General features: G+C 68.0%; 62 protein-coding genes and 1 pseudogene (2 of these 63 only partly in view). 23 read left to right on the top strand and 40 right to left on the bottom strand.

Features of this window, described 5'->3' with window-relative positions; all coding sequences use genetic code 11:
- Positions 1 to 44: the end of a GTP-binding protein gene (locus tag ACLBYA_RS26280; protein ID WP_447712396.1), read on the top strand. It extends 1,093 nt beyond the left edge of the window; 44 of the gene's 1,137 nt are visible here — the last part of the coding sequence; its start codon lies off the left edge, out of view; it ends in the stop codon at positions 42 to 44.
- Between the two features lie 51 nt (positions 45 to 95).
- On the opposite strand, the gene aztD is transcribed toward ACLBYA_RS26280, so the two are convergent.
- Genes aztD through aztB form a run of 3 tightly spaced genes read right to left on the bottom strand, consistent with a single transcriptional unit; the run spans position 96 to position 4,240 of the window.
- Positions 96 to 1,310, bottom strand: a complete 1,215-nt coding sequence (gene aztD / locus ACLBYA_RS26275; protein WP_447712395.1) for a zinc metallochaperone AztD — start codon at positions 1,308 to 1,310, stop codon at positions 96 to 98.
- A gap of 24 nt (positions 1,311 to 1,334) precedes the next feature.
- A complete protein-coding gene (gene aztC / locus ACLBYA_RS26270) occupies positions 1,335 to 2,246 on the bottom strand; it encodes a zinc ABC transporter substrate-binding protein AztC (RefSeq protein WP_447712394.1) in 912 nt (303 codons plus the stop codon).
- Entirely contained in the window at positions 2,243 to 4,240 is a 1,998-nt protein-coding gene (gene aztB, locus ACLBYA_RS26265; protein WP_447712393.1) for a zinc ABC transporter permease AztB, read from the bottom strand. Before aztB ends, aztC begins: the two co-directional genes overlap by 4 nt.
- Positions 4,241 to 4,281: 41 nt before the next feature.
- Here aztB and aztA point away from each other — a divergent pair, with 41 nt between their 5' ends.
- Together aztA and ACLBYA_RS26255 are read left to right on the top strand one after the other, a co-directional pair.
- A complete protein-coding gene (gene aztA, locus ACLBYA_RS26260) occupies positions 4,282 to 4,935 on the top strand; it encodes a zinc ABC transporter ATP-binding protein AztA (RefSeq protein WP_447712392.1) in 654 nt (217 codons plus the stop codon).
- Between the two features lie 4 nt (positions 4,936 to 4,939).
- Positions 4,940 to 5,701: a LamB/YcsF family protein gene (locus ACLBYA_RS26255; protein WP_447712391.1), complete on the top strand. Its 762-nt coding sequence runs from the start codon at positions 4,940 to 4,942 to the stop codon at positions 5,699 to 5,701.
- On the opposite strand, the gene ACLBYA_RS26250 is transcribed toward ACLBYA_RS26255, so the two are convergent.
- The 4 genes from ACLBYA_RS26250 to ACLBYA_RS26235 form a co-directional block, all read right to left on the bottom strand.
- A complete protein-coding gene (locus ACLBYA_RS26250; protein WP_447712390.1) occupies positions 5,694 to 6,173 on the bottom strand; it encodes a hypothetical protein in 480 nt (159 codons plus the stop codon). The two genes, ACLBYA_RS26255 and ACLBYA_RS26250, sit on opposite strands and share 8 nt — an antisense overlap.
- 217 nt (positions 6,174 to 6,390) lie before the next feature.
- A complete protein-coding gene (locus ACLBYA_RS26245; RefSeq protein ID WP_447712389.1) occupies positions 6,391 to 7,167 on the bottom strand; it encodes an ABC transporter ATP-binding protein in 777 nt (258 codons plus the stop codon).
- A complete protein-coding gene (locus ACLBYA_RS26240) occupies positions 7,164 to 8,228 on the bottom strand; it encodes a FecCD family ABC transporter permease (RefSeq protein ID WP_447712388.1) in 1,065 nt (354 codons plus the stop codon). The genes ACLBYA_RS26245 and ACLBYA_RS26240 overlap by 4 nt, the downstream gene beginning before the upstream one ends.
- The gene (locus ACLBYA_RS26235) at positions 8,225 to 9,202 is read right to left on the bottom strand and encodes an ABC transporter substrate-binding protein (RefSeq protein ID WP_447712387.1); all 978 of its coding nucleotides are present in this window, start codon (positions 9,200 to 9,202) and stop codon (positions 8,225 to 8,227) included. Before ACLBYA_RS26235 ends, ACLBYA_RS26240 begins: the two co-directional genes overlap by 4 nt.
- A 108-nt stretch (positions 9,203 to 9,310) precedes the next feature.
- Between ACLBYA_RS26235 and ACLBYA_RS26230 the strand changes: the two genes are divergently transcribed.
- The gene (locus ACLBYA_RS26230; protein ID WP_447712386.1) at positions 9,311 to 10,075 is read left to right on the top strand and encodes a class I SAM-dependent methyltransferase; all 765 of its coding nucleotides are present in this window, start codon (positions 9,311 to 9,313) and stop codon (positions 10,073 to 10,075) included.
- Positions 10,076 to 10,402: 327 nt separating this feature from the next.
- Here the strand turns inward: ACLBYA_RS26230 and ACLBYA_RS26225 are convergent, their stop codons facing one another.
- The 3 genes from ACLBYA_RS26225 to ACLBYA_RS26215 all read right to left on the bottom strand — a co-directional run bounded on the left by ACLBYA_RS26225 (position 10,403) and on the right by ACLBYA_RS26215 (position 13,203).
- A complete protein-coding gene (locus ACLBYA_RS26225) occupies positions 10,403 to 10,645 on the bottom strand; it encodes a WhiB family transcriptional regulator (RefSeq protein ID WP_447712413.1) in 243 nt (80 codons plus the stop codon).
- 112 nt (positions 10,646 to 10,757) lie between these two features.
- Entirely contained in the window at positions 10,758 to 12,911 is a 2,154-nt protein-coding gene (locus ACLBYA_RS26220; protein ID WP_447712385.1) for a heavy metal translocating P-type ATPase, read from the bottom strand.
- 7 nt (positions 12,912 to 12,918) lie between these two features.
- Positions 12,919 to 13,203 carry a DUF1490 family protein gene (locus ACLBYA_RS26215; protein ID WP_447712384.1) on the bottom strand — a complete coding sequence of 95 codons (285 nt, stop codon included), beginning with the start codon at positions 13,201 to 13,203 and terminating at the stop codon, positions 12,919 to 12,921.
- Here ACLBYA_RS26215 and ACLBYA_RS26210 point away from each other — a divergent pair.
- Together ACLBYA_RS26210 and ACLBYA_RS26205 are read left to right on the top strand one after the other, a co-directional pair.
- Positions 13,192 to 14,157, top strand: a pseudogene (locus ACLBYA_RS26210) (permease); the annotation flags it as partial. The gene ACLBYA_RS26215 and the pseudogene ACLBYA_RS26210 overlap by 12 nt on opposite strands.
- 95 nt (positions 14,158 to 14,252) lie before the next feature.
- Complete coding sequence (locus tag ACLBYA_RS26205) at positions 14,253 to 14,957, top strand: TIGR03943 family putative permease subunit (RefSeq protein WP_447712383.1); 705 nt, start codon at positions 14,253 to 14,255, stop codon at positions 14,955 to 14,957.
- Here ACLBYA_RS26205 and ACLBYA_RS26200 read toward each other — a convergent pair.
- A complete protein-coding gene (locus tag ACLBYA_RS26200; protein WP_447712382.1) occupies positions 14,945 to 15,271 on the bottom strand; it encodes an ArsR/SmtB family transcription factor in 327 nt (108 codons plus the stop codon). The two genes, ACLBYA_RS26205 and ACLBYA_RS26200, sit on opposite strands and share 13 nt — an antisense overlap.
- Positions 15,272 to 15,367: 96 nt before the next feature.
- Here ACLBYA_RS26200 and ACLBYA_RS26195 point away from each other — a divergent pair, with 96 nt between their 5' ends.
- The gene (locus ACLBYA_RS26195; RefSeq protein WP_447712381.1) at positions 15,368 to 16,564 is read left to right on the top strand and encodes an MFS transporter; all 1,197 of its coding nucleotides are present in this window, start codon (positions 15,368 to 15,370) and stop codon (positions 16,562 to 16,564) included.
- A 9-nt stretch (positions 16,565 to 16,573) separates the two neighbouring features.
- Positions 16,574 to 17,242: a 5,6-dimethylbenzimidazole synthase gene (bluB, locus tag ACLBYA_RS26190; RefSeq protein ID WP_447712380.1), complete on the top strand. Its 669-nt coding sequence runs from the start codon at positions 16,574 to 16,576 to the stop codon at positions 17,240 to 17,242.
- On the opposite strand, the gene rpsR is transcribed toward bluB, so the two are convergent.
- From rpsR to rpmB, 4 genes are read right to left on the bottom strand one after another with little or no spacing between them, the layout of a single operon-like run.
- Positions 17,230 to 17,481 carry a 30S ribosomal protein S18 gene (gene rpsR, locus ACLBYA_RS26185; RefSeq protein ID WP_447712379.1) on the bottom strand — a complete coding sequence of 84 codons (252 nt, stop codon included), beginning with the start codon at positions 17,479 to 17,481 and terminating at the stop codon, positions 17,230 to 17,232. The genes bluB and rpsR overlap by 13 nt on opposite strands.
- Complete coding sequence (gene rpsN, locus ACLBYA_RS26180) at positions 17,481 to 17,786, bottom strand: 30S ribosomal protein S14 (RefSeq protein WP_447712378.1); 306 nt, start codon at positions 17,784 to 17,786, stop codon at positions 17,481 to 17,483. Before rpsN ends, rpsR begins: the two co-directional genes overlap by 1 nt.
- Positions 17,786 to 17,953, bottom strand: a complete 168-nt coding sequence (gene rpmG, locus ACLBYA_RS26175) for a 50S ribosomal protein L33 (protein ID WP_447712377.1) — start codon at positions 17,951 to 17,953, stop codon at positions 17,786 to 17,788. Before rpmG ends, rpsN begins: the two co-directional genes overlap by 1 nt.
- Complete coding sequence (gene rpmB, locus ACLBYA_RS26170; RefSeq protein WP_447712376.1) at positions 17,953 to 18,189, bottom strand: 50S ribosomal protein L28; 237 nt, start codon at positions 18,187 to 18,189, stop codon at positions 17,953 to 17,955. The genes rpmG and rpmB overlap by 1 nt, the downstream gene beginning before the upstream one ends.
- Before the next feature lie 113 nt (positions 18,190 to 18,302).
- Between rpmB and mrf the strand changes: the two genes are divergently transcribed.
- From mrf to ACLBYA_RS26150, 4 genes are read left to right on the top strand one after another with little or no spacing between them, the layout of a single operon-like run.
- A complete protein-coding gene (mrf, locus tag ACLBYA_RS26165; protein WP_447712375.1) occupies positions 18,303 to 19,505 on the top strand; it encodes a ribosome hibernation factor-recruiting GTPase MRF in 1,203 nt (400 codons plus the stop codon).
- On the top strand, positions 19,502 to 19,777 hold the full coding sequence (locus ACLBYA_RS26160) for a type B 50S ribosomal protein L31 (RefSeq protein ID WP_447712374.1): 276 nt from the start codon (positions 19,502 to 19,504) through the stop codon (positions 19,775 to 19,777). The genes mrf and ACLBYA_RS26160 overlap by 4 nt, the downstream gene beginning before the upstream one ends.
- A gap of 9 nt (positions 19,778 to 19,786) precedes the next feature.
- Positions 19,787 to 20,701 (top strand): MBL fold metallo-hydrolase, encoded by a 915-nt coding sequence (locus tag ACLBYA_RS26155; protein WP_447712373.1) that lies wholly within the window; start codon positions 19,787 to 19,789, stop codon positions 20,699 to 20,701.
- A complete protein-coding gene (locus ACLBYA_RS26150) occupies positions 20,701 to 21,933 on the top strand; it encodes an SLC13 family permease (protein ID WP_447712372.1) in 1,233 nt (410 codons plus the stop codon). Before ACLBYA_RS26155 ends, ACLBYA_RS26150 begins: the two co-directional genes overlap by 1 nt.
- On the opposite strand, the gene rlmB is transcribed toward ACLBYA_RS26150, so the two are convergent.
- From rlmB to carD, 4 genes are read right to left on the bottom strand one after another with little or no spacing between them, the layout of a single operon-like run.
- Entirely contained in the window at positions 21,930 to 22,871 is a 942-nt protein-coding gene (gene rlmB / locus ACLBYA_RS26145; RefSeq protein ID WP_447712371.1) for a 23S rRNA (guanosine(2251)-2'-O)-methyltransferase RlmB, read from the bottom strand. The two genes, ACLBYA_RS26150 and rlmB, sit on opposite strands and share 4 nt — an antisense overlap.
- Positions 22,872 to 22,873: 2 nt before the next feature.
- Entirely contained in the window at positions 22,874 to 24,280 is a 1,407-nt protein-coding gene (gene cysS, locus ACLBYA_RS26140) for a cysteine--tRNA ligase (RefSeq protein WP_447712370.1), read from the bottom strand.
- 46 nt (positions 24,281 to 24,326) lie between these two features.
- Positions 24,327 to 24,797: a 2-C-methyl-D-erythritol 2,4-cyclodiphosphate synthase gene (gene ispF, locus ACLBYA_RS26135; RefSeq protein WP_447712369.1), complete on the bottom strand. Its 471-nt coding sequence runs from the start codon at positions 24,795 to 24,797 to the stop codon at positions 24,327 to 24,329.
- A complete protein-coding gene (gene carD / locus ACLBYA_RS26130) occupies positions 24,797 to 25,285 on the bottom strand; it encodes an RNA polymerase-binding transcription factor CarD (protein ID WP_019512593.1) in 489 nt (162 codons plus the stop codon). The genes ispF and carD overlap by 1 nt, the downstream gene beginning before the upstream one ends.
- Before the next feature lie 225 nt (positions 25,286 to 25,510).
- Here carD and ACLBYA_RS26125 point away from each other — a divergent pair, with 225 nt between their 5' ends.
- Genes ACLBYA_RS26125 through disA form a run of 3 tightly spaced genes read left to right on the top strand, consistent with a single transcriptional unit; the run spans position 25,511 to position 28,635 of the window.
- The gene (locus tag ACLBYA_RS26125) at positions 25,511 to 26,080 is read left to right on the top strand and encodes a hypothetical protein (RefSeq protein WP_447712412.1); all 570 of its coding nucleotides are present in this window, start codon (positions 25,511 to 25,513) and stop codon (positions 26,078 to 26,080) included.
- A gap of 39 nt (positions 26,081 to 26,119) precedes the next feature.
- Positions 26,120 to 27,514, top strand: a complete 1,395-nt coding sequence (radA, locus tag ACLBYA_RS26120; protein ID WP_447712368.1) for a DNA repair protein RadA — start codon at positions 26,120 to 26,122, stop codon at positions 27,512 to 27,514.
- Positions 27,515 to 27,555: 41 nt separating this feature from the next.
- A complete protein-coding gene (gene disA / locus ACLBYA_RS26115) occupies positions 27,556 to 28,635 on the top strand; it encodes a DNA integrity scanning diadenylate cyclase DisA (protein ID WP_447712411.1) in 1,080 nt (359 codons plus the stop codon).
- A gap of 1 nt (position 28,636) precedes the next feature.
- Here disA and ACLBYA_RS26110 read toward each other — a convergent pair whose 3' ends face one another.
- On the bottom strand, positions 28,637 to 29,422 hold the full coding sequence (locus ACLBYA_RS26110) for a hypothetical protein (RefSeq protein ID WP_447712367.1): 786 nt from the start codon (positions 29,420 to 29,422) through the stop codon (positions 28,637 to 28,639).
- Positions 29,423 to 29,513: 91 nt separating this feature from the next.
- Positions 29,514 to 30,134 (bottom strand): carbonic anhydrase, encoded by a 621-nt coding sequence (locus tag ACLBYA_RS26105; protein WP_447712366.1) that lies wholly within the window; start codon positions 30,132 to 30,134, stop codon positions 29,514 to 29,516.
- A 10-nt stretch (positions 30,135 to 30,144) separates the two neighbouring features.
- Between ACLBYA_RS26105 and ACLBYA_RS26100 the strand changes: the two genes are divergently transcribed.
- Positions 30,145 to 31,029 (top strand): A/G-specific adenine glycosylase, encoded by an 885-nt coding sequence (locus ACLBYA_RS26100; RefSeq protein WP_447712365.1) that lies wholly within the window; start codon positions 30,145 to 30,147, stop codon positions 31,027 to 31,029.
- Position 31,030: 1 nt separating this feature from the next.
- On the opposite strand, the gene ACLBYA_RS26095 is transcribed toward ACLBYA_RS26100, so the two are convergent.
- Positions 31,031 to 32,002 (bottom strand): GlxA family transcriptional regulator, encoded by a 972-nt coding sequence (locus ACLBYA_RS26095; RefSeq protein WP_447712364.1) that lies wholly within the window; start codon positions 32,000 to 32,002, stop codon positions 31,031 to 31,033.
- Between the two features lie 71 nt (positions 32,003 to 32,073).
- Between ACLBYA_RS26095 and ACLBYA_RS26090 the strand changes: the two genes are divergently transcribed.
- Complete coding sequence (locus ACLBYA_RS26090; protein ID WP_447712363.1) at positions 32,074 to 32,352, top strand: hypothetical protein; 279 nt, start codon at positions 32,074 to 32,076, stop codon at positions 32,350 to 32,352.
- Here the strand turns inward: ACLBYA_RS26090 and ACLBYA_RS26085 are convergent.
- The gene (locus tag ACLBYA_RS26085; RefSeq protein ID WP_447712362.1) at positions 32,326 to 33,096 is read right to left on the bottom strand and encodes an alpha/beta fold hydrolase; all 771 of its coding nucleotides are present in this window, start codon (positions 33,094 to 33,096) and stop codon (positions 32,326 to 32,328) included. The genes ACLBYA_RS26090 and ACLBYA_RS26085 overlap by 27 nt on opposite strands.
- A 42-nt stretch (positions 33,097 to 33,138) precedes the next feature.
- Here ACLBYA_RS26085 and mhuD point away from each other — a divergent pair, with 42 nt between their 5' ends.
- Both mhuD and ACLBYA_RS26075 read left to right on the top strand, forming a co-directional pair.
- On the top strand, positions 33,139 to 33,450 hold the full coding sequence (mhuD, locus tag ACLBYA_RS26080) for a mycobilin-forming heme oxygenase MhuD (RefSeq protein ID WP_447712361.1): 312 nt from the start codon (positions 33,139 to 33,141) through the stop codon (positions 33,448 to 33,450).
- Complete coding sequence (locus ACLBYA_RS26075) at positions 33,431 to 34,777, top strand: serine hydrolase (protein WP_447712360.1); 1,347 nt, start codon at positions 33,431 to 33,433, stop codon at positions 34,775 to 34,777. Before mhuD ends, ACLBYA_RS26075 begins: the two co-directional genes overlap by 20 nt.
- On the opposite strand, the gene ACLBYA_RS26070 is transcribed toward ACLBYA_RS26075, so the two are convergent.
- The 17 genes from ACLBYA_RS26070 to ftsH all read right to left on the bottom strand — a co-directional run bounded on the left by ACLBYA_RS26070 (position 34,774) and on the right by ftsH (position 50,792).
- Positions 34,774 to 35,310, bottom strand: coding sequence for a histidine phosphatase family protein (locus ACLBYA_RS26070; RefSeq protein ID WP_447712359.1), 537 nt, complete (start codon positions 35,308 to 35,310; stop codon positions 34,774 to 34,776). The genes ACLBYA_RS26075 and ACLBYA_RS26070 overlap by 4 nt on opposite strands.
- Positions 35,311 to 35,316: 6 nt before the next feature.
- Positions 35,317 to 36,111, bottom strand: a complete 795-nt coding sequence (locus ACLBYA_RS26065) for a CbtA family protein (RefSeq protein WP_447712358.1) — start codon at positions 36,109 to 36,111, stop codon at positions 35,317 to 35,319.
- Positions 36,112 to 36,135: 24 nt separating this feature from the next.
- Positions 36,136 to 36,351, bottom strand: a complete 216-nt coding sequence (locus tag ACLBYA_RS26060; RefSeq protein ID WP_447712357.1) for a CbtB domain-containing protein — start codon at positions 36,349 to 36,351, stop codon at positions 36,136 to 36,138.
- 217 nt (positions 36,352 to 36,568) lie between these two features.
- Positions 36,569 to 39,094: an ATP-dependent protease ATP-binding subunit ClpC gene (gene clpC1, locus ACLBYA_RS26055; protein ID WP_447712356.1), complete on the bottom strand. Its 2,526-nt coding sequence runs from the start codon at positions 39,092 to 39,094 to the stop codon at positions 36,569 to 36,571.
- A gap of 246 nt (positions 39,095 to 39,340) precedes the next feature.
- Entirely contained in the window at positions 39,341 to 39,682 is a 342-nt protein-coding gene (gene lsr2, locus ACLBYA_RS26050; protein WP_447712355.1) for a histone-like nucleoid-structuring protein Lsr2, read from the bottom strand.
- A 107-nt stretch (positions 39,683 to 39,789) separates the two neighbouring features.
- Positions 39,790 to 41,307: a lysine--tRNA ligase gene (gene lysS, locus ACLBYA_RS26045; RefSeq protein ID WP_447712410.1), complete on the bottom strand. Its 1,518-nt coding sequence runs from the start codon at positions 41,305 to 41,307 to the stop codon at positions 39,790 to 39,792.
- A gap of 27 nt (positions 41,308 to 41,334) precedes the next feature.
- Positions 41,335 to 42,138 carry a type III pantothenate kinase gene (locus ACLBYA_RS26040; RefSeq protein WP_447712354.1) on the bottom strand — a complete coding sequence of 268 codons (804 nt, stop codon included), beginning with the start codon at positions 42,136 to 42,138 and terminating at the stop codon, positions 41,335 to 41,337.
- On the bottom strand, positions 42,138 to 42,545 hold the full coding sequence (gene panD / locus ACLBYA_RS26035; RefSeq protein WP_447712353.1) for an aspartate 1-decarboxylase: 408 nt from the start codon (positions 42,543 to 42,545) through the stop codon (positions 42,138 to 42,140). Before panD ends, ACLBYA_RS26040 begins: the two co-directional genes overlap by 1 nt.
- Positions 42,545 to 43,480 (bottom strand): pantoate--beta-alanine ligase, encoded by a 936-nt coding sequence (panC, locus tag ACLBYA_RS26030; protein ID WP_447712352.1) that lies wholly within the window; start codon positions 43,478 to 43,480, stop codon positions 42,545 to 42,547. The genes panD and panC overlap by 1 nt, the downstream gene beginning before the upstream one ends.
- Positions 43,477 to 44,388 carry a Rossmann-like and DUF2520 domain-containing protein gene (locus ACLBYA_RS26025; protein ID WP_447712351.1) on the bottom strand — a complete coding sequence of 304 codons (912 nt, stop codon included), beginning with the start codon at positions 44,386 to 44,388 and terminating at the stop codon, positions 43,477 to 43,479. The genes panC and ACLBYA_RS26025 overlap by 4 nt, the downstream gene beginning before the upstream one ends.
- Positions 44,389 to 44,469: 81 nt before the next feature.
- Positions 44,470 to 45,633: a DUF6779 domain-containing protein gene (locus tag ACLBYA_RS26020; protein WP_447712350.1), complete on the bottom strand. Its 1,164-nt coding sequence runs from the start codon at positions 45,631 to 45,633 to the stop codon at positions 44,470 to 44,472.
- Positions 45,634 to 45,690: 57 nt separating this feature from the next.
- A complete protein-coding gene (locus ACLBYA_RS26015; RefSeq protein ID WP_447712349.1) occupies positions 45,691 to 46,164 on the bottom strand; it encodes a DUF3180 domain-containing protein in 474 nt (157 codons plus the stop codon).
- A complete protein-coding gene (gene folK, locus ACLBYA_RS26010) occupies positions 46,164 to 46,664 on the bottom strand; it encodes a 2-amino-4-hydroxy-6-hydroxymethyldihydropteridine diphosphokinase (RefSeq protein WP_447712348.1) in 501 nt (166 codons plus the stop codon). Before folK ends, ACLBYA_RS26015 begins: the two co-directional genes overlap by 1 nt.
- Positions 46,661 to 47,032: a dihydroneopterin aldolase gene (gene folB, locus ACLBYA_RS26005; RefSeq protein ID WP_447712347.1), complete on the bottom strand. Its 372-nt coding sequence runs from the start codon at positions 47,030 to 47,032 to the stop codon at positions 46,661 to 46,663. Before folB ends, folK begins: the two co-directional genes overlap by 4 nt.
- Entirely contained in the window at positions 47,025 to 47,819 is a 795-nt protein-coding gene (folP, locus tag ACLBYA_RS26000; protein ID WP_447712409.1) for a dihydropteroate synthase, read from the bottom strand. The genes folB and folP overlap by 8 nt, the downstream gene beginning before the upstream one ends.
- Before the next feature lie 32 nt (positions 47,820 to 47,851).
- Positions 47,852 to 48,469: a GTP cyclohydrolase I FolE gene (gene folE / locus ACLBYA_RS25995; RefSeq protein WP_447712346.1), complete on the bottom strand. Its 618-nt coding sequence runs from the start codon at positions 48,467 to 48,469 to the stop codon at positions 47,852 to 47,854.
- Between the two features lie 16 nt (positions 48,470 to 48,485).
- Positions 48,486 to 50,792 (bottom strand): ATP-dependent zinc metalloprotease FtsH, encoded by a 2,307-nt coding sequence (gene ftsH / locus ACLBYA_RS25990; RefSeq protein WP_447712345.1) that lies wholly within the window; start codon positions 50,790 to 50,792, stop codon positions 48,486 to 48,488.
- Between the two features lie 156 nt (positions 50,793 to 50,948).
- On the opposite strand from ftsH, the gene ACLBYA_RS25985 reads away from it, so the two are divergent.
- The 4 genes in view from ACLBYA_RS25985 to ACLBYA_RS25970 are tightly spaced (at most 28 nt apart) and all read left to right on the top strand, a layout consistent with a single transcriptional unit that may run on beyond the window.
- On the top strand, positions 50,949 to 51,884 hold the full coding sequence (locus ACLBYA_RS25985) for an alpha/beta fold hydrolase (protein WP_447712344.1): 936 nt from the start codon (positions 50,949 to 50,951) through the stop codon (positions 51,882 to 51,884).
- A complete protein-coding gene (locus ACLBYA_RS25980; protein ID WP_447712343.1) occupies positions 51,881 to 53,074 on the top strand; it encodes an LLM class flavin-dependent oxidoreductase in 1,194 nt (397 codons plus the stop codon). The genes ACLBYA_RS25985 and ACLBYA_RS25980 overlap by 4 nt, the downstream gene beginning before the upstream one ends.
- Entirely contained in the window at positions 53,074 to 54,090 is a 1,017-nt protein-coding gene (locus tag ACLBYA_RS25975) for a zinc-binding dehydrogenase (RefSeq protein WP_447712342.1), read from the top strand. Before ACLBYA_RS25980 ends, ACLBYA_RS25975 begins: the two co-directional genes overlap by 1 nt.
- Before the next feature lie 28 nt (positions 54,091 to 54,118).
- A protein-coding gene (locus tag ACLBYA_RS25970; RefSeq protein ID WP_447712341.1) for an SIMPL domain-containing protein crosses the window boundary here: on the top strand, positions 54,119 to 54,604 show its 5' portion. Its footprint extends 258 nt past the window's final position; 486 of the gene's 744 nt are visible here — the first part of the coding sequence; the start codon lies at positions 54,119 to 54,121; the stop codon falls past the right edge of the window.

Genomic DNA, 54,604 nt, shown 5'->3' with positions numbered 1-54,604 from the left:
ATCCACTGCCGGCCTGGTCTGTGGCACAACAACATTCACACTAGAAGCACAAGAACGGCCGGCGCGATCAACCCGCCGGCCGTTCTCGGCTGCGCTCAGTGGTGGTGGCCGACTGCGCCACTCAGCTCGTTCGGGGTCTGCTCCAGCGTCACCGAGTTCTCGATGGTGCCGGCCGCGACATCCACCAGGTGGATCTGCTTGGTGGCCGGATCGCTGACGTATACGGCATCCTCGCGGGTGAAGACGGCCGGCCCTGGCTGCTGCCAGTCGTCGGGCTCGCTCCACGGTTCGGCCACCTTGATCGACCGCAGGGCGTCGCCGGTGACCGGATCGAAGACATGCAGATTACCGTCGGTCCCGAGCATCAGCGCCTCGGCCTGCGGGCCGCGGCCAAGTGAGCGGAACCAATAGCTGACACCGGCGGGCATCGGCACGATCCGCATCTGGTCGGTGGTGGTGTCGATCAGGGCGAACTGCTCAGGCCGTTCGTGCTCGGCATCCGCGTCGATCTTCATGTCGCCGAGCACGACCGGGGAATCCTCGTGGCCGCGGGTGTTTCCGGTGCGGCCGTACGGGGTAGGGCTGGAGATCTTGGTGAACTGGCCGTCGGCGAACTTCAGCACGCCGTTCTCACAGCCCAGCACGACGACCTCGTCGGCGGCCACCGTCTCGCCGTGCACGCCGGGGCATTCCTCGTTGCGCGCGATCTCGTTGTCACCATCAAACGCGGCGGCGCCCACCCGGGTGTCCGGGTTGCCGAGGGTCTGCACCCTGGTGCCGTCGGCCAAGATGACCGCCACGCCGTGGTGCGGTTCCGGGGTCTTCCAGGTACGGGTCTCGGGCATGCCGCCGGCTTCCAGCGCGTGCGGATCGAACGCGGTGATCTCGCCGGTGCCGTCGGCGAACAGCACGGTGTTCTCTCCGTGTGGGGTGACGTGGCCGGCCTCGACGCCCGCGAACGTGTCATCGGTGAGGCGGCCACCGGCGGCATCCAGGATGCGCCAGCCGTCGGTGGTGGTGACGAGCACGTGCCCCTCGTCGCCGGCCGGGTTGACCCGCAGGAAGCCGTTCAGCGGAATGTCCTGTGCGACTTCGAGAGTCTCGCCGTTGAGGACCAGCAGGCCGCCGTCGTAGGTCACGGCCAGCGGCTCGGGGATCGGTGCGCTGGGTGCCGCGGAGGTCGCCGGGCTCCCCGAGGTTTCCGAGCTCGTTGTGCTGTCGGCGCCCTCGGTGCCCGACGAACAGGCCGCGAGCGCGGCCGCGGCGAACGACAGGGCGCCGACGCGGTACAACCACCGCGGATTGGACATGGTTCTTCCCTTTCTGGTCTGCGGCTATCGCAGACCGGTGACGATGGCGTCGGTGTTGGCGCGCATCATGTCGAGATAGGTCGCGCCCGGAGTGCCGGGCGGACTGAGTGATTCGCTGTAGAGCGAGACGATCTGCACCGCCACCCCGGCATCCTCCGCGAGCACTCTGGCCAGTTTCTCCGGCTGCGAGGAGTCGACGAAGATGGCAGGCACACCGGCTGATTCGATCGCGCCGACCAGCGACTGCAGATCCGAGGGACTCGGGGCGGCCAGTGTGGTGCCACTAGGTACCACGGCACCGATGACCTCGAAGCCGAACCGTGGCGCGAAATAACCGAGGACGTGGTGGTTGGTCACCAACTTGCGGCGATCGGCGGGAATGGTGCCGAGGTCGGAGACCATCGCGGCATCGAGTTCGCGGAGTTGGGACCGGTAGCTATCGGCATTGCGCGTGAGGGCTTCGCTGTCGATACCGTCGACCTCGTTGCGGACGGTCTCCTCGATGACGTCGACGGCGGTGATCATGCGCTGCGGGTCGGTCCAGAAGTGCGGGTCGGGGGTGCCTGCACTGTTCCCGGCGCTGTATTCGATCGGATCGATGTGATCGCCGACCGCCAGCACCGGAACACCCTGCGCCCCTGCGGTTTCGATGTTGCGGGTGACGTTCTCTTCAAGCCCGAGACCGTTGTAGACGATGAGGGCGGCGTCGTTCATGGCCGCGGCATCCTGCGCGGACACCCCGAACGAGTGCGGGTCGGCATTGGGTTGCATCAGGACGCGCACCGGGGCTGCGTCACCGACGACGTTGCGCACCACATCGCCGAGGATGTTGGTGGTCACCACGATCTCACCGCCGCCGGAACCGGCGCTCGGGCCGCACGCGGTGAGCAGGGCACCGAGCACCGCCAGCAGACTCAACCAGACCCGGCGCGTCACCGGCCGGCCTCGACCATCAGAGCGGGAGACACCTCGGTGGTCAGGGTGCGCGCAATGCGCAACCCGTCGGCATAGTCGATCTCGTAGATCTCCTTGGCGTCGGCATTGTTGACGTAGGCGCGATCGGAGTCGAGGTCGACGACCGGTTGCGGGCCGTCGGCCGGAATCGGCCCGTCGAACAATGGGATACGGGCCGTCTCGGCGCGGGTGTTGGTGTCGACGGCGGACAGGGTGCCGTCACGATGCAGGATCAGCACGGTCCCGTCACCCTTGGAATTGGTGGCGACCGCATCCGCGGCGGGCAGCAGGGTCCACGACCGCTGGCGGCTGTCGAGCACCCAGACATGGCCACCACCGATGCCGGCGAAAACGTCGGCGCGGTCCCGGTGTTCCATGGCGGTCGGGCGCTGCGCGGGCGCGTCCGCGGGATAGGGTGCCGGGGTCACCGCGAGTTCGTTCTCGCCGCCGGTGACCCGCACGGCCCCGGTCGCGCAGCCGAACACCACGGCACGCCGGGTCGGCATTGTCCAGGAGACGTCTCGGCATTCGCCGGCCAGATCGGTCGTGCCCGCTTCACCGGTGACCTGCATGCGACCGTCGGCGGTCACGGTGACCAGCCGGCTGCCGTAGGGCACCGCGGCGGCCGTGTCGGACGGGACGGTCAGTCCGGCCGGCGCCTCAACCGTCTGGGAACCGAGCTTCTCCCGGTCGAACACCTCGACCGTGCCGGTGGGCGATGTCACCGCGACCACGGAGTTGCTGGAAGCGACCGATGCCGCGGGCAGATCGAGTGTCGCGACCTCGGCGGGTGTGCTGACGAAATAGTGGTAGTGGTCGCCGTGGTCGAAGGTCCACGCCCCGGCGTCCACGACGGTGGTGCGCTCCCCCGTCCGCAGATAGACGAAGCGTCCGTCACCGTCCAGTCCGGTGACCGGGCCATAGGAACCGATGGCCGCCTCCACCTCGTCGACCGCGTCGTACACCGAGGTGTCACCCGAGGCAGGGTCCACGAGTACCAGCTTGGTCAGCGGTCCATCCGTCTCGCGGGCGCCGTCCTGCACGGCCACGCCGTCACCGGTGGTGGCCTGCGACGTCTCCGTCGGCTCCGGCGCCAGATCACCCGACGAGCAACCGGCGAGCACTGCGGCCGAGGCAGCCAGCACCGCGACCCGGCGGCGATTCGTGCGCAACGCCGCCAGCAGCGTCGAGGCGAAGAACAACAGCACCGTGACACCGGCGATGGTGGCGCCGCCGGCGGTGCCGGCGTACCAGGAGATGAGCAGGCCGACGTACACCGAGACGCACCCGAAGATCGCCGACAGTGCCATCACCTTGGGGATCGACTTCGCCCAGGCCAGGGCGGCGGCCGGCGGTGCGACCAGCAGCCCGAGCACCAGCAGGGTGCCCACGACGTGGAAGGAGGCGACCATCGCGACGGCCATCAGCACGGTCAGAGCCGGGATGACCCACTGCGGACGCAGACCCAGCGTGGCGGCCTTACGGGGATCGAAGGTGACCGCGACGAACGCGCGGTGACCCAGCACGATCGCACCGAGGGTGAGCAACAGCGCACCGGCCAGCACGAAGAGATCGGTTGTGCGAACCGCGAACACGTCGCCGAACAGAAACCCGGTGAGGTCCACGGCGAAGCTCTGCGAGCGCGACACCACGATGACGCCGAGGGCCAGCATGCCCACGAGCAGCAGGCCGATACTGGTGTCCGAGGACAGCTTGGAGGACCGGCCGATCGCCGCGACGCCGAAGGCCATCACCAGCGCCGCCACCAGCCCGCCAAGCATCAGCGACACCCCGAGCAGCGCAGCGATGGCGACCCCGGGAAGCATGCCGTGGGTCATGGCTTCGCCCAGAAATACGTTGCGCCGCAGCAGCACCCAGCATCCGACGAGCGAGCACAGGCAGGCGGCGATCAGCCCGGCCAGCAGAGCGCGCAGGACCATGTCCGCCTGGAAAGGATCGGTGAGCCAGGACGTCATGGCGTACACTTCTATCAGTAATGAAACCCATTATCAATAAGGTGTCCCCCCTCACTCCCTCGTCCGCGCCGGCGGTCGGGGTCACCGGCGTGGGCTTCAGCTATTCGGGCACAACGGTTTTCCGCGATCTGACGTTGAGCATCGCCGCCGGCGCGGTCACCGCCATCGTCGGATCCAACGGCTGCGGGAAGTCGACCCTGCTCGGCCTGTTGGCCGGGGTGCGGAGCCCCGATACCGGCGCCGTCGAGATCGATCGCCGCGACATCGCGTTCGCCGTGCAACGCAGCGAGGTCACCGACAGCTTCCCCGTCACCGCGGCCGAGGCGGTGATGATGGGCCGCTGGCGCGCCCTGGGCCTGCTGCGCCGCCCACGCGCCCATGATCGTGCCGTCGTGGCACGCTGGCTAGACGAACTCGGACTGGCCGATCTGCGCAACCGGACCCTCGGTGAACTCTCCGGCGGTCAACGACAGCGGGTGCTGCTGGCCCAGGCTTTCGCCCAGGAAGCGCCGGTGCTGCTGCTCGACGAACCGACCACCGGTCTGGACAGCGCCTCCTCCACGCTGGTGATCGAGCGGCTGCGCAACCTGGCCGACACCGGCACGACCGTCATCGCGGCCACCCACGACGACACCCTCATCGCGGCCGCCGACCACCGCATCGACCTCGATGCGCACCGGGTCGCACTAGGCTGAGGCGGTGCCTGCCACCGTCGACCTGAACGCCGATCTCGGTGAGGGATTCGGGGTGTGGACCCTCGGCGACGACGACGCCATGCTCGACATCGTCACCTCCGCCAATGTCGCCTGCGGGTTTCATGCCGGCGACCCGGCGGGGTTGCTGAGGGTGTGCCGGTCCGCTGCGGCCCGTGGCGTCCGGATCGGCGCCCAGGTGAGTTACCGGGACCTGGCTGGATTCGGGCGTCGTTTCATCGATGTGGATCCGACCGATCTCACCGCCGAGGTGATCTACCAGATCGGAGCGCTCTCAGCGCTGGCCACTGCGGCAGGCACCTCGGTGTCCTATGTCAAACCGCATGGAGCGCTGTACAACTCGATCGTCGAGAACGAGGTACAGGCCCGCGCCGTGACCGAGGCCGTGCACCGGGTGGACCCGGGGCTTCCGGTGCTGGGCCTGGCCGGTTCGGCTTTCTTCGGGGCCGCCACGGACCTGGGACTACGCACTGTCGCCGAGGCCTTCGCCGACCGGGCATACCGCCGCGACGGCCAGTTGGTGTCGCGACGCGAACCGGGCGCGGTGCTGCACGACGCCGAAGCGATCGCTCAACGGGTGCTTACCATGGTGACCGAGGGTCGGGTGAACGCCACGGACGGCTCGGAGATCGACATCAGCGCGGAATCCATCTGTGTGCACGGTGATTCGCCCGGCGCGGTTCAGATCGCCGCGGCCGTCCGTCGACAACTGGAAGCAGCGGCGGTGACGCCGATGCCCTTCACCTAGCAATCATCCGGCGCAACCGGCGATGGCGGTGCGCGAAGAATCCCGACAGGATTGCCGCCATCAACGTGCCGAGACCCGGAACGGCCAGTCGCGGGCAGAGCGTGATCTCGTCGGCCAGAATCGTCTGGCTCCCCGACGGTTCCAGCGTGCGGTGGTGGACCCAGGTCCGCATCCCGGTCATCCGGGACACCTCTCGGAACATCCGGCCCGGGGTGACCTCGGCGATGGTGATGTCATCGACACCGAATGGGACGACCCCGAACAGCAACAGCCAACTCCTCCCGATCCGAGTACCGGGTTCGACATCGGCGATCGACCTACCGCGGAACGCACGCGGCATCGTCATCCTCAGGTAGGGCGCCAACTCCCGATTGATGCCCTGCTGGTCGGTGACCATCGCCCACACGGTGTCGATGGCACAGTCGATCTCGGTGACCCGCCGGAAGTGATACTCATGGCCAGAACCGGTCATGGAGATCCCCCCGACCTCCGGAAGCCGTACAGCTGAATGAGTAACGCCTCCTGGACGGATCCCGATTCCGGCTTGATCCTTTTCATTTCCCCCGCCTTTGCGGCGCATCCCCGGACCACTCGCGGCGGCGCCTCGAACTATTGAAACTCATTGTCAACATGAACGACATTGGAACGGTGTCGACGCGAATACCCCTCAGCAGCGCCGCAAACGGACTCTACCTGCGCGTACCTCTGAAAACGACCCGCACGGATCCGGACTGCTCGTCCCGCTCGACAATGGCGTCCACCCCGTACACGCGCGCCAGCAGGTCGACGGTGAGAACCTCCTGAGATGGACCCGCGGCCGCCACGACCCCGCCGTCGAGGACAACAAGACGATCGCAGTAGCGTGCCGCGAGATTGAGGTCGTGCAGCGCGATGACGCAGGTGGCATCCAAGGACCGCAGTAACTCGAGCAACTCGATCTGATGGCGGATGTCGAGGTGATTGGTGGGTTCGTCGAGCAGGATTTCGGTGGGGTGCTGGGCGAGCGCGCGCGCAAGTTGGGCACGTTGGCGCTCACCGCCGGACAGGCTCTGCCAGCTGCGGTGCTGCAGCGTCACCAGATCCACCTGTTGCAGGGCATCGTCGATGGCCGCGAGATCGACTGCTGAGAGTGCGTCGAACCGTCCGCGGAACGGTGTCCGGCCGATCTCGACGACCTGACGGACAGACAGATCGGTGTGGGCGAAGGTGTCCTGCTCGACAACGGCCATCCGGCGCGAAACGGCGCGGCGGCCCATTCCGAACAGGTCGGTACCGTCAAGAGTGACGCCGCCCGCGTGCGGTGCGCGCAGACCGGCGAGCACTCTCAGGAAGGTGGTCTTGCCAGAACCGTTGGGACCCAACAGGCCTACCAGCTGCCCGGACGCGGCATGCAGATCGGCAGCGTCCAGCAGCCGGCGCTCCTTGACCGACCAGGTGACACCGGTCGCTGCGAGGTCACCGGTCACGAGGTCACCCGCCGCAGCACGATCGCGAACGCCGGCGCGCCCAGCAGCGCGGTGATGACCCCCACCGGAAGCTCGTTGGGACTGAACGCCGTCCGCGCGAAGGCGTCGACCCAGATAAGGAAGATGCCGCCGATCAGCGCCGCCATCGGCAGCAGCGTACGGTGCATGGGCCCGAACAGGATTCGGACGATATGCGGAATCAGCAGCCCGATGAACCCGATCGCGCCGGAGGCCGCCACCGCCGCGGCGGTCACCACCGCGCTGAGGATCATCAGCCACGCGCGGGTGGCGACCACGTTGATCCCGAGCGCGGCGGCGGCATCCCAACCGAAGTTGAAGGCGTCCAGCGCCGGGCTGAAGAAATAGATCGCCAGCACCCCGACCAGGATGACGGCGCCTGCCAGGACAACGGGCTCCCACCTGGCCCCAGCCAGCGACCCGAGCAACCAGTAGGTGAATCCACGGGTGGAGTTGGCATCGCCGCTGACCATCAGGATCACCGAAGTCAGCGCGGCGAAGAACTGTGAAACCAGGACGCCGGTGAGCACCACCCGCGCCGGGTTGGCGACCCGGCCACCCCCGATCAGCAGCAACAGCAGCCCGAATGACAGCAGCGCCCCGGCGAAAGCCCCAGCCGACAGCGACAACCCGCCGCCGACACCGAGCAGCAACACCGCCACTGCACCGGTCGACGCACCGCTGGAGACACCGAGCAGATACGGATCGGCCAGCGGGTTGCGGGTCACCGATTGCAGCACGGCTCCGGATACGGTCAGCCCGATCCCGACGGCGGCGGCCAGCAGCACTCGCGGAACCCGGGACTGCCAGATCAGTGCGTCCAGCAGCGGGGGCAGGGGTTCGGTAGGCGCGATGGCACCCAATCCGAGATGGCGCAGGATGGTCGAGGCGACCTGCAACGGCGTGATGTCGGCAGTGCCGACCATCGAGGCCGCGACGACGGAGAACAGCAGAATCACGGCGGCGCAGCCGAAGCCGGCCGCGAGCCCCAGCGACCGCCGCAGATCACCGGTGGCGGCGGGACGCAGCGCAACACCGGTCATTGCAGTCCGATGATGCCCTCGGCCAGCGCCGGCACCGCGAACGCGCTGTTGTAGCCGGGGTCCATCTGGATGCCCGGGATGACGACGAAGCGATCGTTGGTCACGGCGGGCAGCTTGCTGGTCAGCGGATCGGACTTGAGCATCTCGATCTTTTCCTGCGCGGTGTCCCCGGGCTCACCGCGGGTCAGGTCGCCCACAATGATGATGTCGGGGTTGCGTGCAGCCACCTCGTCCCAGCTGACCTCCGGCCACTTCGTCGACGCGTCGTCGAAGATGTTGCGCACCCCGACCAGATCCGATACGTGCTGCGGCATGCCGCCCGGCCCCGCCGCGTACGGTGTCCCGCCGAACGTCGAATAGAACCACATGACCGACGGAGTGCCCTCGATCTGTTCGGCGGTGGCAATGCCGCCGTCGACAACCGCACCCTGGTCGGCAGCCATCTGTTCACCGCGCTCAGGCACGTCGAAAATAGCTGCCAGGTCCCGATATTCGTCGAACAGCAGGTCGAACCCGGCTCCGGAGACGGCCTCGTGGTAAGTACAGTCGAACTCGGTCAGGTAGGTGTCGACGCCCAGCTGGTGCAGCTCGTCCCGCGACCCGGACTGCTCGGGGGTGAAGAAGCTTGCGAACGAGGAGTAGACGAAGTCGGGTTGGGCCCCGAGCAGGGCCTCGTGCTTGACCTCCTGCCCGTGCGCCGACAGCTGCGGAATCCGGTTGTACTGCTCGGCGACATCGTCGGCGATGTCCTCGATCTCGTACCCGGTGCCGATCACGCGGTCACCGACACCGAGCCGGATCAGGATTTCGGCGGCGGTCTGGTTGAGCGTCACCACGCGCTGGGGCGCAGCCGGGTAGGACACCGACTGCCCACAGTTGTCCATGGTCAACGGATAGCCCGTGGACCCCTCTGCCGCGACACCCGTCTCCCCGCCTGCAGACTGCTCGCCGCCCGCGCACGCGGTGGCCAACACGGCGGCCACACTAACGGCAATGGTTTTCATTATCATGACCACGGCATGGGATCGTAACCGACAACGAGGCTTCCCGTGCCCTCGGACCCCGATCGAAAGGCCCTGCCGGTGAGCGCCGTCATCCCCTCCTCCGTTCTCGATGATCTGATCGAGTCCTGGGAGCATCAGCAGACCGCCTACATCAGGCACCGGGCGCAACGGTTTGAGGTGATCCTGGATGCCGTCTCCTACGCCCGGACCGACGTGCGGACCCTGCTCGACATCGGCGCCGGACCGGGTTCGTTCTCCAAGCGCATTTTGGAACGCTTCCCCGAATCCACCGTCCACGCCCTGGATTACGACCCCGCACTGCTGGCGCTCGCACGACACAATCTGGCCGGACACGCCGATCGGGTCACTCTCGTGGAGGCCGACCTGCGCAACCCAGACTGGGCGGCCGAGATCGGCATCAAACCCGATGTCGTCGTGTCCAGCACGGCTCTGCACTGGCTACCCACCGGCAAACTCGTCGCGCTCTATCAAGCCCTCGCCGATCTGCTCGAGCGCGGTGCCTTGTTCTTCAACGCCGATCACCTGTCCCACCCCATCGGCACGTTCTTCCATCAGGTCGGCACGCTCGACGACGAGCACAGCCAGCGCGAGGCGTTCTCGGCCGGGGTGCCGGACTGGAACGACTGGTGGTCCCGGCTGCGCGGGACCGAGGGCTTTGCGGATCTGGTCGCCGAACGCGACCGTCGGTTCACCGATGACGCGCCGGAGAACCTGGACACCACCGCCACCTTGCACACCGAGGCGCTGCGGGTGGCCGGGTTCGCCGAGACCGGTACGGCGTGGCAGTACTTCGACGATTACGTCGTGTACGGAGTCCGTTAGGAGAGCGGCATTTTCATGGAATCATCGATCCGGCTTCGCCTGCTGTCGCCCGCCTTGATCGTCACCCTGCCGGCCGGTTGCGCTTCGTCGACCCAGACACCCGAAGCCACCGAGGCCCCGACCTCCAGGGCAGGCTATCCGGTGTAGATCGAGAATTGTGGACGCACCGAGTCGGGCGGTGACCATCGACCGGTCGGCGACGGAGATCATGCTGAGCCTCGGCCGCCGCCAACGAGCAGGTGCCGGCCATCGGGCAGAAGACCGTGTCACTGGAGCGCCTGCTCGATGCGGATCCGGATTCTGTCTACGCCACCTCCGACTGGTCGTTCAGCGAGGGGGGCGTCGGATCCCGGGGTCGCTTGGATGAGTTCGACGTTCCGCCGGGGTTGTGGCACCCCAGATACCGTGTGCTTCACCGCTTTTCAGTGCATACTCGCGGCAGGCCAGGATCACCGGACAACGTCGGCACACGGCTTTCGCGCGATCCTCACGCGCGATCCGCCGTTCCCGGCTCTCCTTATCGCCCGGATAGAAATCATCGGGCGGCATCCCTCGACACCGCGCCCGCATCCGCCATGCCGCATTCTGCAGATCGGCCGCCCGCATCGCCACCACCTTATTGACAATCATTGCCATTAAGGTAGCAAGGCTACCGCCCCAACGGATTGTGGGAATCGGCGGGTCAGCCGAAACGTTGACCGGTGGGCTCCAACTCATAACGTATCAACCGCGAGCTGTTGGCAACCACCGCAACCGAGGACGCATTGTGCAGGACCGCGGCGAGCACCGGTGACAACGCGCCGCCGGCACCGATCAGCAGACCCAGGGCATTGACCGCGATCGACATCGCGTAGTTCTGCTGGATCACTTCGACCGCACGGCCACCGAGATCGCGGACATCGAGCAGCCGGGTGAGGTCGTCACTGGCGAGCGCGACATCGGCGGTCTCCACCGCGACATCGGTGCCGCCGAGGCCCATGGCGATACCGATATCGGCCTCGGCCAACGCGGGTGCGTCGTTCACCCCGTCGCCGACCATGGCCACCGTGTGCCCCTCGTCGCGCAATCTCCGGACCACGGCGAGTTTGTCCTCCGGCAACACCTCGGCCTGCCATTCGGTGATGCCGAGCTGTTCGGCCACCACCGCGGCGGTGTCGGGGTGATCGCCGGTCAGCATCACGATCCGGCGGACACCGTTGGCCCGCAACCGTTGTAGTACCTCCGCGGATTCAGGCCGGACTTCGTCGCGCAGGCTGATCAACCCGACCAGTGTGCCGTCCACCGCCAGCAGCAACGGTGTCTCGGACTGCTTGCGCAGCTTGTCCACCCATTCGCCTGCCTTCTTGGTGACCCGCACCTTCTCCTGCCGCAGCAGCGACGGGCTGCCCAGCAACAGGGTGCGACCGTCGGCCCGGGTCCGCATACCCAGGCCCACCAGCACCTCACACTCCTCGTGCGGAGGGATCGCGATATGGCGTTCCTGGGTCGAGCGGATGACCGCCTCCGCCAGCGGGTGGCGGGAGTGGATCTCCGAGCTCGCGGCATAGGCCAGCACCTGCTCGGGTTCCCAATCCTTGTGAAAAGCAACCAGATTGGTCACCACCGGACGTCCGAGGGTCAGGGTGCCGGTCTTGTCGAAGATGACCGCGTCGACGCGACCGGCCTCCTCCAGATGCGATCCGCCCTTGATCAGGATGCCGCGCCGGGCACCGTTGCCGATCGCCGCGCTGATCGCCGTCGGGGTGGACAGGCCGACCGCGCAGGGACAGGCGACCAACAGCATCGTCATGGCCCGGCGCACGTCGCGGGTGACGATCAGCGTGGCCGCCGACAGCAGGAACGAGGCGGGCACGAAACGGCGGGAGAAACTTTCCCCCACCGTCTGGATCGGTGCGCGGTGCTGCTGCGCCTCCTCGACCCGGGTGATTATCCGGCCGATGGTGGTGTCGTTGCCGACCGCTTCGGCGCGCACCACCAGACGGCCGCGCACCACCACCGAACCTGCGAAGACCCGGGTTTCGGTGGCCACCGCGACGGGAAGGTTCTCACCGGTGATCGCCGACTGGTCGATGATGGCCTCACCGTCGACCACCACGCCGTCCACCGGCAGTGCCACCTGATCGTGCACCACGACCTCGTCACCGGACCGCAGTTCGGCGGTGGCGATCTCCACCTCGGTACCGTCGGACAGCCGTACCCATGCGGTGTCCTGATTGCCCTGCAACAGTTTGGCGATCGCACGCCGGGTGCGGCGCAGCGTCAGGTCCTGCAGGTACTCCCCGATGTTGAGCAACCACAACACCGTCAGGGCCACCACGTTCTCGCGGAGTACCAGGCTGGCGATGGTCGCGGCGCTGACCAAGACGTCGGTGCCCGCCGAGCGGCCGCCACGCAGGGTGCGCAGCGCACCACGCAGGAACGGATACCCGGTGAAGATCGTGACGCCGGTGGCCGCGACCCGGCTGGTCGGCCCGAGCAGTGGACGCGCGAACACATAGCGCCGCACCCCGAGCAGAACCAATGCCGCACCGCCGACCGCCATCCGCAGCACGTCGGCATTGGCGATATCCGCCGAGTGTGGCGCGCGCACCGGCACCAGCTCGCGAGCCACCGCCGCCGCGGCCTCGACGGCGGCGAGCACCGCGGCCGTGTCGCACCGCTTCGGCGAGTACCACACGACCACCGACGCGGTCCGCGGGTAGGCGTGCACCGCGCGCACCCCCGGAACTTGTTCCACCGCATCCTCGATGGCGACGGCACGGGTCGCGTCCGCGCGAAACCACGGCGCCTCCAGCCGCATTCGGCCCGCGGCATCAGATCTGACGGTCAGCGCCACCACCGGATCAGTGGTCGTGGTCGTGGGCGCTGTCGGCGACGGCCGGTGGCGGCACTTCTTCGCCGATGCGCTCCCGGGCCTCCGCGACGACATCGGCGACGGTCAGGCGCGCGGACTCGGCACCCTCCTCCGCCTTGCGCACGCCGCGCAGCGCCCAGGCCGTCGCCGTGACGGAGGCTTCCCGGATCGGGGCTTTGGCGGCTGCCCGCTTGACTCCGTCATAAGCCACCGCACCGGCCATGCCGGTGATCACGGTAGCGGCTGCCTTGGCTAGAAACGCATGCAGGACCATCTCCCCACCCTAGACCTGTCGGCCGTGCAATTCACCCGATGTCGGGCGACTGGCACAATTGCTGCGGTGACGGCCGGAACGGGATCGACGCGCCGCATCGGCTCCATGCCGGTATTGGTGATCATCATCATCGGGCTTGCCCTGATCGGCACCACCGCACGCGATTTTGTTGCCACACATAGTGATATCGCTACCTTTGCAACTGTTTTCTGCGGGATCTTCGTACAGGCACTGCCCTTTCTCGCGTTGGGAGTCCTGATCAGCGGCGCGGTCGCCGCATTTGCCACACCGAACCGGCTGGCACGCTGGCTGCCCAAGCGCCCCGTTGCAGCCATTGCGGCCGCCGGTATCGGCGGGGCCGCACTGCCCGGATGCGAGTGCGGTTCGGTGCCGATCGCGCGCCGCCTGTTCGGCGACGGTGCCGTCGGCGCGGCGGCGTTGACGTTCATGCTCGCCGCGCCGGCCATCAACCCGGTGGTGCTGATCGCCACCGCTGTCGCCTTTCCCGGGGAGCCACTGATGGTGCTGGCGCGCTGCGTGGCATCACTGTTGACGGCGATGATCATGGGTGGGTTGTGGGCCCGGTTCGGGCAGCCGCGGTGGATCACCCGGCAGTTGCCGACGACTCACCATGCCGACGCCTCGCGGTTCACGGTGTTCACCGAGGCCGCCCGCCACGATTTCCTGCAGGCCGCATCGTTTTTGGTGCTCGGGGCCGCAGCGGCGGCCGCCCTACACGTGCTGGTGCCGGATTGGATGTTCGAACATCTGGCCGGGCAGCTTGTTCTGGGCATCCTGGTGATGGCCGTGCTCGCGGTGCTGCTGGCACTGTGCTCGGAAGCCGACGCCTTCGTCGCCGCCAGTCTGTCCATGCTGCCCCTGCTGCCTCGCCTGGTTTTCCTGGTCGTCGGTCCGGCCGTCGACATCAAACTGTTGGCCATGCAAGCCGGAATGTTCGGGCGCGCCTTCGCCGTTCGCTTTGCACCCGTCACGTTTGTGGTGGCCGTGCTGAGCGCCACCGGTGTCGGCCTGGTGGTGTTGGGGAACCGATGAGCCGCGAGACCGAGAACGCGCTACTGCTGCTGGTGGGGTTGTCCACCGCCATCATTGCCGCGACCGGCGCCTTCACCCGGTACGTGAAACCGTCTCTGCTGCCGTGGTTGTGGGCGTCGGCTGCGGTGCTCATCGCGTTGGCGCTGATCGCCATCATCGGCGATATCCGGCGCGGCCGCTCCGCGGACCATGTTCATGATGGGCACCAGCACCGCTCGGGTGTCGTCTGGCTGCTGGTGATCCCCGTCGCCCTGTTGGCCTTCGTCGTCCCGCCCGCGCTGGACCCGCAGTCGGTTCGCCCCGCTGCCGCCGTGGATGCGCCGCGTCGACCGTTCCCGGCGCTGCCCGCCGGAACGGCACCCGAGATATCGCTGCCCGAACTGCTGACCCGCGTCGCACAGGACTCGGCCGCCACCTTGCTCGACCGGCCGGTCACGGTCACCGGGTTCACGATTCGTGATGGTGAGCGCACCCTGCTGGGCCGGATCGTGATCCTGTGTTGTGCCGCGGATGCCCAACTCGCCAGCGCCGAGCTCGTCGGCCCGGCGGCCGCCGCCGCGACGGCGCTACCGGACGGCAGCTGGGTGCGGGTGCGCGGTCAGGTACCCGCCGAGCAGTTGACGCAACGCACCGCGGTGCCCGACTTCAGCATCGAGGAGGTGGCCCGGATTCCCGAACCGGAGAACACCTACAGCTTTTGATCGGCATCCCGGTTGGCGCCGGTGACCACGCTGCCCAGCAGCCCCGGCAGGACGGCCTCGACATCGTCGAAACGCAACCGCTGGTAGGTCAGTCCGTCGATGATCAGGCGTTCGGTGACACCGGCCTCACGCAGGATCTTGAAGTGGTGGGTGGCTGTGGACTTGTTGATGCCGTCATACAGCGCGCCGCACTGTATCGGCGTCCCGGCGTTGAAGAGCCGCCGCACCACTTCGAGGCGGATGGGGTCGTGGATGGCGCCGAGAACCTGCTGCACAGTTCCCACTCGCGGTAGTGCTGCCACCTGCTCGGGCATAAAGCCGTCCTGATCCGGGTTTGGTATTTGTCGAACCGAGCGTACTCTCGACTGGGTTCGATATCCATCAAACCCCACAGTTGGAGGTGCCCGCAGATGGTCGCGATCGATCGGGCCGGCGACACCCAGCGGTGGGCCTATCCCCTGCTGCTGATCCTCAGCGGTGTCGCACTGGGAGTCTCGGGCCTGCCCGCTCCGCTGTACGGCATCTACGAGGCCAACTGGCACCTGTCACCGCTCGCGACGACCATCGTCTTCGCGGTGTACGCCATCGCCGCACTGGCCGCCGTACTGGTATCGGGCAAGATCTCCGACGTCGTCGGGCGCAAACCGGTGCTCATCGGGGCACTGATCGCCCTGCTGATCGGACTCGGGGTGTTCCTGATCGCCGACAGCATGGCCATGCTGTTGCTCGCCCGCACCATCCACGGTGCCGCGGTGGGGTCCATCGTGGTGGCCGGCGCGGCCGCCCTGCTGGACCTGCGGCCCGATCGCGGTGTGCGCACCGGGCAACTCAGCGGTGTCAGCTTCAACATCGGGATGACCATCGCGATCCTCGGGTCGGCCCTGTTGGCCCAGTACGCGCCGCACCCGCTGCGCACCCCCTATGCCGTGGTCGCGGTGATCTGCCTGATCGTCGGTGTCGGCGTGCTGGCCCTGCGCGAACCGCACACCAGCCGTACCCGCGGTCCGATCCGGATCGCCAAACCGGCGGTGCCCCAGCAGATCCGTGGCGACTTCTGGTTCTCGGCGCTGGGCGCCATGGCGTCCTGGTCGGTGCTCGGGGTGCTGTTGTCGCTGTACCCGTCGCTCGCGGCGCGCCAGACCCATATCGACAACCTGGTGTTCGGCGGTGCCGTCGTCGGCGCCACGGCTTTCGCCGCCGCCCTCGCCCAGCTGGCCGCCACCCGGCTGCCCGCCAAGTACTCGGCGATCATCGGCGATATCGGGATGGCCGCATCGCTGTTGCTGACCATCCCGGTGCTGCTGACCCACCGCGCCGAGCTGGTGTTCGTCGCCGCCGCACTGCTCGGCGCAACCTTCGGACTGGGTTTCGGCGGGTCGCTGCGGCATCTGTCCGATGTCGTGCCCGCCGACCGGCGCGGTGAGACGATGTCGGCGTTCTACCTGCTGGCCTACACGGCGATGGCGGTTCCCACATTGGTCGCCGGCTGGGCCGCCACCCGGTGGGATCTGGCGCGGGTGTTCCCCTGGTTCGCCGGCGCGGTCGCGCTGGCCTGCCTGGGCGCGGCCATCGCGGGATTACGCAGCACCAGAAGGTCGGTCACCTAAGCTGCGGGGGTGAGCGATCCCGCGTTCAGCACCGTCGAGCGTCAGGCCGTCTACCGCGCCATCGCCGAACGGCGCGATATGCGCCGATTCGTCCCGGGCGCCACCGTCGAACCCGAGGTACTGGCCCGCCTGCTACAGGCCGCCCACGCCGCGCCCAGTGTCGGACTGATGCAACCGTGGCGGTTCATCCGGATCACCGATGACGCCCTGCGCCAGGCCATGCATGCGCTCGTCGATCAGGAGCGGCTGCGCACCGCCGACGCACTGGGTGCGCGCGGTGACGAGTTCCTGGCGCTGAAGGTGGAGGGCATCCTGGACTGCGCCGAGTTGCTGGTGGTGGCCTTGGGCGAGGGCCGTCGCCGCCATGTCTTCGGCCGGCGGACCATGCCGCAGATGGACCTGGCGTCGGTGTCCTGCGCCATCCAGAACCTGTGGCTCGCGGCACGCGCCGAGGGCCTCGGTATGGGCTGGGTGTCGATCTTCGAACCGGCCAAGCTGGCCACCCTGCTCGGCATGCCCGACGAGGCCGAGCCGGTGGCCATCCTGTGCCTGGGCCCGGTCCCGGCTTTTCCGGACCGGCCGGCCCTGGAGATCGACGAGTGGACCCACGGTCGCCCGCTCTCGGATTTCGTCTCCGAGAACGGTTGGACCGCTGCGGTTTCGAACTACGGCCCGTAGGGCAGCAGCGCCATCTCGCGGGCGTTCTTGATGGCGGTGGCCACCTTGCGCTGCTGCTGCGGGGTGAGACCGGTGACCCGCCGTGACCGGATCTTGCCGCGGTCGGAGATGAAGGTGCGCAGCACCGAGACATCCTTGTAGTCGACATCGGTGATGCCGAGGGCCTTGAACTTGTTGACCCGGGGCTTCTTGATCTCGATGGGTGCCGGACGACGTTTCTTGGCCGTGCTGCCTGCCATCACCAACTCGCTTTCCGCACACCGGGCAGTTCACCGCGGTGTGCCAACTCCCGGACCCGCACCCGCGACAACCCGAACTTGCGCAGATGCCCGCGCGGCCGACCGTCCACCGAATCCCGGTTGCGTACCCGCACCGGGCTGGCGTCACGGGGCATGCGCTGCAGCGCGGCCTGGGCGGCTACCCGCTGTTCGGCGGTGCTGCCCGGCTTGCGGATGATCTCCTTCAGTTCGGCCCGACGCTCGGCATGACGCTCGACGGTCTGTCGCCGCCGGTCATTGGCGACGATCTTGGATGTCTTGGCCATCAGCGCTCCTCACGGAAATCGACGTGCTTGCGGATCACCGGGTCGTACTTCTTGAGGACGAGCCGGTCCGGATCGTTGCGCCGGTTCTTGCGGGTGACGTACGTATATCCGGTTCCGGCAGTGGATTTGAGCCGGATGACCGGCCGGATATCGGTGCTCTTGGCCATCAGATCTTCTTCCCTTCACGGCGCAGCCGCGCCACCACGGCCTCGATCCCGTCGCGATCGATGACCTTGATGCCTTTTGCACTGACCCGCAACCGGATTCGGCGGTCTTCGGACGGCAGGTAGTAGGTCTTGGTCTGGATGTTCGGGTTCCAGCGACGACGGGTGCGCCGGTTCGAGTGCGACACGCGGTTACCGAAACCCGGTGCGCGCCCGGTGACCTGGCAGGTGGCGGACATCGACTCCCTTTCATGCACGGTCATTAATGAAAATGATTTTCGACAAGTGGACGGCAACACGGTAGCGTACGGACGGACATAATGACAATCGTTACCAATAAGGGTGTGATGACATGCGGACGCCGGTGCTGCTGGTAGCCGGACAGGGTGCCCGGACCGAGGTGGTCGATCTACTGGTCCGAACACCGGGCACCATCGCCGTCGGGTATGCCACCGACGGACACGTGGTGCTGCGGAACGTCACCGGGATGCGCGACGAGAAGCGGCTCATCTCGCAATGGCCCATCGAACTCGCGGGTGGTTGCGTCACCTGCACCATCCGCAACGACCTGCTGATCCTGCTGCGCCGACTACATCGTCGTGACGATGTCACGCGCATCGTGGTCGAGCTGATGGATTGGATCGACCCGGAATCGATCTGCACCGCCATCAACGAACTCCCGGTGGTGGTCGGACCCGGTTACATCGACGGACCCGCGAGCCGGGATGTCGTCATCAACGCGGTGATCACCACCATCGACACATCGGTGTGGTTGGCCCAGGCGCTCGGCGATGACGATCTGGACGGCGCACGGACGGTGGCGCAGGTATCGGTCGGTCAGGCCGCCTTCGCCGACGTCCTGGTACTGACCGAGGCCGAGCCCAACACCTTGGCGGTGCTGCGCCGGCTGACCCCGCGGGCCCGCATCACCGTCGGCCTGGGCCAGGTCGACACCGCGCTGGCCAACCTGGATCCGCAGGCGCGCCGCGGCTTCAGCGACGATCCGCACGATTCACTGCTGGCCGGCCAACCGCCGCTGCGCCCGGCCGGCGAAGTGACGCTGCTGGAGTTCAACGCGCGCAGGCCTTTTCATCCCGACCGCCTGCATCAGGCCATCGACGACCTGCTCGACGGGGTGGTCCGGGTGCGCGGCCGCGCCTGGTTGGCCAGCCAACCCGATGCCGTGGTGTGGATCGAATCGGCCGGCGGCGGCCTGGGGGTCGGTAACGCCGGGCGATGGCTGGCCGCGATGACCGAACACGAACGCGCCTATGCCGATCCGGAGCGCATCGCGCTGGCGGCCTCCCAGTGGGACGACCGGTTCGGTGACCGGCACATCGCGTTGACCGCCTTGGTCTGCGGAGCGGCACCGGAGGTCATCACCGGTGCGTTGAACCGCGCGCTGCTCACCGATGCCGAACTCGCCGACCCCGATACCTGGGCCGACTACCCCGATCCGTTCGGGGACTGGCACGAGGATCCGTGTGCCGATCTGCCCGAAGGCGTCTCGGTGACCGACGAACACCATGGAACAGAAAACGGAGAAACGCTGTGAAACCCGGAGTCCACCCCGACTATCACCACGTCGTCTTTCAGGACGCCAATACCGGCAAGCAGTTCCTGACCCGTTCGACGGTCACGAGTGATCGCACCGTCGAATTCGAGGGCGGCACCTACCCGCTGGTGATCGTCGACGTGACCGCGGATTCGCACCCGTTCTGGACCGGCACGAGCCGTCTGATGGACACCGCCGGGCAGGTGGAGAAGTTCCGCCGCCGCTACGGACTTGGGGACGGCTCCCAGGATCGGCGCAGCAGCGCAACCTAGGCTGGCCCCATGCGCCTCAAGGCCGGCCGCCCCGATATCGACGACTACGCGCGATACTTCGATCTCGAGGCGGCCGGGCCGGGCGCACCGGTCACGGTGACCTGGGCCGGGGTGACCACCCTGCTGATCGACGACGGCGACTCGGCGGTCATGACCGACGGGTTCTTCAGCAGGCCCTCGCTGCTGCAAGTCGGACTGGGCCGCATCGCACCATCGGAACCCCGTATCGACGGCTGCCTGGGCCGGCTCGGGGTGCGCAGACTGGCCGCGGTGCTGCCCGTACACACACACTTCGACCATGCGATGGACTCGGCGGTGGTGGCCGCGCGCACCGGCGCGGCGCTGATCGGCGGATCATCGGCCGCCCATATCGGTCACCGGCTGCCGGCCGAGCAGGTGGTGGTGGCCGACCCGGGGACGCCGGTTGACGCCGGCGCCTATGACATCACCCTGATCGTCGGTGACCACTGCCCGCCCGACCGGTTCCCCGGCGTCATCAGTGCACCCGTGACACCGCCGGTGCGGGCCTCGGCGTACCGCTGCGGTGAGGCCTGGTCGACCCTGATCCGGCATCGCCCGACCGGTCGCACCATGCTGATTGTCGGCAGTGCGGGGTTCGTCCCGGGTGCCCTGGCGGGGTACCGCGCCGAGGTCGTCTACCTCGGCATCGGACAGCTGGGCCTGCAACCGGAGCGCTACCTGACCGACTACTGGCACGAGACCGTGCGCAGCGTCGGGGCACGGCGCGTCGTGCTGATCCACTGGGACGATTTCTTCCGACCGCTGGACCGGCCGCTGCGCGCCCTGCCGTATGCCGGTGACGATCTGGACGCCTCGATGCGGGTGCTGACCCGGCTGGCCGACGCCGACGGTGTGAGCCTGCACCTGCCCACGCTGTGGCAGCCCAGCGATCCCTGGCGCTGATGAGTCTGATCCTGTCGGCCGGCCTGCTGGCCCTGGTCCTGGTGTTCGCGATGGTGCGCCCGCACGGCTGGCCGGAGGTCGTCGTCGCCGCGCCCGCCGCGGCCCTGCTGGTCGGCACCGGCATGGTGCACATCGACGAGGCCGGGGTCGTCATCGGCGAGCTGCTCCCGGTGGTCGGTTTCCTGGCCGCGATCCTGGTGCTGGCCCGGCTGTGTGATGACGAGGGCCTGTTCCACGCCGCCGGGGTGGCGATGGCGCGGCTGAGCTCCGGTGACCCGCGCCGGCTTTTCGGCGCGGTGTTCGTGCTCGCCGCGGCGACGACGGTGGTGCTCAGCCTCGACGCGACGGTGCTGCTGCTGACCCCGGTGGTGCTCGCCACCGCACGCACCATGACCGCGCCGCCGCGGCCGCACGCCTATGTCACCGCGCATCTGGCCAACAGCGCCTCCCTGCTGCTGCCGGTGTCCAATCTGACCAACCTGCTGGCGTTCGCCGCGGCGGGCATCTCGTTCGCCCATTTCGCCGCGGTGATGGCGCTGCCGTGGCTGGCGGTGGTGGCCGTCGAATACCTGTTGTTACGTCTGTTCTTCCGGCGCGAGCTGCGCCCGATCCCACACGAGCGTCAACCCGACCCGCCCGCCGAGATCCCGGTCTTCGTGCTGGTGGTGCTGGCCGCAACCCTCGTCGGTTTCGCCGTCACCTCGTTGTTCGATCTGTCGCCGGCCTGGGCCGCCCTGGCCGGTGCGGTGGTACTCGGGATACACGGCCTGGCGCAGCGCCGCAGCACCGTCCGCGGCATCGTCGCATCCGTCGACATCCCATTCCTGGTGTTCGTGCTGTGCCTGGGTGTGGTGGTGCACGCGGTGGTCACCCACGGGTTGGGCGGCGCGATGAAAACCCTGGTGCCGCATGGCACCTCGCTACCCGCGCTGCTGGCCATCGCCGGTGTCGCGGCACTGCTGGCCAATGTGGTGAACAACCTGCCCGCGGTGCTGGTGCTGCTGCCGGTGGTCTCCGGTGCGGGCACCGCCGCCGTGCTCGCGGTGCTCATCGGGGTCAACCTGGGCCCGAATCTCACCTACCCGGGATCACTGGCGAATCTGTTGTGGCGCGGGGTGGTTCACCGCGAGGGCCTACGGGCCGGGGCCGCCGAGTTCAGCCTGATCGGACTGCTCACCACCCCGGTGGCACTGGTCGCCGCGGTGGTGTGCCTGTGGGCGGTCGCGGCTTAACCGCGCCGCTGACGCGCGATCTCGGCGAGCACCACACCCGCGGCCACCGACGCGTTCAGCGATTCGGTGGGCCCGGCCATCGGGATCGAGACGATGGCATCGCAGTTCTCCCGCACCAGCCGCGACAGTCCCTTGCCCTCCGAGCCCACCACGACCACCGTCGGGCCCGAGGCGTCCAACTCGTCGAGGGTGGTGTCGCCACCGGCGTCCAGACCGACGATCTGCAGGCCGGCGTCGGCATAGCTCTTCAGCGTGCGGTTCAGATTGGTCGCCCGCGACACCGGAAGTCGTGCTGCCGCACCGGCACTGGTGCGCCAGGCCACCGCCGACACCGACGCCGAGCGGCGCTGCGGGATGACCACCCCGTGCCCGCCGAAGGCGGCCGTCGAGCGGACGATGGCACCCAGGTTGCGCGGATCGGAGATGTTGTCCAGCGCCACCAGCAACGCCGGGATGCTGTCGCGCTGGGCAGTCTTGAGCAGATCGTCGGGGTGGGTGTAGACGTACGGCGGCACCTGCAGCGCGAGCCCCTGGTGCAGACCGTTACTGGCGATGCGGTCCAGATCGTGTTTCTGGACCTCCAGGATGGAGATCCCGGAATCGGCTGCGCGCTGGACGGATTCGGTGATCCGCTCGTCGGCGTCGACCCCGAGCATCACCCACAGTGCGGTGGCGGGCACCCCGGCGCGCAGGCATTCCACCACCGGGTTGCGGCCCAGCACGACCTCGACCTCGTCGGTCTTGCGGTGCCTGCCCTGCGCGGCCCGGGCCGCCTTGGCGGCCTTCTTGGCGGCCGGATGGTGCGGCCGGTCCTTGGCGGCCGGCGTGGCCTTCTTGCCCTCCAGACCGCGGCGGCGTTGACCGCCCGAGCCCACGGTCGGGCCCTTCTTGGTGCCCTCCTTGCGGATGGCCCCGCGGCGCTGCGAATTACCGGCCATGACTACTCAGCCCCCTCAGACAGCGACCACTGCGGTCCATCCGCGGTATCGGTGACCTCGATCCCGGCCGCCTTGAGACGGTCCCGGATGGCGTCGGCGGCGGCCCAGTCGCGCTTCTCCCGGGCCTCGGCCCGGCCCGCCAGCGCCCAGTGCACCAGGACGTCGACGGCGGCCAGGGCGGCCGAGGTCTCGTCACGGGTCTCCCAGCGCTCGTCGAGCGGATCACAGCCCAGGATGCCCATCATCGCGCGGATCGACCGGGCGGCGGCCATCGCGCCCTCGTGGTCACCGGCGTCGAGTGCCCGGTTGCCCTCGGCGCGTGCGGTGTGCACCTCGGCCAGCGCGATCGGCACCGAAAGGTCGTCGTCGAGGGCCGCCGCGAACTTGTCGGTCCAGGTGCCCGGTTCGATGGTGCCGACCCGGACCCGCACCCGGTGCAGGAAGTCCTCGATACCGGTGTAGGCCTTGGCCGCGTCGGCCAGCGCGTTCTCGGAGAACTCCAACATGGACCGGTAGTGCGCGCTACCCAGGTAGTAGCGCAGCTCGGCAGCGCGAACCCGTTGCAGCACAGCAGGAATGGCGAGCACGTTGCCCAGCGACTTGCTCATCTTCTCGCCGCCCATGGTGACCCAGCCGTTGTGCAGCCAGTACCGGGCGAACCCGTCGCCGGCGGCCTCGGCCTGGGCGATCTCGTTCTCGTGGTGCGGGAACACCAGATCCATACCGCCGGCGTGGATGTCGAATTCGGCGCCCAGGTACTCCTGGCACATGGCCACACATTCGGTGTGCCAACCCGGCCGGCCCGGACCCCACGGTGTCGGCCAGGACGGCTCGCCCGGTTTGGCGCTCTTCCACAGGGTGAAATCACGCGGGTCGCGCTTACCGGTGGCGACACCCTCACCCTGGTGCACATCGTCGATGCGGTGCCCGGAGAGCTTGCCGTACTCCGGCAGGCTCAGCACGTCGAAGTACACGTCGCCGTCACCGGCATACGCATGCCCGCGTTCGATCAATCGCTCGATCAGTTCGACCATCTGGGTGATGTGCCCGGTGGCGCGCGGTTCGGCCGACGGCGGAAGCACCCCGAGCGCCTCGTAGGCGCCGGTGAAGGCGCGCTCGTAGGTCGCGGCCCACTCCCACCACGGGCGGCCGGCGTCGGCGGCCTTGTTGAGGATCTTGTCGTCGATATCGGTGACATTGCGGATGAACGCGACGTCCAGGCCTTTGGCGGTCAGCCAGCGCCGCAGCACATCGAAGGCCACGCCGCTGCGCACGTGGCCGATATGGGGCAGCCCCTGGACGGTGGCACCGCAGAGGTAGATCGACACGTGCCCGGGGCGCAGCGGCACGAAATCACGGACGGCACCGGTGAGGGTGTCATACAGCCGCAGTCCAGTCACCCCGGCCAACCGTTCGCTCCGCTCACGACGGGCCAGCTTACCGGCCTGTCGAGGGTTATCTGACCACGAGGGCCGTGGCGATGGCCGCCAGCCCCTCACCGCGGCCGGTGAGCCCCAGCCCGTCGGTGGTGGTCGCCGATACCGATACCGGGGCACCGAGAATCTCGGACAGCAGCTGCTGGGCTTCCAGCCGGCGCGGGCCGATCTTCGGGCGGTTGCCGATGACCTGCACGACGGCATTACCCACCCGGAATCCCTGCGCATCGAGCAGGGTGCGGACATGTCGCAACATGTCCGCACCACTGACTCCACGCCACTGGGGTTGGTCGGTGCCGAACACGACACCGAGATCGCCGAGACCCGCGGCGCTCAACAACGCATCACAAAGCGCATGCGCAGCGACGTCACCGTCGGAATGACCGGCGCAACCGTCGGCATCTGCGAACAACAGGCACAGCAACCAACACGCCCTACCGGCCTCGATGGGATGAACGTCGGTCCCCTGACCGACGCGCAGATCCGTCACTAGGACGCGGCGGCCAACGCCTCGTCGAGGATGATCGTCGCCTTCTCGTCATCGGTGTTCTCGGCGAGCGCGAGCTCACCCACCAGGATCTGGCGAGCCTTCGCCAGCATCCGCTTCTCGCCGGCGGACAGTCCCCGCTCCTGGTCGCGACGCCACAGGTCACGAACCACCTCGGCGACCTTGTTCACGTCACCGGAGGCGAGCTTCTCCAGATTGGCCTTGTACCGGCGCGACCAGTTGGTCGGCTCTTCGGTGTGCGGCGCGCGCAGCACCTGGAAAACCTTGTCGAGACCCTCCTGGCCGACGACGTCCCGCACACCCACGTATTCGGCATTATCTGCAGGAACACGAACCGTGAGATCCCCCTGCGAAACCTTCAGGACGAGATACTCCTTCTGTTCGCCCTTGATGGTCCGGGTTTCGATAGCCTCGATCAACGCAGCACCGTGGTGTGGATAGACGACGGTGTCTCCGACCTTGAAAATCATCAGTTTCGAGCCCCTTTCACCAGTCGATCTTACCACGAGGCCCGGACCGGCGGGGAACAACAATGCAGGTCAGGGGCACCGCAGGTGGAGACTAGGGGTTGACAGGGCCGCGAAGACATGCAGTGGACGGGTGTCTGGGCGACCTCGGCTACCGCACCGAATCACCACCTACTACAGTGCATAGTCGAATCCGTAGGTGTTGAGCAGGAGGCTCCAGTGGTCGCAGTGAACCGCTTCGATGTGCGCGCGTCCCGACTGGTTGCCGGCGCCCTGATCGCCGGCCTCGCCCTCACCGGCTGCAGCGCCGGCCAGGTGTCGCAGAGCGCCAACCAGCAGCCCGCGGTCAACGGGACCGTCGACAATGTCGGAAAGATCGCGCTGCGCAACGTATTCCTGCGCGCCGCGCAGACCACCGACTACGTGCAGCCGGGCACCGATGTGGAACTGCTGTTCGCCGCCGCCAACGACTCCACCGATGTGGCCGACAAGCTGGTCTCGATCACCACCGATATCGGCACCGTCACCCTGACCGGTGACACCGTCGTGCCGGCCGGCGGCATCCTGATGGTCGGCAACCCCGACGGGCACGATGCGCTGGCCGCCGTCGAGCGCGAGGACGAGGTCACCGCCGAGGTGACACTGACCGAGCCCATCTCCAACGGCCTCACCTACGACTTCACCTTCAACTTCCAGAACGCCGGTTCAACCACCTTCACCGTGCCGATCTCGGCTGGTGAGGTGCCCCGCCGCGACGGCGAGCCCGTCGTCAGCGGCGGACACGGCGGCGGTCACTGAATCTGACGTTCTGTCGGTGTGGACGGCTAACGTTCACACGTGGCTTCGAAAGTACGTTCGCAATACCGGTGCTCGGAATGCAATCACGTCACCCCCAAATGGGTCGGTCGCTGCTCTGACTGCGGCACCTGGGGCACCGTCGACGAAGTCGTCGCGCTCACCTCACTGAACGGCAGTTCCACCCGCCGCGCCGTGGCACCGTCCTCACCCGCGGTGCCGATCACCTCGATCGATCCCGGCGTGACACGGCACCTGCCCTCCGGTGTGTCCGAGCTGGACCGCGTGCTGGGCGGCGGTCTGGTACCCGGATCGGTCTGCCTGCTCGCCGGTGACCCGGGCATCGGAAAGTCCACGCTGCTGCTCGAGGTCGCGCACCGCTGGGCCAGTACCGGTCGGCGCGCGCTGTATCTGTCCGGGGAGGAATCGGCCGGCCAGATCCGGTTGCGTGCCGAACGCACCGGATGCACCCATGACCAGATGTACCTGGCCGCCGAGTCCGACCTGCAGACCGCGCTCGGACACATCGAGGCGGTCCGGCCGAGCCTGGTGGTCGTCGACTCGGTGCAGACCATGTCCAGTGCCGAGACCGACGGTGTCACCGGCGGGGTGACCCAGGTCCGCGCGGTGACGACCGCGCTCACCTCGTACGCGAAGGCGGCAGGCCCGGACGGGGTTGCCATGCTGCTGGTCGGTCACGTCACCAAGGAGGGCGCCATCGCGGGTCCCCGCTCGTTGGAGCATCTGGTCGACGTCGTGCTGCACTTCGAGGGTGATCGGAGCTCCGCCCTGCGGATGGTGCGCGGGGTGAAGAACCGCTTCGGCGCTTCGGACGAGGTCGGCTGTTTCCTGATGCACGACAACGGGATCGAATGTGTCGCCGACCCGTCGGGGCTGTTCCGGGATGAGCGTTCGGCCCCGGTCTCCGGCACGGCGGTGACGGTCACCATGGACGGCAAGCGCCCGCTCATCGGCGAGGTGCAGGCGCTCATCGGCGCCGAGAAGACCGGCAGCCCGCGGCGCGCGGTGAGCGGTATCGACTCCGCCCGCGCGGCGATGATCACCGCCGTGCTGGAGAAACGCGTCAAACTGCCGCTCGGCCAGCACGACATCTACGTCTCCACGGTCGGCGGCATGCGCCTGACCGACCCGTCAGCGGATCTGGCGGTGGCGGTGGCGATCGCCTCCGCCTACACCGATATCGCGATGCCGGCCACGGCGGTCGCGATCGGCGAGGTAGGGCTGGCCGGTGATCTGCGCCGGGTCAGCGGGATGGATCGGCGCCTGGCGGAGGCTGCGCGACTGGGCTTCACCCACGCCGTGGTACCGCCCGGGGTCAAGGATGTGCCGGCCGGGCTGACGCTGACGGTCGCCGACGACATCACCACGGCATTGCGGCGGCTCCGCTCGATCGACGACAATGGCGGCCGATCCTAGGAGGCACGATGGCGGTGAAATCCAGAGGCAATCGCGGTGTGGTGCATCTGGCCCGCCCGACGCTGCGCGAGACGCTGGGCAGGCTGGCGCCGGGCACCGCGCTGCGCGACGGCCTGGAGCGGATCCTGCGCGGCCGCACCGGCGCCCTGATCGTGCTCGGCTACGACGACAGTGTCGAGGCCATCTGCGACGGCGGGTTCTCCCTCGACGTGCTCTACGCGCCGACCAGGCTGCGTGAGCTGTCCAAGATGGACGGTGCGGTGGTGCTGTCCACCGACGGCACCCGGATCCTGCGGGCCAACGTCCAACTGGTCCCGGACGCGTCCATCCCGACCGACGAATCCGGCACCCGGCACCGGTCGGCGGAGCGCACCGCGGTGCAGACCGGCTACCCCGTCATCTCGGTGAGCCACTCGATGAGCATCGTGACGGTGTACGCCGCAGGCGAGCGCCATGTCGTGCCCGACACCCCGACCATCCTGTCGCGGGCCAACCAGACCATCGCCACCCTGGAGCGGTACAAGTCCCGCCTCGACGAGGTCAACCGGCAGCTCTCCACCGCCGAGATCGAGGACTTCGTGACGCTGCGCGATGTGCTGACCGTCGCCCAGCGCCTCGAGATGGTGCGCCGGATCAGCCTGGAAATCGACGCCGATGTCGTCGAACTGGGCACCGACGGCCGCCAGCTCAAGCTGCAACTGGAGGAACTCGTCGGCGACAACGACACCGCCCGCGAGCTGATCGTGCGCGACTACCACGCCAACCCCGACCCGCCGAGTGCGGCGCAGGTCGGTGCCACGCTGGAGGAGCTGGACTCGTTGTCGGATAACGAGCTGCTCGACTTCACCACGCTGGCAAGGGTTTTCGGCTTCCCGTCCACGGTGGAGGCGCAGGATTCGGCGATGAGCTCGCGCGGCTACCGGGCGATGGCCGGTATTCCGCGGCTGCAGTTCGCCCATGTCGACCTGTTGGTGCGGTCCTTCGGTTCACTGCAGGGGGTGCTGGCGGCCAGCGCCACCGACCTGCAGTCGGTCGACGGCATCGGCTCGATGTGGGCCCGCCACATCCGGGAAGGCCTGTCCCAGCTGGCCGAGTCGACGATCGCCGACCAGCTGGCCTGACTCAGTTGCCCGGGGCGGCACCGCTGCCGTCATGGGGTGCGTCCGCCGCCGGCGGCGGCGCATCGACCGGCGGCGGGGCGGCCTCGGCGAGGATGAACGGCACCGTGGCCGACCGCAGATTGCCGAGCTGCACCACCAGGTTGTAGGTGCCCGGACCGATCGCTTCGCGCGGCAGTGGGCAGTTCGGCGCCGAACCCATGCCGGTCCAGGTGACCTCGGTGGTGACCTGCTCGCCGGGTGCGAACTCCTTGACCAGCGTTTCGTTCGACGGCGCGCAGTCCAGGTTCGACCACAGCCGATTGTTGTCCAGGGAGTACACGTAGGCGGCCAACACCGCGGCGCCGACATCACGCTTGCACGCCACCAGACCGATATTGGTGACGACCATGGTGAACTTCGGCTGATCGCCCATCACAAAGTCGGGGGCGCTGGTGATGCCCTTGACCGCCAGCGTCGAATCGGGGCAGTCCTCACCGGCCTGCAGCACCGGCGGCGGCACGACCGCGGCGGTCGGGGTGGGGGTCGGCGGTGGCGCGGCCTCGACGGGCGGGACCACCGGGGTCTTGACACCCGGCTCCTCCCCCGGCAGCGGGGTGGGCGCGGCGGCCGACGAGGCCGGGTCGGCCGATTCGGTGGCCGCGGGTTCGGATCCGCCGGACAGCGCGACGACGATCGCGACGATGCCGGCGACGAGTGCGATGACGACGACCGCGACCCCTATTGCCAGCGCTCTGCGACGCCGGTAGATCTCCGGTGGCAGCGGGCGGTGCGGTTCGGTGTCTAGCACGACCTCAACGGTAAGCCGCGGTCAGGTCAGCTTGTCCGAGGCGGTTCGGCGTGTCTTCCTGTGACCTTGCTTAGATCTTTTCGAGATCTGGTTAGACCTCGCCGATGTCACCGAAGCGGTTGCGCAGCTGCGCCCGGCCGTCGGCGAGGTGGTAGGTCAGGCCGACGATTGCCAGGTCACCCGAGCGGACCCGGTCGGCGATGACGGTGGAGCGGGCCATCAACTGCGAGGCGGTCTCCTCGACGTGGCGGGCCTCGAACTCGTCGACACGGGTCAAGCCGTCGCGGCGGCCCGCCAGGATGGACGGCATGACCCGCTCGACGATGTCGCGGATGTAGCCGCCGGGGATGTCACCCTCGTCGAGTGCGTTCAGGGTCGCCTTCACCGCGCCGCAGCTGTCATGGCCGAGGATCGCGATCAACGGCACGTTGAGCACACCGACGGCGTATTCGATGGACCCGAGCACTGCCGAATCGATGACATGCCCCGCGGTGCGGACCACGAACATATCGCCGAGACCCTGGTCGAAGATCAGCTCGGCGGCGACGCGGCTGTCACCACAACCGAACAGCACCGCGGTCGGCTTCTGCGCCTCGGTGAGCCGGGCGCGATCGTCGATGCCCTGGCTGGGATGCTCGGGCCGGCCGGCGACGAAGCGCTCGTTACCCTCTTTGAGTGCCTTCCACGCGGAGATCGGATTCGAGTTCGGCATGACCAGAAGTATGCCCCAGACCGAATACGGCATCGACTCGGATGAGCTGTTGACGTGGTTCGACCAGGCCGAGCGGGATCTGCCGTGGCGTCGGCCCGAGGTGTCGGCCTGGCAGATCCTGGTCAGCGAGTTCATGCTGCAGCAGACCCCGGTGAACCGGGTGGAACCGATCTGGCGGGACTGGATCGCGCGGTGGCCGACACCGTCGGCGACCGCGGCCGCCGGATCCGCCGAGGTGCTGCGCGCCTGGGGCAAGCTGGGCTACCCGCGCCGCGCCAAGCGACTGCATGAATGCGCGTCCGTCATCGCCGCCGATCACGGCGATGTGGTGCCCGACGACGTCGACACCTTACTGAGCCTGCCCGGTATCGGCGCCTACACCGCCCGCGCCATCGCGTGTTTCGCCTACCGCCAACGGGTCCCAGTGGTGGACACCAACGTCCGCCGGGTGGTCTCGCGGGTGGTACACGGGTGCGCCGAGGCCCCGGCCCGAGCCGGCGATCTCGCCGAGGCGGCCGCACTGCTACCGGAAGGCGATGCGGCGCCGCGGTTTTCGGCCGCACTGATGGAGCTGGGCGCAATCGTCTGCACGGCACGCAACCCGAAATGCGGACTGTGTCCGCTGGGCGCGTGTCGCTGGAAATCGGCCGGCTATCCCGCGGCCGACACCCCCGCTCGGCGGGTGCAGCGTTATGCCGGTACCGACCGTCAGGTCCGCGGCCGACTCCTGGATGTACTGCGAGCCAGTTCGGCTCCGGTGACCCGGGCGCAACTCGATATCGCCTGGACCACCGATACCGCTCAGCGCGACCGGGCCCTGGACTCGCTGCTGGTCGACGGGCTGGTCGAGCAGACCGCGGCGGGTCTGTTCGCCCTGGCGGGTGAGGGCGACTAGATCAGGCGGTCGCCTCACACGCGTCGTCACATGAGAATCGACGGCGGTAGTCCGACGGCGTGACGCCGATGATCCGCCGGAAGTGATGACGCAGCAGGGTCGCGGTGCCGAAGCCACAGCGATCGGCCACCCGGTCGACGTCCAGGTCGGTTTCCTCCAGCAGCCGGCGCGCGTACAGCACCCGTTGGTCGGTGACCCACTGCATAGGAGTGCGGCCGGTCTCGTCGACGAACCGGCGCGCGAACGTGCGTGCGGACATGTTGGCATGCGCCGCCATCGACGCGACGGTATGCGGTGTGTCCAGATTGGCCAGGATCCAGTCCAGCTGTGGGGCAAAGCCTTCCGAGTAGCGCGCCGGGATGGGCTGGTCGATGTACTGACGCTGACCGCCATCGCGTTGCGGCGGGACGACCATCCGGCGGGCGATCTTGTTGGTGACCTCGGCGCCATGTTCACGGCGCACCAGGTGCAGGCAGGCGTCGATACCGGCGGCGGTGCCGGCGCTGGTGATGAGATTGCCATCGTCGACGAACAGCACGTTGCGGTCGATGCGCGCGGTCGGATACGCCTCGGCGAGGTCGGCCGCATGCATCCAGTGCGTCGTGCAGGGCCTGCCGTCGAGCAGTCCGGCCGCACCGGCCAGGAACGCCCCCGAGCACACCGTCAGGATGGTCGATCCGTTCTCGGCGGCCTCCCGGACGGCGTCCAGCGCCGCAGGCAGGTAATTACTGCCAGCGATTGCCGGGATGGCCACCAGGTCGGCGCCGACCAGATCATCGAGGCCGTATTCGGGGGTGAGCGTGGCCCCGACCGCGGTGCGGATGGGCCGGCCGGCCTCGGGTCCGCAGACCTTGAAGTCGAAGTTGGGCACCCCGTCACCGGATCGGTCGATCCCGAAGACCTCGCAGATCACGCCGAACTCAAAAATCGCCAGACCGTCCAGCACCAGCACCGATACGCTCGATATCGCCATGGCAGCATTTTATCTCAGGGTGTCATTTCTGCCACTGTTGGCGGGATTTTATTCAATGGAGCATTACTGCCATGACCACAGCACTGACCTACCTCGCCCTCGCGGCGGTCCTACTCGCACCGTTCGCCCTCACCTACGCCCTGAGCCGCGCCGCCCGGCGCACCGGCATCCTGCGCCTGCACCTCGATCAGTTCCAACAGGCCACCCCGTTCGTCGGGCGGTTGTTCGGCAGTGACAGTGCCGAGGACCGCGACGGCCTGCGCAGCCAACACGATCTCGATGCCATCCGCAGCCGGTTCGAACAGGCTCCGTCCTGGCCGGCGTCAAGCGCGTCCGGCGAGCGCCGTTAGAAACCCGTGCACCGCGCCGCGGTAGGCCTCGGGGGCATCGTCGTGGATCAGATGCCCCGCCCCGGGTACTTGCAGATAGTTTGTGCGATGACCTATTTCGTGCATGCGCCGCATCTGCCCGGGCGGAGCGACGGTGCCCTCGGCCTCCAGCAGCAGCACCGGCGCACGCACGTCGCACCACTGCTGCCAGTAGTCCCGGGTGCCCCACTGCGCGGCGATCTCGATCCAGCGGGCGGTATGCCCGTGCAGTCGCCATCCGGTCGGGGTCCGGTCGAAGGCCTCCAGGAAGTACTGGCCCGCGACCGGACCGAATTCCCGATACACCTGCTCGGCGGAGGTGAACTCGACCGGCAGCGCATGCAACCACGGCTCCCACGGCCCGGTGGTGCGGCCGCGGAAGTCCGGTGCCATGTCCTCCACGACCAGCGCCGTCACCAGATCCGGGCGCCGCGCCGCCAGGCACCAGGAGTGCAATCCGCCCATCGAATGGCCGATCAGCGTGACCGGAGCACCCAGTTGCGATACCGCATCCTCGAGATCGGCGACGAACCGCTCGGTACTGATCGGGTGCGGATCCTCGACATCGCGGCCCCGGTGCCACGGGGCGTCATACGTGTACACCGCGCCGAACCCGGTCAGCCACGGCAGCTGGCGTGACCAGGTGCTGCCCCGCCCCATCAGCCCGTGCACCAGAATCAGCGGGGCACCGGTACCCCCGCGACAGGTCAGAAGTTCGGTCTGCATGCCGTCATCCTGCCGGGGCCGGGCACGGGTAGCCTCATGCACATGCCCGTCGTGAAGATCAATGCCATCGAGGTGCCGGCCGACGCAGGCCCGGAACTTGAGAAGCGGTTCGCGCACCGCGCCCATGCCGTCGACAACCAGCCCGGATTCCTCGGCTTCCAGCTGCTGCGTCCGATCAAGGGAGAAAACCGCTACTTCGTGGTGACCCAGTGGGAGTCCGACGAGGCCTTCCAGGCGTGGGCCCAGGGCCCGGCCGTGGAGGCGCACGCCGGTCAGCAGACCAAGCCAGTTTCCACCGGCGCCTCGCTGCTGGAGTTCGAGGTTGTGTTGGACGTTGCGGGGACCAGCAAGTAGCAGGCCGCGGCGCGCCATCGCAGTAGCGGCGCTGGCCACCTCCGCCGTCATCGCGGCCGGCGGCTGCGCGCACACCGGGCCGCCGGTGGCCGAGGCTGCCTACGGCATGCACATCGAGACCAACACCCCGCAGGGACTGCGCGCCAAACAGCTGCTGGACATGGTCAACTCGGACTGGCCGATCGGCGTGGTGCCCGTCGCGACACTGGCCGCGCCGCGTGAGGTGGAGTTCGTCGCCGGCGCCATGGACCGGCTCTGGGCCGACCGGCCCATCACGGTCACCGCGATGTCGCTGGGCGCCGGTCAGGCGACCCTGCATGTACGCAACTCGTACAACATCGAGCAGAAGATCGAGATGCGCACCGGCGAGGGCGGTCTCGTCGACCGCTTCGAGGTGACCGTCGATCAGCCCCGCATCGGGCAGTGGTCCGATATCGACGCCGAGATCAAGAAGTCCGGCGCCGAGTACGCGTATCAGGTGTCCAAGGTCTCCGACGGCAACTGTGAGCAGGTGGCGGGCACCGATGTCGACCACTCCATGCCGCTGGCCTCCATCTTCAAGCTCTATGTGCTGCTCGCACTGGCCGACGGCGTCCACGCGGGCACCATCGGCTGGGACGAACAACTGGTCATCACCAAGGAAGACAAGGCCGTCGGCTCTGCGGGGTTCAACGACCTCGACCCCGGGGCCACGGTATCGGTACGAGACGCCGCGCAGCAGATGATCTCGGCCAGCGACAACATGGCCACCGACATGCTGATGAACCGGCTGGGCCCGGGCGCTCTGCAGCGCGCACTGGTCACCGCAGGCCATCACGACCCGGCCGCGATGACACCCTTCCCCACCGCGCACGAACTGTTCTCCATCGGCTGGGGCAGGCCCGATGTCCGCGAGGAATGGAAGACCGCGAGCCCGCAGCGCCGGGCCGCGATGTTGGCGAACACCAGAACCCTGCCGTACGAACCGGATCCGATGCTCACCCGGGTGCCGGCCTCGCCCTACGGTATCGAGTGGTACGGCACCCCGATGGACATCTGCCGGGTGCACGCCGCGCTGCAGGCCGCCGCCACCGGACCCGCCGCACCGGTGCGCGACATCCTCTCGGCCACACCGGGTATCGAACTCGACCGCTCCCGGTGGGACTACATCGGCGCCAAGGGTGGCAACCTGCCCGGTGACCTGACCTTCAGCTGGTACGCCGAGGACCGCAACGGGCAGGGCTGGGTGGTCAGTTACCAGCTGAACTGGCCGCAGTACCGCAGCCTGACCGCCGCGACCTGGTTGCTGTCGATCGCCACGCAGTCCTTCGCACTGATCCCGGACTAGTACCGCAGCGTCCAGGACCGCCCGCGGTGGTGCAGCACGGTCTGGCTGACCGGCCCGATATCGATGCGCCAGAACGATTTCGGGGGCGCATCGAGTGCGTACATGATCGCGGCACGGATGAGCGCCGGGTGGGTCACCGCGATATTCCTGCCGCCTCGGGCGGCGACATCGCCGAGCCAGTCGCCGACCCGGCGGCACAGCGCGACGATGGATTCGCCGCCGTGTGGGGTCGCTGCGGGATCGGTGAGCCACACCGCGAGATCCTGGCCGTCGAGCGCATCGAGGGTGCGCCCGCACCATCCGCCGTGGTCGAGGTCGGCCAGCACGGGGTCGACGACCGCCGTGCCGAGGGCTTCGGCGGTCTGTCTGGTCCGCAGTTCCGGACCGCACGACAGCTCACCCTCGAGCGGGTGCAGACCGCCGAGTTGCCGACGGCCCAGATCGTTCAGCGGTTCGTCGGCGGGGAATCGTCCGGCTGACATCGCATCGGTCATGGCATGCGAGATGAGCGTCAGCCGGACGACCTCACTCATGACGGGTCACGCCGAGATGGACTCGCGCTTGTTCTCCAGCAGGCGCGATGTCAGCGCGCCGAACACCAGGCCGATGGTGGTCCACATGATGACCTGGGTGACCAACGAGTACAGCCGGAACTCGTACAGATCATCGGCCGGGAAGGCCCCGAAGATGATGGTGCCCGCCGCATCGGTGATCGGGCCGGGCGTCTCCGAGATGGTCGGCATGATCAGGAACACCACGATGACCGCCACGATGTAGGCGCCACCGGCGGCCAGTGCCGCGTTCCACGCGCCCAGCTTCTCCGTCAGTCGGTTGGCCAGGTATGCCGCCGCGACCAGCAGTGCCGCCGACAGCACGGTCAACAGCAGATACAGCAGCGTGCGCTGCTGGATGGTCTCGTCCAGGCTCACCGCGGGCGGGTTCGGCGGGTATTTCAGCGACGGCACGATCCACAGCGACAACAGCCCGCCACCGGCGATCAAGACCGACAGCACCCGCGCCGACAGATTGGTCCGGCCGTAGATGACGCAGAAGACCACGGCCAGCAGCGCCGCCATGGCCACCGCGAACAGCACCAGGCCGAAGCCCAGGCCGATCGTCGCCTGCACGGTGCGGGTGATCTCGATACCGCCCTCGGCACCGTGCTCGTGGGCATGCCCGCCGTGCTCGATGGCCTCGTGTGCGGCGCTGACACCGTCCTCGAACTCGATCGCGCGATCGATGACGGGCTCTACGAAGAAGTAGGCCCAGACGAATGCGAGCAAACCGCCTAGGGCGCCGGCCGACAGGCCGCGCCCGATGATTCTTTTTTCCATCGGAGTTTTGTCTGCTTCCGGCGTCTAGTGGCAGGGATAGCCGAGCAGATGCCGGGCGTCGTGGACGAACTCGTGGATGACGGTGTTCGCCCCGAAGACCGACGTCGCACCCTGATCCATCCCGACGAAGTAGAGCACCAGCAGCGCGAGGAACGCGGTCAGCGACAGCCAGACCACGGCGCTCGTGGCGGACAGGTCGACGGCGCGTAAGCGCGTCTTGGAAGACTCAGCAGATGTCATATCCGATTCCTTTCGGGAGTTCGCGTCCCACGTAAAAAGTGCGGTGACGGGATGCGGGTCTGACTTTTACAGTGGCGCGACCGTCCTGGAATTTCACCAGATTCCACAAGCCCGTCGAGAGCATTTCGGATACTACGCCAAAGCCCCCGACCAGGCGTCCGGTCGGGGGCTTTGGGTGTGCTGTGCGTTCAGGACTCGGCTTCGTCGCCGGAGGCGACTATTCAGCTGCCGTGGCGGCCAGGTCCGCATCATCGGTGGACGACGACGTCTTCGGACGACCGGCGAAGGTGAACTTGGCGTTCTCGCCGGCTCCCTCGCCGTCCCAGCCTTCGACATCGACGGTGACGATCTGACCGGGACCGACCTCTTCGAAGAGGATCTTCTCGCTCAGGGCGTCTTCGATCTCGCGCTGGATGGTCCGGCGCAGCGGGCGCGCACCCAGCACCGGGTCGAAACCGCGCTTGGCCAGCAGCGACTTGGCCTGCTCGGTCAGCTCCATCTCCATGTCCTTGGCAGCCAGCTGCTTGGAGACCCGGCCGATCATCAGGTCGACCATCTGGATGATCTCGTCCTGTGTCAGCTGGTGGAACACGATGATGTCGTCGATACGGTTCAGGAACTCCGGGCGGAAGTGCTTCTTCAGCTCATCGTGCACCTTGAGCTTCATCCGCTCGTAGTTGTTCTCGCCGCCACCGGAGGTGAAGCCGAGACCGACCGCCTTGCTGATATCGCTGGTGCCGAGGTTCGAGGTGAAGATCAGCACGGTGTTCTTGAAGTCCACCGTGCGGCCCTGACCATCGGTCAGGCGGCCGTCCTCCAGCACCTGCAACAGGGTGTTGTAGATCTCCTGGTGGGCCTTCTCGATCTCGTCGAAGAGCACGACGGAGAACGGCTTGCGGCGCACCTTCTCGGTGAGCTGGCCACCCTCTTCGTAGCCGACGTACCCGGGAGGGGCACCGAACAGCCGCGACGCGGTGAAGCGGTCGTGGAACTCGCCCATGTCGATCTGGATGAGCGCGTCGTCGTCGCCGAACAGGAAGTTCGCCAGCGCCTTGGACAGCTCCGTCTTACCGACGCCGGACGGGCCGGCGAAGATGAACGAGCCCGAGGGACGCTTGGGATCCTTCAGGCCGGCGCGGGTGCGGCGGATCGCCTTGGAGACGGCCTTGACGGCATCCTCCTGGCCGATGATCCGCTTGTGCAGTTCGTCCTCCATGCGCAGCAGACGCGTGGTCTCGGCCTCGGTCAGCTTGAACACCGGGATACCGGTCCAGTTGCCCAGCACCTCGGCGATCTGCTCGTCGTCGACCTCGGCGACAACGTCGAGATCGCCTGAGCGCCACTGCTTCTCACGCTCGGCGCGCTGCCCGACCAGGGTCTTCTCACGGTCGCGCAGGTTGGCGGCCTTCTCGAAGTCCTGCGCATCGATCGCGGACTCCTTCTCCCGGCGCGCGTCGGCGATCTTCTCGTCGAATTCGCGCAGGTCCGGTGGTGCGGTCATCCGGCGGATGCGCATCCGGGCACCGGCCTCGTCGATCAGGTCGATCGCCTTGTCCGGCAGGAACCGGTCGTTGATGTAGCGGTCGGCCAGGGTCGCCGCGGCCACCAGCGCACCGTCGGTGATGGATACCCGGTGGTGCGCCTCGTAGCGATCACGCAGACCCTTGAGGATCTCGATGGTGTGCTCGACGGTCGGCTCGCCGACCTGCACCGGCTGGAAGCGGCGCTCCAGCGCCGCATCCTTCTCGATGTACTTGCGGTACTCGTCGAGGGTGGTCGCACCGATGGTCTGCAGCTCACCACGGGCCAACTTCGGCTTCAGGATCGACGCCGCATCGATCGCGCCCTCGGCGGCACCCGCACCGACGAGCGTGTGCAGCTCGTCGATGAACAGGATGATGTCGCCGCGGGTGTTGATCTCCTTGAGCACCTTCTTCAGGCGCTCCTCGAAATCGCCACGATAACGGCTGCCGGCGACCAGCGAACCGAGGTCGAGCGTGTAGAGCTGCTTGTCCTTCAGCGTCTCGGGGACCTCACCGTGCACGATGGCCTGGGCCAGGCCCTCGACGACGGCGGTCTTACCGACGCCGGGCTCACCGATCAGCACCGGGTTGTTCTTGGTGCGCCGGCTCAGCACCTGCATGACCCGCTCGATTTCCTTCTCACGGCCGATGACCGGATCGAGCTTGCCCTCCATGGCGGCGGCGGTCAGGTTGCGGCCGAACTGGTCGAGGACCAGCGACGTCGAAGGATTGCCGGATTCACCACCCCGGCCTCCGGTACCGGCCTCGGCGGCCTCCTTGCCCTGGTAGCCGCTCAGCAGCTGGATGACCTGCTGGCGCACCCGGGTCAGCTCGGCACCGAGCTTGACCAGCACCTGCGCGGCGACACCTTCGCCCTCACGGATCAGGCCGAGCAGAATGTGCTCGGTACCGATGTAGTTGTGGCCGAGCTGCAGGGCCTCGCGCAGCGAGAGCTCCAGCACCTTCTTGGCGCGCGGGGTGAACGGGATGTGGCCCGACGGGGCCTGCTGTCCCTGACCGATGATCTCCTCGACCTGGCTGCGCACGCCTTCCAGCGAGATACCCAGCGACTCGAGCGACTTGGCTGCGACGCCTTCACCTTCGTGAATGAGGCCCAGCAGGATGTGCTCGGTGCCGATGTAGTTGTGGTTCAGCATCCGGGCTTCTTCTTGAGCCAGGACGACGACGCGACGGGCACGGTCGGTAAATCGTTCGAACATCCGTGGTTACCTGCTCTTCCTCACGTAGGTCGGCATCGTGCGCTGTACAACTCGCCGCACCTGCAGTCCACTCTAGTGGGCTGGACCGATAGCTGCGCCGCAGGTGCGCTGAGCCCGACGGTGCAGTTGTCTGCACAACGCGCGCCGACCACGGAACGTTTCCCCGATATCAGGGAATTCGGTTCGCTTTCAGCGAATAGGTACCGGCCGGAACTGCCACCGCTGACAGATTCCGGCAACCGCCGCCTACGTTGCCGCGTGGAATGCGTCGATGACATCGGCCGGGATCCGGCCGCGCGTCGACACATTGTGCCCGTTACGCCGGGCCCAGTCGCGGATCGCGGCACTCTGCTCCCGGTCGATCGCGGCGCGACCACGACCCGTTCCGGCCGAACGGCCGCGGCGACGGCCTCCGACCCGGCGGCCGGCCTCGACCCACTGCTTCAGGTCACCACGGAGTTTCGACGCGTTCTTCGAAGAAAGGTCGATCTCGTAGCTCACACCGTCCAGCGCGAATTCGACGGTCTCATCCGCGGCGGCTTCCCCGTCGAAATCGTCAACTAACGTGACGGTCACTTTCTTCGCCATTAGCTCACACTGACCCTTCTGTGGCCACTCGTAGATTCAACCCCGAACCCCGGAAGCAATGCTTTCACACGGACGGAATTCATTCAACAACCACGAGTCGTATGCACTCAGTTTGAGTGTCTGCGCACAATCGGGAACAAAACCGTCTCCCTAATCGTCAGGCCCGTCAAAGCCATCAACAGACGATCAATACCCATTCCGGTTCCGGTGGTCGGCGGCATGGCGTACTCCAATGCGGCCAGAAAATCCTCGTCGAGTCGCATTGCCTCGTCATCGCCGGCGGCCGCCGCGGCAGCTTGTGCCACGAATCGTTCGCGCTGAATCACCGGATCGATCAGTTCGGAGTAACCGGTCGCCAATTCGAACTTACGCACATAAAGATCCCACTTCTCGGTGACACCGGGAATGCTGCGATGTGCGCGGGTCAGCGGACTCGTCTCGACCGGGAAGTCGCGGACGAAGGTCGGTTCCCACAACGTCTCACCGACGGTGTGCTCCCACAGTTCCTCGACCAATTTCCCGTGCCCGTAACCGCGATCGGTGGGAATCTCCACGCCGAGTCGGTCGGCGATCGACAACAGGTGTTGCAGCGTCGTTTCCGGGGTGATCTCTTCACCGAGGGCGGCCGACAACGACGGGTACATTTCCAGCGTCTGCCATTCGCCATCGAGGTCATAGGTGCTGCCATCGGCTAGTGGCACCTGGCGTGTCCCGAGCGCTTCGTCGGCGACTTCCTGAATAAGTTCACGAGTCACCACGGCGGAATCGTCGTACGTACCGTAAGCCTGATATGTCTCCAACATCGCGAATTCCGGCGAATGTGTGGAATCGGCTCCCTCGTTACGAAAGTTCCGATTCAACTCGAAAACCTTCTCGAATCCACCGACAAGGCAGCGCTTGAGGAACAACTCCGGCGCGATGCGCAGGTAGAGGTCGGCGTCGAGGGCATTGGAGTGGGTGATGAACGGCCGCGCCGCCGCGCCGCCGGGCAACGTCTGCAGCATCGGCGTCTCGACCTCGAGGAAGCCGCGACGTTCCAGCGCGTGCCGCACACCGCGCACCACAGCAATGCGCTGGCGGGCGATGCTGCGGGCCTCGGGGCGCACGATGAGATCCACATAACGCTGCCGGACCCGGGTTTCCTCACTCAGCTCCCTGTGCGCCACCGGCAACGGCCGAAGCGCCTTGGAGATGATTTGCCAGGAATCGGCCAGCACAGACAATTCACCGCGGCGCGAACTGATCACCTGACCGTGCGCGAACACGATGTCACCGAGGTCGACATCGGCCTTCCAGGCGTCCAGCGACTCCTGGCCGACCTCGGCCAGGCTGACCATCAGCTGCAGCTGGGTGCCGTCACCGTCCTGCAGGGTGGCAAAGCACAACTTGCCGGAGTTCCTGGCGAACACCACCCGCGCCGCCACACCGACCAGGTCGCCGGTTGCGGTGTCGGCCGCCAGCTCGGGATATTCGGCGCGCAGCTCGGCCAGGCTGTGGGTGCGGGCGACCTGCACCGGGTAGGGGTCACGCCCCTCGGCGAGCAGACGCTCGCGCTTGGCCTGCCGGATCCGGTACTGCTCGGGGATGTCGTCGTCGGGCTGGGACGGGGCGGGGCCTGCCGGCACTGTGGAACTCACGACATGCCAGCTTAATCAGCGACGACCGCGCTGGTTGTCCCGGTTGCGCTCGAACACCAGCCGTAGCCCCTCCAGGGTCAGGTGCTGGTCGTAGTGGCCCACGGTCCGCAGGTCCGGCAACACCAGCGGTGCGGAGTTGCCGGTCGCTACGACCGTGACATCGTCGCCGCCGAACCCGGGCACATCGGCACGGATCCGGTCGACCAGACCGTCCACCAGCGCGGCGAATCCGAACACCGCCCCCGACTGCATGCACTCCACGGTGTTCTTACCGATCACCGACCGCGGACGGGTCAGCTCCACCCGGCGCAGCGCCGCCGAACGGGCGGCGGCGGCGTCCGAGGACACCTGCACGCCGGGGGCGATGGCGCCGCCGAGGAACTCTCCCTTGGCCGACACCACGTCCACACAGATCGAAGATCCGAAGTCGACAACGATCGCGGCCTGGTTGTACCTGTGGAAGGCCGCCAGGCAGTTCACGATCCGGTCGGCACCGACCTCCTTGGGATTGTCCACCAACAGCGGGATACCGGTGCGGACGCCGGGTTCGATGAGCACCTGCGGGATCGAGGGCCAGTACTGGTCGAGCATCAACCGGATCTCGTGCAGCACCGAGGGCACCGTGGACAGTGCGGTCGCGCCGGTCAACCGCTCGGAATCGTCACCGATCAGACCGTCGATGGTCAGCGCCAACTCGTCGGCGGTCACCTCGGCCTCGGTGCGGATACGCCAGTGCTGCGTCACCTTGGCATGTGTGCCGGCTCCGGAGATCAGTCCCACGACGGTGTGGGTGTTGCGGACGTCGATCGCGAGCAGCATCAGCGTGGCGACAGCAGGCCGGAGGCATCCGCCGGCACATGTGCCGGGTCGGTGCCGAGGTCGATCTGCTTGTTGTCGGCGTCGACGAAGACGATGCGCGGTTGATACTCGCGGGCCTGCGCGTCATCCATGGTGCCGTAGGCGATCAAGATCACCAGATCCCCCGGATGCACCAGATGCGCTGCGGCCCCGTTGATCCCGATGACACCGGTACCGCGCTCACCGGTGATGGCGTAGGTGACCAGCCGATTGCCGTTGTCGATGTCGACGATGGTGACCTGCTCGCCCTCCAGCAGGTCGGCGGCGTCCATCAGATCGGCGTCGATGGTCACCGAGCCGACATAGTGCAGGTCGGCCTGGGTGACCGTGGCTCGGTGGATCTTGGATTTGAGCATGGTGCGAAACATCAGTTCCTCCAGGGCAGTTCGTGCTCGTCGTAGGGGACGTCCGGACCCTCACCTGACGGGACGCCGATATCGATCGCGATATTGTCCAGCAGCCGGGTGCGGCCGAGTCGCACCGCCAGCAGCATCCGGGCCCGGCCGGTCTGCGGCGCCGGCCCCAGCCAGGTGTCGCGGATCTCCAGATAGTCCACGGTGATGGCGGGCACCTCGTCGAGCACTGCGCGGGCGGCGTCCAGCGCGGCCTCGACCCCCTCGCCCGCGGCGTACATCCCGGCCAGTAGTGCCGACGGGATGGCAAGGGCCTGTTCACGTTCCAGCTCGTCGAGATAGCGATTGCGCGACGACATCGCCAACCCGTCGGACTCCCGCACGATCGGCACCCCGACGATCCGGGTGTCCAGGTTGAGGTCGTCGGCCATCTGCCGGATCAGCACCAGCTGCTGATAGTCCTTCTCGCCGAAGAACGCACGGTCCGGCCGCACGATCTGGAGCAGCTTCATCACGACGGTCAGCATCCCGGCAAAATGTGTGGGGCGTGAGGCACCTTCGAGTTCGGCGCCGATGTCACCGGCGTGCACCGAGGTGCGCGGGCCTGCGGGGTACATGTCCGCGACCGTCGGGGTGAAGGCGATCTGCACACCCTCACCGCGCAGCGCGGTCAGGTCCTCGTCGAGGGTGCGCGGGTAGGCGTCGAGATCCTCGCCGGCGCCGAACTGGGTGGGGTTGACGAAGATCGAGACCACCACCACCGCACCCGGAACCTGCTGGGCCTGCCGGATCAGGGTGAGGTGGCCGTCGTGCAGAGCGCCCATGGTGGGGACCAGCATGACGCGGCGTCCGGTGGCGCGCAGCGCCCTGGTCACCTCGGTGACATCGGCCGGGCGGCCGTAGATGTTGAGTTCGTCGGCCTTGTACACCGGCGGACGGCGATCGGTCACGGGTTCTCCTCCAACACGTCGAATACGGCGGCGGGCGCGTGCGCGCGCTGGGCGGTGCGCCGTGAGTTCACCCGATAAGCCTGTGCCAGTTCGGGATCGGCCTCGCCGAGTGCGGCCAGGTGGCGGGCCACCGCGGCGGCGTCGCCGCGCGCGACCGGTCCGGTCAGCGCGGCCTGCCCGCGTTGTAGGGCGTTCTCCAGCGAGGCCCGGGCCAGCGGGGCGACGATCCGCTCGGCAAGCCCACCGGGAGCGTCGAGCACAAGTTCCTGGCCAAGCAGTTCCTGTCCGCGCAACGCCTCGCGCAGGGCGTCCACCGCGTCGAGCACCACGGTGATGAGGTGGTTGCCCGCATGTGCCAGCGCCGAGTGATAGAGGGTGCGGGCGTCCTCGCGGACCCGAAACGGTTCGCCGCCGATCTCCAGGACCAGCGACTGCCCGATGGCATAGCCGATCTCGTCGGCGGCGGTGACACCGAAACAGGCTTCCGAGAGCCGGGCGATGTCCTCGTCGGAACCGGTGAACGTCATCGCCGGGTGGATCGCCAGCGGTAAGCAGCCCTGTTCGGTCAGCGGCGCCAGGATGCCGACGCCGTTGGCACCCGAGGTGTGCACCACGATGGTCCCGGGCCGCACCGCCGAGGTGGCGGCCAGACCGGCGACCAGACCGGCCAGTTCGGCGTCGGGCACCGCGAGCAACAGCAGTTCGACGGAAGCGGCGACATCGGCGACCGGCAGTATCGCGGTCTCGGGCAGGCGCCTGGCGGCGCGGTCGCGGGAAGCCGCCGAGATGGCGCTGCAGGCGATCACCACGTGTTCGGCCCGCTCGAGCGCCACACCGAGGGCCGTGCCCACCCGGCCGGCCGAGATGATGCCGACGGTGAGCCGGGCCGGACGGAGTCCGTCGACCATGACAGACGACCTCGCAGATTCGGTGACGATGTTCGTTCCGGTCCCACACTGCGGGTACCGGACGGTCTCGGAGAGCCTAGCTCACTCCTCGCGGCGCCGACGCCGGCCACCGCCGGCCTGTGCCTGGGCCTGGGCGGCCTGCAGGCGAGACAGCAGTTCGGAGACCGGCTGGCCGCCGGCGTGCTGACCGCCCGGCTCGAGTTCGGGTGCCGGTTCCTGCTCGGGGCTGCGGTGCCGGGCCGCCGGGACGGGTTCGGCCGGCGGAGTCGGCGCCGGTGCTGTGGGCGCCTGCTCTCCGGGGGCGGCGTGCCGGGCGCGCCGCGGCGCGGCGGATGCCTCCGGCTCGGCCGGGGCGTCCTCGCGGCGGCGCCGACGGCCGCCTTCGGACGCCGGCGGCGGCGGTGGGGTGACCGGTGGCGCGGGTGGCTCCTGCGGGGCGGGCTGCACCCAGTTGCTACCCGGGGTGCCGGCCGGGATCCAGTGCCCCTCGGCGGGCACCGGGTTCCACTGCGCCACCAACGGCTCCGACGGGGCGATCCGCGGCGCCGGCGGCGGTGATGTCGGGACCGGCGGCGGTGGGGGCGGCTGCCAGGCAGCGGGCTGCTCGGGCTCCGAGGCACGCCGGTGGGCGCCGCCGAAGGGTTCGGCCGGTCCCCACTGGAACTCCGGTGGCTGAGGTTCGGCCGGGACGTCGATGATCGGGCTTTCCTCGGTGCGCGGCTCACCGGCGTCGCGCGGGCGCTCGGGGCTGTCCAGGCGGCTGGCGATCACCCGGCCCGCCGGACGGTCGTTCTCCAGGGCCGGGCGCTGATCCAGATCGGTGTCGAACAGGATCTCCAAATTGGCGCGCAGCGCGGCCAGTTCGGCACGCAGCGAGGCGACCTCGTCGGCCGATTGCGCCCGCAGCTCCGCGGCGAGTTCACGACGCAGATGCGTCTCGACGGACAGTTCGTACTCCCGCCGGGCCGATATCTCCCGGTCGAGTTGCAGGTCGTAGACGTACTTCAGATCACGCACCTTGGCCTGATCGAGATCGCTCTGGCGTCGGTAGATGAACGAGACGAAGGCCGCGGCCACCGCTGCCCACAGCGCCAATACGACCGCCAGCTTGAGCAATTCGACCCGATTGGTGAAGACCAGCACGGTGCTGGCCACGATGGCCAGTACCAACAGGGCGGTCAACAGCACCCAACCCGGCCTGCGGTTGGCGCGTCGAACGCGCATGCCGCGGGACGGATCGGTCATGGGCCCCGACTGTACCGGTCGCAGGTCACATCGCGTGTCGACCGGTGCGGCGATTCGTCATTCGACGGGGTCTGCGGTGTCGTTCGGATCATCGGGCGACTTGCAGCAGTGCTCGAGCCAGAGCGCGGCGACGACCAGTGCCAGCGCGCACAGCGCAGCCACCACGGCGCCCGCGGTGTCCTCGCCGGCCACCCGAAGGGCGTCCCGACGCGGCAACAGGTAGCCCAGCACGCCGATCCACCAACCCAGCACCAGGGTCCCCATCCACGCCGAGGCCTTGGCGATGACGACGGACCGGGCCACCGCCAACGGATGCATCCGACCCGCACCGACACCGACCTTGGCCTCGGCGATGCGCGTCCGGATGACCTGTCCCCAGCCGGCTTCGACGACGGCGACCGCCAGCAGCGAGACCCCGGTCCACAGGGTGATCGGCGGGAACCACCGGTACAGCCCGGTGACCAGCAGATAGCCGACCACCGCGGTCACCGCGACGGCGATCAGCAGATCACGTCTGCGGGTCGGGCCCATCAGAACACCAGCCGCAGATCGGTGCTGCGCACCCCGGCACGTTCGGCCGGGTCGAGCGCGGCGAGCAGATCGGCCACCGACCGCCCGGACAGGGTGGCCGCCGGATCCGCCGCCAGCCACGGGACCAAAACGAATGCCCGCTCCTGCGCGAACGGATGCGGAAGCGTGAGATCTGTTTCCTGGCAGCGTAATTCGCCGCCATTGTCGATACAGCTGACGATATCGACGTCCAGGGTGCGCGGGCCCCAGTGCACCTCACGTACCCGGTCGGCGGAGTCTTCCAGGCGCTGCCCGTGCCGCAGCCAGTCGTAACCGTCGTAGTCGGGGTCCTCGGCGATCAGCACCGCGTTGAGGAATGCGCCCTGCTCGACACCGCCCCAGGCGTCGGTCTCGTAGACCGGGGACACGGCCCGCACCCGCGTGCCGAGGCCATCCACGACGGACTGCAGGTGTGCCAGCCGGTCCCCCAGATTGGAGCCGATCGACAGCACCGCCCTCACCGGCTGCCCCGCCGGGATCGTCGCGCGACGACGGCGACATCGTCGAAGGTCAACGGGATCGGCGCCGACGGCTTGTGCAGCACCACCTCCACGGCGTGCACCCGCTGATCGGTCATCACATCCTCGGCGATCTCGGCGGACACCGTCTCGATGAGATTGCGCGGCGGCCCGGCGATGATCGCGGCCGCCCGCGCGGCCAGCGCCCCGTAGTCCAGGGTGTCGGCCAGGTCGTCGGTGGCCGCGGCCGCGGCCAGGTCCACCCATACCGTGATGTCGACGATGAAGTCCTGGCCGTCGCGTCGCTCATGGTCGAAGACGCCGTGATTGCCGCGAACCTGTAGGCCGCGCAACTCGATCCGGTCAGCCATGCCAGGCCTCCAAGACCGTCAGGGCGTCCACCGAGGCGCGCACATCGTGCACCCGGACACCCCAGGCGCCGAACTGGGCGGCCAGCACCGAGATGACGGCGGTGGCGGTCTCCCGGCCGTCCGGCGGACGCGGCGCTCCGTCGGGTCCGGCCAGCAGGGTGCCGAGGAAACGTTTGCGGGATGCCCCGACGAGGACCGGGATCCCGGTGCCGACAAAGGCCGGCAGTGCGCGCAGCAGCTGCCAGTTGTGTTCGGCCGTCTTGGCGAACCCCAGGCCCGGATCGATGACGATCCGATCTGGGTCCACCCCGGCGGCGACGGCGGCATCGACACTGCGCAGCAGTTCGTCACGCACCTCGGCGACGACATCGGCGTAGGCGGGCACCTCGTGCGGCGCCTCGGCGCTCACCGACCGCCAATGCATCAGCACCCAGGGCACTTTCGCGTCGGCGAGCAGTGGCGCCATGTCCGGGTCGGCCAGTCCCCCGGAGACGTCGTTGACGATCGCGGCCCCGTTCTCCAGGGCTGCGCGGGCCACCGCGGCGTGCATGGTGTCGATGCTGACGGTGACACCCTCGGCGGCCAGTGCGGCCACCACCGGCACGATCCGGTTGGTCTCGGTCGTCGCATCGACGCGCACCGCGCCGGGTCGGGTCGACTCGCCGCCCACATCGACGATGGCGGCACCGGCGGCGGCAAGGGCGAGGCCGTGCTCGACGGCGCGGTCGCGATCCAGGAACTGTCCCCCGTCTGAGAACGAGTCATCGGTGACGTTGAGGACACCCATCACCTTGGGGGCTGCAGCTGCGACGAGAGGGCTCACCGGCGCAGGATCAGTTCCAGTGCCTCGGCCCGGGATGCCTTGTCGGTCTTGAACTGTCCGCGGACCGCGGAGGTGGTGGTCACCGCGCCGGGCTTACGGACACCGCGCATCGCCATACACAGGTGCTCGGCCTCGACGACCACGATGACACCGCGCGGGTCGAGCTTGCGCATCAGCCCGTCGGCGATCTGCGCGGTCAGCCGCTCCTGGACCTGCGGCCGCTTCGCATACAGGTCGACCAGGCGGGCGATCTTGGACAACCCGGTCACCCGGCCGTCCAGACCCGGGATGTATCCGACATGGGCCACCCCGTGGAACGCCACCAGGTGATGCTCACAGGTCGAGTACATCGGGATCTCTTTGACCAGCACCAACTCATCGTGCTGCTCGTCGAAGGTGGTGTTGAGCACGGTGTCCGGATCGGTGTACAGCCCGGCGAAGATCTCTTTGAAGGCCCGCGCCACCCGCGCCGGGGTGTCGACCAACCCGTGGCGATCCGGATCCTCCCCGACCGCGATCAGCAGTTCCCGCACCGCGGCCTCGGCGCGCGGCTGGTCGAACTCCACCGGGGTGAAACCGACCGCACTGTCGCTCTTGTCGCCCAACGTCGTCATCGACGCTCCGTTCTGGTCAGCCTCGTGATGGTGGCGGGTTCTCCGGCGGCGGGCCGCCGTACTGGCCGGGCGGCGGACCGTACGGACCCGGCTGGCCGTACTGGCCCTGCCCAGGACCGTACTGCCCCGGCGGGGGTCCGTAGTGGCCTTGCTGTGGCGGCGGACCGTAGCCCGGCGGCGGACCCGCGGGCGGCTGCCCACCCTCGCGCGGCGGCCAGCCCGGGGCGTGCCAACCGGCGGGGGCACCGTAGTCCGGCTGGGCGTGGCCATTGGCCGCGCCGTTGGAGCCGGAGCCGTTGGTCCCGTTCTGACCCGGGTTGTGCACCCGGCCCGCCTCGGCGGCCCGGCTGGCCTCCACGATCGCGCTCTTGTACGCGGGTTCCTTCACCGGCGGCGGCCACGGCTCGCCGCGCTCGATGGCGATCTCACCCGGGGTCTTGATCGGCGGCTTGTCCGACGGCACCCGGCCCCCGAAATCGTCGAACATGGTCAGCCGCGGACGCTTCTCGACCTGGTCGAAGATGGCTTCGAGCTCGACGCGGTGCAGCGTCTCCTTCTCCAGCAGCTCACCGGCCAGGATGTCGAGCACATCGCGGTACTCGGACAGGATCTCCCAGGCCTCGGTGTGCGCCGCCTCGATGAGCTTGCGCACCTCCTCGTCGATCTCGCGGGCGACCTCGTGACCGAAGTCGGCCTGGGTGCCCATCGACCGGCCCAGGAACGGGTCGCCGTGTTCTGTGCCGTAGCGCACCGCACCGAGCTTGGCGCTCATGCCGTACTCGGTGACCATGGCGCGGGCGATCTTGGTGGCCTGCTCGATATCGGAGACCGCACCGGTGGTGGGCTCGCGGAAGACGAGTTCCTCGGCGGCGCGCCCGCCCATCGCGAACACCAGCCGGGCGATCATCTCCGAGCGGGTCATCAGGCCCTTGTCGTCCTCGGGGACGGCGACGGCGTGGCCGCCGGTGCGGCCACGGGCCAGGATGGTGACCTTGTAGATCGGCTCGATATCGGGCATCGCCCAGGCCGCCAGGGTGTGGCCGCCCTCGTGGTAGGCGGTGATCTTCTTTTCCTGCTCGCTGATGATGCGACTCTTGCGGCGCGGCCCGCCGACGACGCGGTCGACGGCCTCCTCCAGCGCGGCGCCGGTGATGACGGTGCCGTTCTCGCGGGCGGTCAGCAGGGCTGCCTCGTTGATGACGTTGGCCAGGTCTGCGCCGGACATGCCGACGGTCCGCTTGGCCAGCCCGTCCAGGTCGGCGTCGGGGGCGATCGGCTTACCGGCGGAGTGCACCTTGAGCACCGCGCGGCGGCCGGCCAGGTCGGGGTTGGAGACCGGGATCTGGCGGTCGAAACGGCCCGGACGCAGCAGCGCCGGATCGAGGATGTCGGGCCGGTTGGTGGCCGCGATCAGGATGACGCCCTGGCGGTCACCGAAACCGTCCATCTCGACCAGCAGCTGGTTGAGCGTCTGCTCGCGTTCGTCGTGCCCACCACCCAGGCCGGCGCCGCGCTGGCGGCCGACGGCGTCGATCTCGTCGACGAAGATGATGCACGGGCTGTTCTGCTTGGCCTGCTCGAACAGGTCGCGCACCCGAGAGGCGCCGACACCGACGAACATCTCGACGAAGTCCGAACCGGAGATGGTGAAGAACGGCACCTCGGCCTCGCCCGCGACCGCGCGCGCCAGCAGCGTCTTACCGGTGCCGGGCGGGCCGAACAGCAGCACGCCCTTGGGGATCTTGGCGCCCAGCGCCTGGTAGCGGCTGGGGTTCTGCAGGAAGTCCTTGATCTCGTAGAGCTCTTCGACGGCCTCGTCGGCGCCCGCGACGTCGGCGAACGTCGTCTTGGGCATGTCCTTGGACAGCTGCTTGGCCTTGGACTTGCCGAACCCGAAGCCCATCCGGCCACCGGACTGCATGCGCGAGAACATCACGAACAGACCGACCAGCAGCAACAGCGGCAACATGTAGATGAGCAGGGTGCCCAGCACGCTGCCCTGGTTGACGACGGTGTTGATCTTGGCGTTCTTCTCGCTCAACGCGTCGAACAACTGCACACCGACGCCGGTCGGGTATTTGGTGAGGATCTTGTCGCTGTTCTCGGTGTCGCCGTTGCCGGACTTCAGGTCCAGCCGCAACTGCTGCTCGCGATCGTCGATCTGAGCGCTGTTGACGTTGTCGCTGTTGATCTGGGCCATGGCCACCGAGGTGTCCACCGGCTTGTAGCCACGGGTGTCGTCGCTGAAGTAGAAGAAGGACCAACCCAGCAGCAACACGACGGCGATCGCCGTGAGGGTGCGGATGACGTTTTTACGGTTCATCGATATCTGCGGCCTCGCTGACGCGGCCGGCCCGATCCTTCCAAATATGCGCAGTTGGGAAACTAAAGGCTACCGCTAACCCAACGATCGGAAGTTCCCCGCCCGGGATGTTCTCCGACGATGGTCACAGCGCGTGCGGTGTGCTTGGGTGAGACCGTGCTCACACCAACCGAACGGTTAGTCGATACCAATGGCGCGACGTTGCGAGTGACGGAGGCGGGTGAGCGCGGCAACCCGGTGGTGGTGCTGGCGCACGGCTTCCCCGAACTCGCCTACTCGTGGCGGCATCAGATCCCCGCCCTCGCCGCGGCCGGATACCACGTCCTGGCCCCCGACCAGCGCGGATATGGCGGTTCCTCGAAGCCCGGTGCCATCGAGGACTACAACATCATCGAGTTGACCGCCGATATCGCGGGCCTGCTCGACGATGTGGGCGCGCAACGTGCGGTGCTGATCGGCCACGACTGGGGTTCGCCGGTGGTCACCAATTTCCCGCTGTTCTTTCCGGACCGGGTGGCCGGCGTGGCCGCGCTGAGCGTGCCGCCGATCCCGCGGGCCTCGGCACCGCCGACGTCGATCTGGCGGGGCATCTTCGGCGACAATTTCTTCTACATCCTGTACTTCCAGGAGCCCGGGGTGGCCGATGCGGCGCTGAACGCCGATCAGCGGGCCTCACTGCGTCGGATGGTCGCGCTCGACGGATTCACCGGGCCGGTCGACGAGATGGCCGACAACCCACTGCCCGCGCTGCCGGACTGGATCAGCGCGGCCGAGTTCGACGAGTATGTCCGCGCCTTCGAGGCCTCCGGGTTCACCGGCCCGCTGAACTGGTATCGCAACTTCGACCGCAACTGGGAGCTCACCGACCCGTCGGCCGGCCGGATCGTCACCGATACCATCACCGCGCCCGTGCTGTTCCTGGCCGGCAGTGCCGACCCGGTGCTGAGTTTCACCCCGCGCGACCATGTCCGCACGGTGGCGACCGGCGACTACCGCGAGGTACTGCTCGACGGGGCCGGCCACTGGTTGCAGCAGGAGCGGCCCGATGAGGTCAACGCGGTGCTGCTGGAATTCCTGGCGGGCCTGCAATGACTCGACCGCTCGACTTCGGGGTCTTCATCACGCCGTTTCACCCGACGGGCCAATCCCCCACCCTGGCACTGCAATACGATATGGACCGGGTCGAGGAGCTGGACCGGCTCGGCTACGACGAGGCCTGGTTCGGCGAACACCATTCCGGCGGTTACGAATTGATCGCCTGCCCGGAGGTGTTCATCGCCGCGGCGGCCGAGCGGACCCGGCACATCCGACTGGGCACCGGGGTGGTGTCGCTGCCCTATCACCATCCGCTGATGGTGGCCGACAGGTGGGTGCTGCTGGACCACCTGACCAGGGGCCGGGTGATGTTCGGGACCGGCCCGGGCGCGCTGCCGTCGGACGCCTACATGATGGGGATCGACCCGGTGGATCAGCGCCGGATGATGCAGGAGTCACTGGAGGCCGTCCTGGCACTGTTCCGGGCCGCACCCGACGAGCGCATCGACCGGCAGACCGACTGGTTCACCCTGCGCGACGCCGCCCTGCACATCCGCCCCTACACCTGGCCGTATCCGGAGATATCCACGGCGGCAATGATTTCCCCGTCCGGTCCGCGGCTGGCCGGCCAGCTCGGCACCTCGTTGTTGTCGCTGTCGATGTCGGTGCCCGGCGGTGCCGCTGCGGTTGAGAACACCTGGGATATCGTCACCGAGCAGGCCGCCAAGTCCGGCCGCGACGTGCCTGACCGCAAGGACTGGCGGGTGCTGGGCATCGTGCACGTCGCCGATACCCGCGAGCAGGCCATCGAGGACTGCACCTACGGTCTGCAGGATTTCGCCAACTACTTCGGTGCGGCCGGTTTCGTCCCGCTGTCCAACGCCACCGACGGATCCGCACCCGACGCGAACGCGTTCGTCGAAGACTATGCCGCCAAGGGCAATTGCTGTATCGGTACCACCGAGGACGCGATCGCCTACATCCAGGATCTGCTGGACCGTTCCGACGGTTTCGGCACGTTCCTGATGTTGGGCCACGACTGGGCCTCCCCGGCGGCGACGTATCACTCCTACGAGTTGTTCGCCCGCGAGGTGATCCCGCATTTCAAGGGTCAGCTGACCGCGCCGCGGGCCTCCCATGACTGGGCCAAGGGCAAGCGCGATCAGCTGCTCGGCCGGGCCGGACAGGCCATCGTGAACGCCATCACCGAGGCTGCCGCCGAAGGTTCCTCGGAGGTCAAGAGCTGATGCGGGCCGCCGTACTACGCGACCGCCGGATGGTGGTCCGCGACGATGTGCCCGAGCCGGTTCCCGGTCCCGGCCAGGTGTTGGTGGCGGTCAAGGCCTGCGGAATCTGTGGCTCCGACCTGCATTTCGCCGCGCACGGTGACGAGATGCTGGCTGCCGGTGCCGAGATGGAGGGCATGCCGGACACCCTGTCGGGCATCGACCTGGGCGCAGATATCTACATGGGGCACGAGTTCAGCGCCGAGGTCCTGGAGGCTGGACCCGGTACCGACGCCCCCGCGCCGGGCACCATCGTCACCTCGGTGCCGGTGTTGGTGGCACCGACCGGTCTGGAGATGATCGTCTACAGCAACACGACGGTCGGCGGCTACGCCGAGCGGATGTTGCTGTCGGCGCCGCTGCTGCTGCCGGTGCCCAACGGGCTGGACCCGCGACACGCGGCCCTGACCGAGCCGATGGCCGTCGGCCTGCGTGCGGTCAACGTGTCCAAGATCGAGCGCGGCGAGACCGCGCTGGTCATCGGCTGCGGTCCGATCGGCATCGCCATCATCGCCGCGCTGCGCTACCGCGGCGTGGAAACGATTGTGGCATCGGACTTCTCATCGGTACGACGCAGCCTCGCCGCGCAGGTGGGCGCACATGTGACGGCCGACCCGGCGCAGGGTTCACCATTCCACCAGAGCGCACCGGCGGTGGTGTTCGAGGCGGTCGGCGCACCCGGCATCCTCGACGATGTACTGCGCCGCGCCCCCGCGGGAGCACGGGTGGTGGTCGCCGGGGTGTGCATGCAACCCGATACCGTGCATCCGTTCTTCGCCAGCGCCAAGCAGCTCAGCCTGCATTTTGTGTTCGGTTACGACCCAGCCGAATTCGCCGAATCGCTGCGCGCCATCGCCGAGGGCGATATCGACGTCGCACCGATGATCACCGGTGCCGTCGGGCTCGACGGGGTCGCCGGGGCGTTCGACGAGCTGGCCGACCCCGACGCGCATTGCAAGATCGTGGTCACCCCGTGATCGCGGCGCCACACGCTAGGGTGCGAACATGACCCTCGCGCAACGATTGCCGGTCCGTCTCAGCCTCGCCGTGGGTGCCGCGGCCCTCGTCGTCGGGGTGACCGGCTGTGATGCGACGTCCGGCCCTGCCCCGACCGGCGACCCCGCCGCCGCGGTCGGCCGCCAGGTCACCGTGGTCGGCTCCGGCGAGGTGCAGGGCACCCCGGACACGCTGACCGTGTCGGCGGCCATGGAGGCGATCGCCCCGGACGTCAGCGGTGCACTGAACCAGACCAGCGACCGGCAGCGCGCGGTGATCGACGCGTTGACCGGTGCGGGTATCGAGGAGCGAGATATCAGCACCACGCAGGTGTCGTTGCAGCCGCAGTACAACTCCGACGGCACCCGCATCGACTCCTACCGGGCCAGCAATGGTGTCGACGTGAAGATCCGCGACGCCGGTCGCGCCTCGGAGTTCCTGGCCTTGATCGTCGACACCGGCGGCGACGCCACCCGGATCAACTCGGTGAGCTAC

The organism is Mycobacterium sp. C31M (assembly GCF_053345865.1).
The sequence above is the reverse complement of the archived record's forward strand: the minus strand, read 5'-3'. Positions and strand labels throughout refer to the sequence as shown.

What these genes read in the sequence shown, in the direction of transcription:
- aztD (WP_447712395.1), bottom strand. Translation starts at nt 1,310, where the DNA reads ATGTCCAATCCGCGGTGGTTGTACCGCGTCGGCGCCCTGTCGTTCGCC.
- aztB (WP_447712393.1), bottom strand. Translation starts at nt 4,240, where the DNA reads ATGACGTCCTGGCTCACCGATCCTTTCCAGGCGGACATGGTCCTGCGC.
- ACLBYA_RS26250 (WP_447712390.1), bottom strand. Translation starts at nt 6,173, where the DNA reads ATGACCGGTTCTGGCCATGAGTATCACTTCCGGCGGGTCACCGAGATC.
- ACLBYA_RS26240 (WP_447712388.1), bottom strand. Translation starts at nt 8,228, where the DNA reads ATGACCGGTGTTGCGCTGCGTCCCGCCGCCACCGGTGATCTGCGGCGG.
- ACLBYA_RS26225 (WP_447712413.1), bottom strand. Translation starts at nt 10,645, where the DNA reads ATGCGGGCGCGGTGTCGAGGGATGCCGCCCGATGATTTCTATCCGGGC.
- ACLBYA_RS26215 (WP_447712384.1), bottom strand. Translation starts at nt 13,203, where the DNA reads ATGGTCCTGCATGCGTTTCTAGCCAAGGCAGCCGCTACCGTGATCACC.
- ACLBYA_RS26205 (WP_447712383.1), top strand. Translation starts at nt 14,253, where the DNA reads ATGAGCCGCGAGACCGAGAACGCGCTACTGCTGCTGGTGGGGTTGTCC.
- ACLBYA_RS26200 (WP_447712382.1), bottom strand. Translation starts at nt 15,271, where the DNA reads ATGCCCGAGCAGGTGGCAGCACTACCGCGAGTGGGAACTGTGCAGCAG.
- ACLBYA_RS26195 (WP_447712381.1), top strand. Translation starts at nt 15,368, where the DNA reads ATGGTCGCGATCGATCGGGCCGGCGACACCCAGCGGTGGGCCTATCCC.
- rpsR (WP_447712379.1), bottom strand. Translation starts at nt 17,481, where the DNA reads ATGGCAGGCAGCACGGCCAAGAAACGTCGTCCGGCACCCATCGAGATC.
- rpsN (WP_447712378.1), bottom strand. Translation starts at nt 17,786, where the DNA reads ATGGCCAAGACATCCAAGATCGTCGCCAATGACCGGCGGCGACAGACC.
- rpmG (WP_447712377.1), bottom strand. Translation starts at nt 17,953, where the DNA reads ATGGCCAAGAGCACCGATATCCGGCCGGTCATCCGGCTCAAATCCACT.
- rpmB (WP_447712376.1), bottom strand. Translation starts at nt 18,189, where the DNA reads ATGTCCGCCACCTGCCAGGTCACCGGGCGCGCACCGGGTTTCGGTAAC.
- mrf (WP_447712375.1), top strand. Translation starts at nt 18,303, where the DNA reads ATGCGGACGCCGGTGCTGCTGGTAGCCGGACAGGGTGCCCGGACCGAG.
- ACLBYA_RS26155 (WP_447712373.1), top strand. Translation starts at nt 19,787, where the DNA reads ATGCGCCTCAAGGCCGGCCGCCCCGATATCGACGACTACGCGCGATAC.
- ACLBYA_RS26150 (WP_447712372.1), top strand. Translation starts at nt 20,701, where the DNA reads ATGAGTCTGATCCTGTCGGCCGGCCTGCTGGCCCTGGTCCTGGTGTTC.
- rlmB (WP_447712371.1), bottom strand. Translation starts at nt 22,871, where the DNA reads ATGGCCGGTAATTCGCAGCGCCGCGGGGCCATCCGCAAGGAGGGCACC.
- carD (WP_019512593.1), bottom strand. Translation starts at nt 25,285, where the DNA reads ATGATTTTCAAGGTCGGAGACACCGTCGTCTATCCACACCACGGTGCT.
- ACLBYA_RS26105 (WP_447712366.1), bottom strand. Translation starts at nt 30,134, where the DNA reads ATGCCGAACTCGAATCCGATCTCCGCGTGGAAGGCACTCAAAGAGGGT.
- ACLBYA_RS26100 (WP_447712365.1), top strand. Translation starts at nt 30,145, where the DNA reads ATGCCCCAGACCGAATACGGCATCGACTCGGATGAGCTGTTGACGTGG.
- ACLBYA_RS26095 (WP_447712364.1), bottom strand. Translation starts at nt 32,002, where the DNA reads ATGGCGATATCGAGCGTATCGGTGCTGGTGCTGGACGGTCTGGCGATT.
- ACLBYA_RS26090 (WP_447712363.1), top strand. Translation starts at nt 32,074, where the DNA reads ATGACCACAGCACTGACCTACCTCGCCCTCGCGGCGGTCCTACTCGCA.
- ACLBYA_RS26085 (WP_447712362.1), bottom strand. Translation starts at nt 33,096, where the DNA reads ATGCAGACCGAACTTCTGACCTGTCGCGGGGGTACCGGTGCCCCGCTG.
- mhuD (WP_447712361.1), top strand. Translation starts at nt 33,139, where the DNA reads ATGCCCGTCGTGAAGATCAATGCCATCGAGGTGCCGGCCGACGCAGGC.
- ACLBYA_RS26070 (WP_447712359.1), bottom strand. Translation starts at nt 35,310, where the DNA reads ATGAGTGAGGTCGTCCGGCTGACGCTCATCTCGCATGCCATGACCGAT.
- ACLBYA_RS26065 (WP_447712358.1), bottom strand. Translation starts at nt 36,111, where the DNA reads ATGGAAAAAAGAATCATCGGGCGCGGCCTGTCGGCCGGCGCCCTAGGC.
- ACLBYA_RS26060 (WP_447712357.1), bottom strand. Translation starts at nt 36,351, where the DNA reads ATGACATCTGCTGAGTCTTCCAAGACGCGCTTACGCGCCGTCGACCTG.
- clpC1 (WP_447712356.1), bottom strand. Translation starts at nt 39,094, where the DNA reads ATGTTCGAACGATTTACCGACCGTGCCCGTCGCGTCGTCGTCCTGGCT.
- lsr2 (WP_447712355.1), bottom strand. Translation starts at nt 39,682, where the DNA reads ATGGCGAAGAAAGTGACCGTCACGTTAGTTGACGATTTCGACGGGGAA.
- ACLBYA_RS26040 (WP_447712354.1), bottom strand. Translation starts at nt 42,138, where the DNA reads ATGCTGCTCGCGATCGACGTCCGCAACACCCACACCGTCGTGGGACTG.
- panD (WP_447712353.1), bottom strand. Translation starts at nt 42,545, where the DNA reads ATGTTTCGCACCATGCTCAAATCCAAGATCCACCGAGCCACGGTCACC.
- ACLBYA_RS26025 (WP_447712351.1), bottom strand. Translation starts at nt 44,388, where the DNA reads ATGGTCGACGGACTCCGTCCGGCCCGGCTCACCGTCGGCATCATCTCG.
- ACLBYA_RS26020 (WP_447712350.1), bottom strand. Translation starts at nt 45,633, where the DNA reads ATGACCGATCCGTCCCGCGGCATGCGCGTTCGACGCGCCAACCGCAGG.
- ACLBYA_RS26015 (WP_447712349.1), bottom strand. Translation starts at nt 46,164, where the DNA reads ATGGGCCCGACCCGCAGACGTGATCTGCTGATCGCCGTCGCGGTGACC.
- folB (WP_447712347.1), bottom strand. Translation starts at nt 47,032, where the DNA reads ATGGCTGACCGGATCGAGTTGCGCGGCCTACAGGTTCGCGGCAATCAC.
- folP (WP_447712409.1), bottom strand. Translation starts at nt 47,819, where the DNA reads ATGGGTGTCCTCAACGTCACCGATGACTCGTTCTCAGACGGGGGACAG.
- folE (WP_447712346.1), bottom strand. Translation starts at nt 48,469, where the DNA reads ATGACGACGTTGGGCGACAAGAGCGACAGTGCGGTCGGTTTCACCCCG.
- ftsH (WP_447712345.1), bottom strand. Translation starts at nt 50,792, where the DNA reads ATGAACCGTAAAAACGTCATCCGCACCCTCACGGCGATCGCCGTCGTG.
- ACLBYA_RS25980 (WP_447712343.1), top strand. Translation starts at nt 51,881, where the DNA reads ATGACTCGACCGCTCGACTTCGGGGTCTTCATCACGCCGTTTCACCCG.
- ACLBYA_RS25975 (WP_447712342.1), top strand. Translation starts at nt 53,074, where the DNA reads ATGCGGGCCGCCGTACTACGCGACCGCCGGATGGTGGTCCGCGACGAT.